General features: G+C 62.9%; 56 protein-coding genes, 6 tRNA genes and 2 pseudogenes (2 of these 64 only partly in view). 17 read left to right on the top strand and 47 right to left on the bottom strand.

Annotated elements, in window-relative coordinates; all coding sequences use genetic code 11:
• Positions 1 to 469: the 5' portion of a 50S ribosomal protein L3 N(5)-glutamine methyltransferase gene (gene prmB / locus C3F36_RS00290; RefSeq protein WP_041211581.1), read on the bottom strand. Its footprint begins 467 nt before the window's first position; the window shows 469 of its 936 coding nt (coding positions 1-469); the start codon lies at positions 467 to 469; its stop codon lies off the left edge, out of view.
• A gap of 65 nt (positions 470 to 534) precedes the next feature.
• Here prmB and smrB point away from each other — a divergent pair, with 65 nt between their 5' ends.
• A complete protein-coding gene (gene smrB, locus C3F36_RS00295) occupies positions 535 to 1,059 on the top strand; it encodes an endonuclease SmrB (protein ID WP_103857929.1) in 525 nt (174 codons plus the stop codon).
• A gap of 90 nt (positions 1,060 to 1,149) precedes the next feature.
• Here smrB and C3F36_RS00300 read toward each other — a convergent pair whose 3' ends face one another.
• The 6 genes from C3F36_RS00300 to C3F36_RS00325 all read right to left on the bottom strand — a co-directional run bounded on the left by C3F36_RS00300 (position 1,150) and on the right by C3F36_RS00325 (position 5,785).
• On the bottom strand, positions 1,150 to 1,560 hold the full coding sequence (locus C3F36_RS00300; RefSeq protein ID WP_104454226.1) for an SRPBCC domain-containing protein: 411 nt from the start codon (positions 1,558 to 1,560) through the stop codon (positions 1,150 to 1,152).
• Positions 1,561 to 1,606: 46 nt separating this feature from the next.
• Complete coding sequence (locus tag C3F36_RS00305; protein WP_049636768.1) at positions 1,607 to 1,834, bottom strand: DUF4287 domain-containing protein; 228 nt, start codon at positions 1,832 to 1,834, stop codon at positions 1,607 to 1,609.
• A gap of 29 nt (positions 1,835 to 1,863) precedes the next feature.
• On the bottom strand, positions 1,864 to 2,262 hold the full coding sequence (locus C3F36_RS00310; RefSeq protein ID WP_041211468.1) for a GFA family protein: 399 nt from the start codon (positions 2,260 to 2,262) through the stop codon (positions 1,864 to 1,866).
• Between the two features lie 207 nt (positions 2,263 to 2,469).
• Entirely contained in the window at positions 2,470 to 2,835 is a 366-nt protein-coding gene (locus C3F36_RS00315; RefSeq protein WP_049636770.1) for a VOC family protein, read from the bottom strand.
• A gap of 122 nt (positions 2,836 to 2,957) precedes the next feature.
• Positions 2,958 to 4,403, bottom strand: coding sequence for a chitinase (locus C3F36_RS00320; protein ID WP_104454227.1), 1,446 nt, complete (start codon positions 4,401 to 4,403; stop codon positions 2,958 to 2,960).
• A 188-nt stretch (positions 4,404 to 4,591) separates the two neighbouring features.
• Positions 4,592 to 5,785, bottom strand: coding sequence for a methyltransferase (locus C3F36_RS00325; RefSeq protein WP_104454228.1), 1,194 nt, complete (start codon positions 5,783 to 5,785; stop codon positions 4,592 to 4,594).
• A gap of 179 nt (positions 5,786 to 5,964) precedes the next feature.
• On the opposite strand from C3F36_RS00325, the gene C3F36_RS00330 reads away from it, so the two are divergent.
• The gene (locus tag C3F36_RS00330) at positions 5,965 to 6,543 is read left to right on the top strand and encodes a PhnA domain-containing protein (RefSeq protein ID WP_039040739.1); all 579 of its coding nucleotides are present in this window, start codon (positions 5,965 to 5,967) and stop codon (positions 6,541 to 6,543) included.
• A 341-nt stretch (positions 6,544 to 6,884) separates the two neighbouring features.
• Here the strand turns inward: C3F36_RS00330 and C3F36_RS00340 are convergent, their stop codons facing one another.
• The 4 genes from C3F36_RS00340 to xapA form a co-directional block, all read right to left on the bottom strand.
• Positions 6,885 to 7,910 carry a Wadjet anti-phage system protein JetD domain-containing protein gene (locus C3F36_RS00340; RefSeq protein WP_104454229.1) on the bottom strand — a complete coding sequence of 342 codons (1,026 nt, stop codon included), beginning with the start codon at positions 7,908 to 7,910 and terminating at the stop codon, positions 6,885 to 6,887.
• 198 nt (positions 7,911 to 8,108) lie between these two features.
• On the bottom strand, positions 8,109 to 8,666 hold the full coding sequence (gene deoC, locus C3F36_RS00345) for a deoxyribose-phosphate aldolase (protein ID WP_233759692.1): 558 nt from the start codon (positions 8,664 to 8,666) through the stop codon (positions 8,109 to 8,111).
• A gap of 62 nt (positions 8,667 to 8,728) precedes the next feature.
• Positions 8,729 to 9,988: a NupC/NupG family nucleoside CNT transporter gene (locus tag C3F36_RS00350; RefSeq protein WP_104454230.1), complete on the bottom strand. Its 1,260-nt coding sequence runs from the start codon at positions 9,986 to 9,988 to the stop codon at positions 8,729 to 8,731.
• 25 nt (positions 9,989 to 10,013) lie between these two features.
• Positions 10,014 to 10,841 carry a xanthosine phosphorylase gene (xapA, locus tag C3F36_RS00355; RefSeq protein ID WP_104454231.1) on the bottom strand — a complete coding sequence of 276 codons (828 nt, stop codon included), beginning with the start codon at positions 10,839 to 10,841 and terminating at the stop codon, positions 10,014 to 10,016.
• A gap of 308 nt (positions 10,842 to 11,149) precedes the next feature.
• Here xapA and C3F36_RS00360 point away from each other — a divergent pair, with 308 nt between their 5' ends.
• Positions 11,150 to 12,088 carry a LysR family transcriptional regulator gene (locus tag C3F36_RS00360; RefSeq protein ID WP_104454232.1) on the top strand — a complete coding sequence of 313 codons (939 nt, stop codon included), beginning with the start codon at positions 11,150 to 11,152 and terminating at the stop codon, positions 12,086 to 12,088.
• A gap of 45 nt (positions 12,089 to 12,133) precedes the next feature.
• On the opposite strand, the gene C3F36_RS00365 is transcribed toward C3F36_RS00360, so the two are convergent.
• The 12 genes from C3F36_RS00365 to cmoM all read right to left on the bottom strand — a co-directional run bounded on the left by C3F36_RS00365 (position 12,134) and on the right by cmoM (position 24,262).
• Entirely contained in the window at positions 12,134 to 12,442 is a 309-nt protein-coding gene (locus C3F36_RS00365; protein WP_104454233.1) for a putative quinol monooxygenase, read from the bottom strand.
• A gap of 264 nt (positions 12,443 to 12,706) precedes the next feature.
• Positions 12,707 to 13,192: a GNAT family N-acetyltransferase gene (locus C3F36_RS00370; RefSeq protein WP_104454234.1), complete on the bottom strand. Its 486-nt coding sequence runs from the start codon at positions 13,190 to 13,192 to the stop codon at positions 12,707 to 12,709.
• 18 nt (positions 13,193 to 13,210) lie between these two features.
• Positions 13,211 to 13,684, bottom strand: a complete 474-nt coding sequence (locus C3F36_RS00375; RefSeq protein WP_104454235.1) for a cupin domain-containing protein — start codon at positions 13,682 to 13,684, stop codon at positions 13,211 to 13,213.
• Positions 13,685 to 13,730: 46 nt separating this feature from the next.
• Positions 13,731 to 14,072: a hypothetical protein gene (locus C3F36_RS00380; RefSeq protein ID WP_104454236.1), complete on the bottom strand. Its 342-nt coding sequence runs from the start codon at positions 14,070 to 14,072 to the stop codon at positions 13,731 to 13,733.
• A gap of 3 nt (positions 14,073 to 14,075) precedes the next feature.
• A complete protein-coding gene (locus tag C3F36_RS00385; protein ID WP_104454237.1) occupies positions 14,076 to 14,882 on the bottom strand; it encodes a PhzF family phenazine biosynthesis protein in 807 nt (268 codons plus the stop codon).
• On the bottom strand, positions 14,872 to 15,525 hold the full coding sequence (locus C3F36_RS00390) for a helix-turn-helix transcriptional regulator (RefSeq protein WP_104454238.1): 654 nt from the start codon (positions 15,523 to 15,525) through the stop codon (positions 14,872 to 14,874). Before C3F36_RS00390 ends, C3F36_RS00385 begins: the two co-directional genes overlap by 11 nt.
• Before the next feature lie 13 nt (positions 15,526 to 15,538).
• Entirely contained in the window at positions 15,539 to 15,904 is a 366-nt protein-coding gene (locus tag C3F36_RS00395; RefSeq protein ID WP_104454239.1) for a RidA family protein, read from the bottom strand.
• Positions 15,905 to 16,288: 384 nt separating this feature from the next.
• Positions 16,289 to 16,690, bottom strand: a complete 402-nt coding sequence (locus tag C3F36_RS00400; protein ID WP_199769637.1) for a septal ring lytic transglycosylase RlpA family protein — start codon at positions 16,688 to 16,690, stop codon at positions 16,289 to 16,291.
• Positions 16,691 to 16,860: 170 nt separating this feature from the next.
• Positions 16,861 to 21,288 (bottom strand): chromosome partition protein MukB, encoded by a 4,428-nt coding sequence (gene mukB, locus C3F36_RS00405; RefSeq protein ID WP_104454240.1) that lies wholly within the window; start codon positions 21,286 to 21,288, stop codon positions 16,861 to 16,863.
• Between the two features lie 45 nt (positions 21,289 to 21,333).
• Entirely contained in the window at positions 21,334 to 22,071 is a 738-nt protein-coding gene (gene mukE / locus C3F36_RS00410) for a chromosome partition protein MukE (RefSeq protein ID WP_029314572.1), read from the bottom strand.
• On the bottom strand, positions 22,052 to 23,371 hold the full coding sequence (gene mukF / locus C3F36_RS00415) for a chromosome partition protein MukF (RefSeq protein WP_104454241.1): 1,320 nt from the start codon (positions 23,369 to 23,371) through the stop codon (positions 22,052 to 22,054). The genes mukE and mukF overlap by 20 nt, the downstream gene beginning before the upstream one ends.
• Before the next feature lie 114 nt (positions 23,372 to 23,485).
• Positions 23,486 to 24,262 (bottom strand): tRNA uridine 5-oxyacetic acid(34) methyltransferase CmoM, encoded by a 777-nt coding sequence (gene cmoM / locus C3F36_RS00420; protein WP_039040723.1) that lies wholly within the window; start codon positions 24,260 to 24,262, stop codon positions 23,486 to 23,488.
• 128 nt (positions 24,263 to 24,390) lie between these two features.
• Between cmoM and elyC the strand changes: the two genes are divergently transcribed.
• The 4 genes from elyC (at position 24,391) to C3F36_RS00440 (ending at position 29,763) form a co-directional block, all read left to right on the top strand.
• Positions 24,391 to 25,176, top strand: a complete 786-nt coding sequence (gene elyC, locus C3F36_RS00425) for an envelope biogenesis factor ElyC (RefSeq protein WP_104454242.1) — start codon at positions 24,391 to 24,393, stop codon at positions 25,174 to 25,176.
• A gap of 135 nt (positions 25,177 to 25,311) precedes the next feature.
• The gene (gene tpiA / locus C3F36_RS00430) at positions 25,312 to 26,067 is read left to right on the top strand and encodes a triose-phosphate isomerase (RefSeq protein WP_104452961.1); all 756 of its coding nucleotides are present in this window, start codon (positions 25,312 to 25,314) and stop codon (positions 26,065 to 26,067) included.
• Positions 26,068 to 26,210: 143 nt separating this feature from the next.
• Positions 26,211 to 27,182, top strand: coding sequence for a 6-phosphofructokinase (gene pfkA / locus C3F36_RS00435; RefSeq protein WP_104454243.1), 972 nt, complete (start codon positions 26,211 to 26,213; stop codon positions 27,180 to 27,182).
• Between the two features lie 1,324 nt (positions 27,183 to 28,506).
• Complete coding sequence (locus tag C3F36_RS00440) at positions 28,507 to 29,763, top strand: amidohydrolase (RefSeq protein ID WP_104454244.1); 1,257 nt, start codon at positions 28,507 to 28,509, stop codon at positions 29,761 to 29,763.
• A 71-nt stretch (positions 29,764 to 29,834) separates the two neighbouring features.
• On the opposite strand, the gene yjjG is transcribed toward C3F36_RS00440, so the two are convergent.
• The 12 genes from yjjG to C3F36_RS00495 form a co-directional block, all read right to left on the bottom strand.
• The gene (yjjG, locus tag C3F36_RS00445) at positions 29,835 to 30,515 is read right to left on the bottom strand and encodes a pyrimidine 5'-nucleotidase (protein WP_104454245.1); all 681 of its coding nucleotides are present in this window, start codon (positions 30,513 to 30,515) and stop codon (positions 29,835 to 29,837) included.
• A 33-nt stretch (positions 30,516 to 30,548) separates the two neighbouring features.
• A complete protein-coding gene (locus C3F36_RS00450; RefSeq protein ID WP_104454246.1) occupies positions 30,549 to 32,033 on the bottom strand; it encodes a M17 family metallopeptidase in 1,485 nt (494 codons plus the stop codon).
• Positions 32,034 to 32,177: 144 nt separating this feature from the next.
• Positions 32,178 to 32,254, bottom strand: a tRNA-Met gene (locus C3F36_RS00455).
• 96 nt (positions 32,255 to 32,350) lie between these two features.
• Positions 32,351 to 32,427 (bottom strand) — tRNA-Met (locus tag C3F36_RS00460).
• A gap of 96 nt (positions 32,428 to 32,523) precedes the next feature.
• Positions 32,524 to 32,600 (bottom strand) — tRNA-Met (locus tag C3F36_RS00465).
• A 96-nt stretch (positions 32,601 to 32,696) separates the two neighbouring features.
• Positions 32,697 to 32,773: transfer RNA gene (locus C3F36_RS00470), tRNA-Met, on the bottom strand.
• Between the two features lie 96 nt (positions 32,774 to 32,869).
• A tRNA-Met gene (locus C3F36_RS00475) sits at positions 32,870 to 32,946 on the bottom strand.
• A 96-nt stretch (positions 32,947 to 33,042) separates the two neighbouring features.
• Positions 33,043 to 33,119 (bottom strand) — tRNA-Met (locus C3F36_RS00480).
• A 235-nt stretch (positions 33,120 to 33,354) separates the two neighbouring features.
• Positions 33,355 to 34,074 (bottom strand): hypothetical protein, encoded by a 720-nt coding sequence (locus C3F36_RS00485; protein ID WP_104454247.1) that lies wholly within the window; start codon positions 34,072 to 34,074, stop codon positions 33,355 to 33,357.
• A gap of 106 nt (positions 34,075 to 34,180) precedes the next feature.
• Positions 34,181 to 35,815, bottom strand: a complete 1,635-nt coding sequence (locus C3F36_RS00490) for an ATP-dependent endonuclease (RefSeq protein ID WP_010674859.1) — start codon at positions 35,813 to 35,815, stop codon at positions 34,181 to 34,183.
• A 76-nt stretch (positions 35,816 to 35,891) separates the two neighbouring features.
• On the bottom strand, positions 35,892 to 36,014 hold the full coding sequence (locus C3F36_RS23955) for a hypothetical protein (RefSeq protein WP_256094327.1): 123 nt from the start codon (positions 36,012 to 36,014) through the stop codon (positions 35,892 to 35,894).
• Between the two features lie 62 nt (positions 36,015 to 36,076).
• On the bottom strand, positions 36,077 to 36,964 hold the full coding sequence (locus C3F36_RS00495) for a helix-turn-helix domain-containing protein (protein WP_048208720.1): 888 nt from the start codon (positions 36,962 to 36,964) through the stop codon (positions 36,077 to 36,079).
• Between the two features lie 188 nt (positions 36,965 to 37,152).
• On the opposite strand from C3F36_RS00495, the gene C3F36_RS00500 reads away from it, so the two are divergent.
• Together C3F36_RS00500 and C3F36_RS00505 are read left to right on the top strand one after the other, a co-directional pair.
• Positions 37,153 to 38,070 carry a DMT family transporter gene (locus C3F36_RS00500; protein WP_041215090.1) on the top strand — a complete coding sequence of 306 codons (918 nt, stop codon included), beginning with the start codon at positions 37,153 to 37,155 and terminating at the stop codon, positions 38,068 to 38,070.
• 51 nt (positions 38,071 to 38,121) lie between these two features.
• Complete coding sequence (locus tag C3F36_RS00505) at positions 38,122 to 39,054, top strand: LysR family transcriptional regulator (RefSeq protein ID WP_104454248.1); 933 nt, start codon at positions 38,122 to 38,124, stop codon at positions 39,052 to 39,054.
• 52 nt (positions 39,055 to 39,106) lie between these two features.
• On the opposite strand, the gene C3F36_RS00510 is transcribed toward C3F36_RS00505, so the two are convergent.
• From C3F36_RS00510 to C3F36_RS00530, 5 genes and pseudogenes are all read right to left on the bottom strand, one after another.
• A complete protein-coding gene (locus C3F36_RS00510; RefSeq protein ID WP_010674863.1) occupies positions 39,107 to 39,886 on the bottom strand; it encodes a TSUP family transporter in 780 nt (259 codons plus the stop codon).
• A gap of 131 nt (positions 39,887 to 40,017) precedes the next feature.
• Positions 40,018 to 40,134: pseudogene (locus C3F36_RS23680) on the bottom strand (DTW domain-containing protein); the annotation flags it as partial.
• Positions 40,135 to 40,252: 118 nt separating this feature from the next.
• Positions 40,253 to 41,002 carry a tRNA-uridine aminocarboxypropyltransferase gene (locus tag C3F36_RS00520; RefSeq protein ID WP_104454249.1) on the bottom strand — a complete coding sequence of 250 codons (750 nt, stop codon included), beginning with the start codon at positions 41,000 to 41,002 and terminating at the stop codon, positions 40,253 to 40,255.
• A gap of 190 nt (positions 41,003 to 41,192) precedes the next feature.
• A complete protein-coding gene (locus C3F36_RS00525; protein WP_041215087.1) occupies positions 41,193 to 42,182 on the bottom strand; it encodes a D-alanine--D-alanine ligase in 990 nt (329 codons plus the stop codon).
• 200 nt (positions 42,183 to 42,382) lie between these two features.
• On the bottom strand, positions 42,383 to 42,991 hold the full coding sequence (locus C3F36_RS00530) for a 2OG-Fe(II) oxygenase (protein WP_199769638.1): 609 nt from the start codon (positions 42,989 to 42,991) through the stop codon (positions 42,383 to 42,385).
• A gap of 208 nt (positions 42,992 to 43,199) precedes the next feature.
• On the opposite strand from C3F36_RS00530, the gene C3F36_RS00535 reads away from it, so the two are divergent.
• Complete coding sequence (locus C3F36_RS00535; RefSeq protein ID WP_053288435.1) at positions 43,200 to 43,676, top strand: glutathione peroxidase; 477 nt, start codon at positions 43,200 to 43,202, stop codon at positions 43,674 to 43,676.
• 262 nt (positions 43,677 to 43,938) lie between these two features.
• Positions 43,939 to 45,327, top strand: a complete 1,389-nt coding sequence (locus C3F36_RS00540) for a DEAD/DEAH box helicase (protein WP_010674869.1) — start codon at positions 43,939 to 43,941, stop codon at positions 45,325 to 45,327.
• A 54-nt stretch (positions 45,328 to 45,381) separates the two neighbouring features.
• Here C3F36_RS00540 and C3F36_RS00545 read toward each other — a convergent pair whose 3' ends face one another.
• The 4 genes from C3F36_RS00545 to C3F36_RS00560 form a co-directional block, all read right to left on the bottom strand.
• Positions 45,382 to 45,831, bottom strand: a complete 450-nt coding sequence (locus C3F36_RS00545; RefSeq protein ID WP_104454251.1) for an acetyltransferase — start codon at positions 45,829 to 45,831, stop codon at positions 45,382 to 45,384.
• Between the two features lie 62 nt (positions 45,832 to 45,893).
• Positions 45,894 to 46,349 (bottom strand): GNAT family N-acetyltransferase, encoded by a 456-nt coding sequence (locus tag C3F36_RS00550; protein WP_223956621.1) that lies wholly within the window; start codon positions 46,347 to 46,349, stop codon positions 45,894 to 45,896.
• A 23-nt stretch (positions 46,350 to 46,372) separates the two neighbouring features.
• Positions 46,373 to 46,705 (bottom strand): YnfA family protein, encoded by a 333-nt coding sequence (locus C3F36_RS00555; RefSeq protein WP_041211490.1) that lies wholly within the window; start codon positions 46,703 to 46,705, stop codon positions 46,373 to 46,375.
• A gap of 268 nt (positions 46,706 to 46,973) precedes the next feature.
• Positions 46,974 to 47,819 (bottom strand): DUF5718 family protein, encoded by an 846-nt coding sequence (locus C3F36_RS00560; RefSeq protein ID WP_104455978.1) that lies wholly within the window; start codon positions 47,817 to 47,819, stop codon positions 46,974 to 46,976.
• 267 nt (positions 47,820 to 48,086) lie between these two features.
• Here C3F36_RS00560 and C3F36_RS00565 point away from each other — a divergent pair.
• The 4 genes and pseudogenes from C3F36_RS00565 to C3F36_RS00580 all read left to right on the top strand — a co-directional run.
• A pseudogene (locus C3F36_RS00565) lies at positions 48,087 to 48,650 on the top strand (class IV adenylate cyclase); the annotation flags it as partial.
• Positions 48,651 to 48,666: 16 nt separating this feature from the next.
• Complete coding sequence (locus C3F36_RS00570; protein WP_104454252.1) at positions 48,667 to 49,059, top strand: NUDIX hydrolase; 393 nt, start codon at positions 48,667 to 48,669, stop codon at positions 49,057 to 49,059.
• 101 nt (positions 49,060 to 49,160) lie between these two features.
• The gene (locus C3F36_RS00575) at positions 49,161 to 49,667 is read left to right on the top strand and encodes a GNAT family N-acetyltransferase (RefSeq protein WP_010674875.1); all 507 of its coding nucleotides are present in this window, start codon (positions 49,161 to 49,163) and stop codon (positions 49,665 to 49,667) included.
• A 104-nt stretch (positions 49,668 to 49,771) separates the two neighbouring features.
• A complete protein-coding gene (locus C3F36_RS00580) occupies positions 49,772 to 50,080 on the top strand; it encodes an antibiotic biosynthesis monooxygenase family protein (protein WP_010674876.1) in 309 nt (102 codons plus the stop codon).
• A 40-nt stretch (positions 50,081 to 50,120) separates the two neighbouring features.
• Here the strand turns inward: C3F36_RS00580 and pdxY are convergent, their stop codons facing one another.
• The 3 genes from pdxY to C3F36_RS00595 all read right to left on the bottom strand — a co-directional run bounded on the left by pdxY (position 50,121) and on the right by C3F36_RS00595 (position 52,927).
• Positions 50,121 to 50,984 (bottom strand): pyridoxal kinase PdxY, encoded by an 864-nt coding sequence (pdxY, locus tag C3F36_RS00585; protein WP_010674877.1) that lies wholly within the window; start codon positions 50,982 to 50,984, stop codon positions 50,121 to 50,123.
• A 546-nt stretch (positions 50,985 to 51,530) separates the two neighbouring features.
• Positions 51,531 to 52,286, bottom strand: a complete 756-nt coding sequence (locus C3F36_RS00590; RefSeq protein ID WP_029314586.1) for a DUF429 domain-containing protein — start codon at positions 52,284 to 52,286, stop codon at positions 51,531 to 51,533.
• A 77-nt stretch (positions 52,287 to 52,363) separates the two neighbouring features.
• A complete protein-coding gene (locus tag C3F36_RS00595) occupies positions 52,364 to 52,927 on the bottom strand; it encodes a VC2662 family protein (RefSeq protein ID WP_010674879.1) in 564 nt (187 codons plus the stop codon).
• Between the two features lie 303 nt (positions 52,928 to 53,230).
• On the opposite strand from C3F36_RS00595, the gene C3F36_RS00600 reads away from it, so the two are divergent.
• Positions 53,231 to 53,581 (top strand): phasin family protein, encoded by a 351-nt coding sequence (locus C3F36_RS00600; protein ID WP_039040883.1) that lies wholly within the window; start codon positions 53,231 to 53,233, stop codon positions 53,579 to 53,581.
• A gap of 95 nt (positions 53,582 to 53,676) precedes the next feature.
• A protein-coding gene (locus C3F36_RS00605) for a class I poly(R)-hydroxyalkanoic acid synthase (protein WP_104454253.1) crosses the window boundary here: on the top strand, positions 53,677 to 55,349 show its 5' portion. 115 nt of this gene lie beyond the right edge of the window; 1,673 of the gene's 1,788 nt are visible here — the first part of the coding sequence; its start codon is at positions 53,677 to 53,679; its stop codon lies off the right edge, out of view.

Raw genomic sequence — 55,349 nt, forward strand, 5'->3', positions numbered from 1 at the left:
CATGGGGGAACTCGTGGGCCATGATGATGGCGATGCAGCCGGAGCCGGTGCACAGGTCCATGATCCGGGTCGGTTCGTCTTTCAGGAAGGGGGCGAAGCGGTTGGCCACCATCTCGGCGATGGGGGAGCGCGGAATGAGCACCCGTTCGTCCACGTAGAATTCCCAGCCCGCATACCAGGCCTTGTTGGTCAGGTAAGGCGCCGGAATGCGCTCCTGCACGCGGCGGATGATGAGCTCGGCGATGCGGTGGCGCTCGCTGGTGGTCAGGCGGGAGTGGCGCATGCCCGGATCCACGTCCGGCGGCAGATGTAACGCGGGCAGCACCAGTTGCACGGCCTCATCCCAGGCGTTGTCGGTACCATGTCCGTAGAAGATCCCGGCGTCGTTGAAACGACTCATGGCCCAGCGCAACATGTCCTGGATGGTGTGCATTTCGGCAACCACCTCATCGATAAATATCTTGTCCAAATCCACCTCCAAGTCGAGTAATATCCGGCCCGAGAATTTTATACAGCGAGCAAGACGAGTACCTGATGAAAAATACGCCCTCACTCACAGACGAGGAAAGCCTGCTGTTTCGTGATGCTGTCAAAGGTACCCGGAAAATTAAGCAAGATACCATAAGGGCCTCCTCAAACCCGGTCAAGCAGAAACGCGAAGTGCGCGAGAGCCGCGAAAAGCTTGGGGTTGACTACTTTTTCAGCGACGAGTACCAGCCCCATCTCGAGGCGGACGGGCCGACCCGTTACGTGCGCGACGACGTGTCAAAATTCGAGCTGAAAAAGCTCAAGCGCGGCAGCTACCCGCCGGAGATTTATCTGGATCTGCACGGCATGAACCAGCACCAGGCCAAGCAGGAGCTGGCGGCCCTGCTCACCCTGTGCCGAAAAGAGAACATCCACGTCGCTTCGGTGATGCACGGCATCGGCAAGCACATCCTCAAGCAGCGCATCCCGAGCTGGCTGGCCCAGCACCCCGCTGTGCGCGCCTTTCACCAGGCGCCGCGGGAGTGGGGGGGCGAGAGCGCCATCCTGGTGCTGCTGGACATCGAGGAGTGACCCCCTTCCCCGCCCCGCCTTGCCCCGGGCGAACGCCATAAAAAAACCACCGCCAGCTTGCGGTGGTTTTTTTATGGCGCCCCACAGGGGTCAGCTGGCGGCTTCCATATGTCGCTTGAAGTTATCCAGGATGCTCTGCCACCCCGCCCGCTGCTGTTCGCCGCTGTGCAGGGACTCGGCATCGAACCGCTCCTCCACCCGGGGGCCCCCCTGCTCTGCCACGAACCGCACGCTCACCTCGCGGCCATCGTCCATGACGTAGCCGAGCCCCGTCGGCGCTGTGACCTCGGTGAAGGTCCCCTCGAAATCAAACCCCGTGCTGCCATCCCGCGCCGCCATGTGGTGGCAAAAACGCCCACCCACCCGCAGATCCACCCGGCTTTGGGGGCAGTGCCACTGCGGGGAGGCGGCGTTCCATGCCATGATGCTGGCGGGGGTGTTCCAGCCCTGCCACACATCGGCAATCGGCCTGGCAACCCAGACGCTGACGCTTATCTTCATCTCTCTGATCCTCTGGCTTTCCTGCACGTTTTGCACTGTGGCACTGTCATGCCACGCCGGGCGCATCGGGCTGCGCCAAGAAGTGGGCCACCAGGGCATTGGCATGGCCGTGGCCCATGGCGTGTTCGTCCTTGAGCCAGGCCACCAGGGCCATGTGTTTGCGCTCCTCCCGCCCTGCCAGCAGGGTCAGCCAGTGGGCGATGGGCTGGCCGTATTTCTGCTCGATGGCAGGAAAGTAGGAGGCAGGCCCCTTCACCTTCGGTTGTTCATCCATGATGGCTTCTCCTCGGGGTGAGTACAGGCTCAGGGTTTGGGGGCGAACTGCTCGAACACCTGCTGTCCGGTCAGGGTCGGGGTGTCGTTCTTGAGGGCATAGAAGTCGGGCTTCTCGTCGATGAAGATCTGCCCGGTGAGCTCGAACCCCTGATCCTGAAACAGGCCGGCGGAGAGGATGTACTCGTCCGTCGGCAACAGATGGTAGAAAAGATGGGTGCCGCAGGTGGGGCAGAATCCGCGCTCCGCCCACTCCGACGAGCGGTAGGCCACCGGGGCCATCCCGGTGAACCGCACGCCCTTGCCCCCGTGCACCGCGAACATGGGCCCCCCTGACCAGCGCCGGCACATGGCGCAGTGACACAGGTTGACCTCCTTGTGATCGCCGCTCGACACGGTGATCCCGCCACACAGACAATGTCCTTCCATGATGCCTCCTGAGAGTTGGGGCGACAGACCGGGCGAACGGGTGCTCGCCTTCTTGCCGCACCAGATGAAGTAGCACGGGATCCGGGGGGCGACAACTGACCATACCGGGGCCTTACCGCGAGGCTGAGGCTCCCGGAGCGGGAAAATCCCCCTCTTTATTCATCGTATGAATGACTCAACACACCCCATGCACCGGATAAATAATGGTCAGGTTCCCTCCTGCAAGGCGATGCGATTCCCCTCGCAATCCCGACACTCCGCCACCCGGAGGCTCTCCCCGACCCGGGTGACGGGATAGAGACAGGCCCCGCCCGATGCCAGTGCCCGGGCCATGGCCCCCTCGATGTCAGCCACCCGCAGATAGATCCGGGTGCCATCCAGGCTCGGCACATAGCTCTCCCCCTTCGCCAGGGCGCCGGAGCAGCCCGCCGTGCCACTTTCCAGGGGAAAGAGCGCCATCTCGTTGCCATCGATCTGCACCCGCTCCAGCACCGTCTCGAAGACCCCCTCATAGAAGCGAATGGCTCTCTCCAGATCCTGTACCGGAATTTCAAAATGAATGGCGATGTTCATGGTCATCCTCCCTCGGTGTGAACCCGCAGGCTATCAGCGCCAAAAGAGGCGCAACAAGCCAGCGCGGTGATCAACAAGGGAGGCGCGCGGCCTCCCCGGGGTGCTTGCGCTTGTACTGACTCTCAGGTCACCGGTGCCCAGGGGTCGCCCTTGCCCGGCTCGTTGCCCTGGGTCCACCACTTGGCCTGATAGATGATCCCCTTCTGGCTCACCTTGTTGCCCGCGGTGTAGACCTTGCCTGCCTCCCAGGCCGGTACCCCGTCCACCAGTGGCGTGCCGGGGTCGACCGGGGCCGGATCCAGCGTGGCCACCACCCGTACCTTGGGCCAGCTGGCGTGGGAGCCGTAGAAGTTGGTCACGCACTTCTCGTAATCCCCCGGCACCAGGGCCGAATAGGCGGTCTGGTACCCCACCAGATCACACTCGAAGGAGTAGCCGCCGGGTCTGTCCGGGTAGTATTTCCAGTTGCCGTCCCAGTTGGTGTAGAGCACGTCGGTGGCGCCGTTGAGGTTGAGGCTGCCATAGGGGATCTGCTGCCAGCAGGTGTTCTTCTCGTCCGCCAGCAGCGGGATCCCGTAGTGGGCCGCAAGCCCCTCCCAGTAGCGGATGCGGTTGACCGGCTGGCCCTTGTTCTTGTTCTGCTCGCCGCACTCGATGCCACCGTTGATGATGTTGATGGTGGTGCCAAAGCCGTAGCCGATGCCCGCCGCCAGCTCACGCTGGGAGGGCACCCAGGTCCGGTCGATGACGTGCAGCATGGCGGGTTTGGGAGCCTGGGGCGTCAGGAAGAACCAGATGGCGGAGGCGAGGTTGAGCCAGGAGTCCGCCACCAGCCCGGGGTTATTGAGGAGCACGGTGGCGTCGCCGTCGAACATGGCCTCGGAGAAGGCGCCGTAGTTGAAGTGGTAGGAGAGCTGCTTGGCGCCGCGACCGAAATAGCCCTGACCGGTGCTGCAGGGCCAGCGCCGGTTCTGCCAGTCACTCTGGCCACACCCCGTGGTGTAGCCGGTCTGCCCCTCAGACCAACCCATCTCCCGCACGTGCACCAGGGCCTGTTGCCACTCCTCCAGCCCAAGGGGGTTGTCGGAGACATTCTCCTTGGCAATGTGGCCGCCGGTCTCCTGGGCAAAGTGGGCGAAGGTGGTGATGATGGACTTCTTGCAGATGGCGTCCGCATTGCGCCCGTCCGTGTAGTCGCCGCAGAAGGCGGGGAACTTGCCCACCGCCCGCAGGAAGCGCTCGTAGGTGTACTCCGGGGCGGCCATCTGGGTCAGGAACTCCCAGTCCGATTCGGTGAAGACCCGCTCGACCCGCTTGACGTTGTCCGGGTTGCCGGGGGCGCGTGCCACGATGGCCTCCACCACCGAATTGGGCCGGGTGGCCAGGGCGTGGGACCAGATCCCGTACATGGGGTTGGCGGTCTTGGCCTGGGCCGCACTGGCAAGATCCGCCGCCGCCATCACATAGCCGCCGCTGTTCTGGGGATCGGGCTGGATTGTCATGGCGCTCTGGCTGGGCAGTGCCCAGACGAGGGCAACCAGGCAGGCGGTACGCGTGAGCATGAACATGGGTAACCATCCTTGTCTTGAAAATGTCAGGGCGAGCATAGGCATCCTGACAACTAAATTCACGACAAGAATTAAGAATTAGGCGAAATTGTGAGCCATGCCTCCCTGCACTCAGATGGCGCTCGTTTGCAGGGGGATCCAGCCCCTGGTCTTGCGGCCGCAGCCATCCGACCTGTCCGGACTCTTGCTCAGATCCCCCCTGCGCGCACCGCCCGGATCAGCAGATTGCGCGGGGTCATGGGTTTGGGACAGAAGGTGCCCACCTCCACCCGGTAGCCCTGCTCCTCGAGGAAAAGGGCGCGATCGAGCAGAAGCCAGATTTCCAGGGGACGGCGAAACAGGTGGCGCACCAGCTCCATGCGGGCGACATCGCCAAAGCGCCGCTCCCCCTGTGCCAGCAAGGCGGCGTAGTCGAGCCCCGCGGGCAAGCCCATTCCCTTGCGTTCGGCGGCCCAGTGGCAGAAATCCTCGAAGCCCCCGGTCAGCAGGCTCTTTTGCAGGTTGGGCACCGGCAGGTACTCATCCACCCCGCGCACCTGGCGCTGCAGGCAGTCGAAGGCGAGGCGCCACACCACCTCCCGCTCCCGCAGCCGGGCGATGCGGGCACCGCCGGTCACCGTCTCCTGCAGCGGCAGCTTCAAATCGCTCTTGCCAAGGCGCAGGGCACTGGCCCTGGCGGCCCGGGAGAGGGGCGCGTAGTGCTCTCCTCTGATGAGGTGGTAGCAACACGGGGAGAGGGTCACCCCCTGGGCACGCCCCTCGGCCACCCGCGTCAACAGATGGGTGTGCAGATCGCCGCAGGCATGGAGCGCCATGGCGTGATGGTGCGGGGCGATGAGGGCCCCGGACTCGGCGGCAAAGGCATCCGCCTCCACGAGCCGCATGTTGGCGCCGTCGCGCGCGGCGAGCCGCCGCCCCTCCTCGCAGAGCGCCCCCTGCCACTCCAGGCTAAGGATCTCCGCGCCACGGTGCAGCGACACCAGGCGCCCCAGATGCCCCTTGCCGGCGCACCACTCCAGATAGGGACCTTGGTGGGGGGGCAGGCAGCCGGTGAAGGCCTCTATCTGCCCCTGCTTGCGTCCCGGCATGTACATCGCCATGGTCCTGGCGCACTGGACGGGCTCTGGGGCGAAAGGGGCAAGCTCGCCGAGGGCCTGCAACTCGGCCCCCGCCGGGATCCAGGGGGCAAGCAGGGTGCAGAGCGCATCCATGTCCCCGTCGAGGTGCGCTATCTCGTCAAGGGTCAGGGCTGCCAGGCACTTCGCAAGGGCTGGCGCCTCGCGGGCAAAGGCGATCCCCAAATGGTGATAGGGCTGGTATTGCCACCAGCGTCGCTCGGCGGTGAGCAAGCAGTCCAGTTGTCGAAAACGGTGGGCCAGCACGGTGAACCTGTCCTTTGGCGCAAAAAGGGAGGCTCATTCTAGCGATCTGCCGTCAAAAAGCACTCGCCTGTGCGCCGCTGGTAGCCTGACAAAAAGCAGGGATTTGTGCTATATTCCGCCCCCTCATTCGCGCAGCCCGCCACGGCGAGCCGCTTTACCCCTATAAACGGAACCCAATCATGACCATCAATGCCATCCTGCAAGCCCGTGCAAATGCCAAATGCGAGCTGTGTGGCGCAGAACATGCGCTGACTGCCTTCCCGGTGCCGCACTCCCCCGCCAGCGACGACGACCACAGCGTGGCCCTCTGCGCCACCTGCCGCGGCCAGCTGGAGCAGCCGGACACCACGGAGGTGAACCACTGGCGCTGCCTGGGTGACAGCATGTGGAGCCAGGTGCCGGCGGTGCAGGTGATGGCCTGGCGCCAGTTGAAGGCCCTCGTCGCCCGGGGCGAGCTCTGGGCCCAGGACATGCTGGACATGATGTACATGGAAGACGAGGTCAAGGCCTGGGCAGACGCCGGCGTGACCAGCGACGATGACGACAGCGTGCCGACCGTCGACTCCAATGGCGCCGTGCTGGTGGAAGGGGACTCCGTCACCCTGATCAAGGATCTGGACGTCAAGGGCGCGGGCTTCACCGCCAAGCGCGGCACCCTGGTCAAGGGCATTCGCCTGACCAACAACCCGCTGCACATCGAGGGCAAGGTCAACGGCATGCAGATCGTGCTGGTGGCCGCCTACCTGAAGAAGGCCTGATACCGCCCCTTCAAGCCAGAAGCGCCCCCAGGGGCGCTTTTTTGTTGCCTCTGTTTCCTGCCGTTCGGGTGGCACTCGCGGGAAACTGGACTATCCTGCAAACCAGTTCCGCGGTATGCCCCTCCCCTGACTGTCAGTGCGCCAACGGAGAGGGCCTTCCCGGCACGCATGGAAAGACCCCGGGCACCCTGATCCCCATGGCGCCCACGAGACAAGGAGCCGCCCCATGGCCAGCAAGAAAGAGATCAAGAAGAAGATCGCCGCCCGCCAGGCGAAAATCGCCAAGCACGAAAGCAAGATCAAAAAGCTGAAAAAAGCCCTGAAATAGGGGCTGACAACCATTAAAACCGCCTGATGGCGGTTTTTTCATTACTGCGTTGGCCGCAAGGCGCGTCGAGTGGCCATGACTGCCAACCTCCGGCTAGCACCAATACTTCCTGTTCCAACCACAATCCCCTTTCGATCAGATATATAAGGACCTCTTCCAGTTGCTTGCCATGCTCACTCACCACGGGGACCTCCTCCCATGGGATCTTGCCTCTGCTGATCGGTTGCCCCTCCAGACGGCGGATCAGAGTGCGGGCATAGTGATGAACATAGGCCATCAAGGTGTCGGGTAGCCAAAGAGCCAACGGACGACGAAGGGCATGGGCCAGCTCGTTAGCGATATCCAATCCGCGCTGATCCAGATCGCCAAAATGGGCCCAGGGTACGGCAGCCGGCAACAGCGGGAATACCTGACGTGCCAACTTGGTATTGCGGCCAGGCACATAGAGCAACAACTCCCCCACTTGCAGCGGGTAATCCACGAAAGCTCCCTTGTTCTCCACCGTGACCAGTTGCCGCCCCTGCCACTCAATGCCATGTAACTTACTCAAGCAGCGCTCCGGTAAGACCAGCTCTCCCAATAGTGCCAGTTGCGCCCTCATGTCGTGGCGCAGTCCGTCCTGGTCGATGAGTGACAGCGGGCTCAGCGTGCGAAGTCGAATCACTTCATCCTGTGTCAGCGTGATGTCGATAGCATCATTATCTGGATCTATCCCGCTCTTGCTGTCCCCATACCAGAGGGCATGAAAACTGGCCTGGTTTAGATGTGCGGGCAGGTCCACCCCGAGAGCCCGTATCGTGTCACGCCTGTCCGGCATCACTGGTGCAACCTGTGCCAGCTGTGCTGCGAGATAATTCCTTCCAGCATCGGTCAACACATGACGAGCCCCTCGTCCCACTGGCTTGACTCCACCCACAGCCTGCAGGAGATCTCTCAACTCGCGGCCATGCTTGCTATCGAGTGAATATCCCTGGTTATTAGTGTCTGCCAGCAAGCGGGCACAGAGATCCTGCACACGACGCTCATCAAAAAGTGACATCCTCCCCCCCCCTCTTTCATTGCGGTTCCATATGGCCAAGTAGAGGGGATCTTTCTGTCCACAACCGTGACCTGTCTCGCACCAAAGGAAGATCGCTCTTTCAAACCGTCACCCGTCCACAAGCTCGTGGCAGGATGGTCAGCGGTTACGATTGGCAATCCATCGACATCGGTGAAATCAGTATGCTGCGACGCCATCTTAAATGCGAAAGGGGACTCCCTCCCACCTACGTCGGAGGGAGTCCCCTTTCGCATTTAAGATGGCAAGCAGGGAGGCCGCACGGATAAGCGCAGGCTCCTGCAGCTCGCCGGATTCGATGATCACCTTGAGCACCCGGGCGCCGCACAACGCCTTGCAGCCGCGCACCAGCGCCCGGGCGGGGGCCTCGTCCCCGGCCATCAAGGCACGCCAGGGGATCACCAGGTCGATCTCGTCGGCGCCATCCGCGAGGGCGGCGCGGGTCTCGGCCAACACGGTAGCCAGATCATCGTCGCCGTGGGGGAAGTTGACCACAGTGGTAACCTTGACCTCGGGGGTGCCCTGAGCCGCCAGGGTGAGCCTGGCCAGCCCCACGAAGCGCGGGTAGATGCACACCGCAGCGGTGGTGCCGACAGGGGTCCGGGCCTGATGGCAGAGGGCGATGATGCGCGCGTCGTGGTCATCGTCGTTGAGGCTGGTGAGATCCATCAAGCGGATGGCCCGGATGGCCGCCTCTGTGTTGGCGCAGGCAGGTTCAAAAGCAGTCACGTCGTTCATAAATCGCTCCTGTCGGGATAAGAGAGGGGCGCCGCAGCGCCCCGAAACAAAGGGTGAGAGACTCAGGCGAGGGAGAAGAAGACACCGGCGATGGCGGCGCTCATCAGGTTGGAGCAGGTGGCCGCCAGCACGGTACGCAGACCGTAGCGGGCGATGAAGTCGGTGCGCGACGGGCAGAGGGTGCCGAGGCCACCGATCAGGATCCCCATGGAGGCCAGGTTGGCGAAGCCGCACAAAGCGAAGCTTATGATCACCTTGGACTTCTCCTCCAGCACCTGCAGACCGGCAGCGGTGACCGTGCTGGCGTCTTTCAGGTAGGGCGCCAGATCGCTGTAGGCCACGAACTCGTTCACCACCAGCTTCTTGCCGATCATGGCGCCGGCGATGCCGATGTCCGCCAGCGGTACCCCGAGCAGGAAGGCGAGCGGCGAGAAGATCCAGCCCAGGATAAGCTCGAGGGAGAGCGGCATGCCCACCATCTCCCCCACCCCGCCCAGCAGGGTGTTGACCAGGGTCACCAGACCAATCATGGCGATCAGCATGGCGCCGATGGCCGCCGCCAGCTTGAGGCCGCTGCTGGCCCCCTCGCCTGCCGCCGCCAGCACGTTCTCCGGCTTCTTGCCATCAAACTGGATGCTGTTGTCGAACACATAGTCCGGCTGGCTGGTTTCGGGGATGATCAGCTTGACGAACAGGATCCCGCCCGGTGCCGCCATGAAGGAGGCGGCCAGCAGGTACTGCATGTCCACCCTCATCATGGCGTAGCCAGCCAGCACGGTACCGGAGACCGAGGCCATGCCGCCGCACATGACGGCGAAAAACTCCGAATCGCTCATCTTGGGCATGTAGGGTTTGACCACCAGCGGCGCCTCGCTCTGACCGACGAAGACGTTGGCCACCGCCGACATGGATTCGGTCTGGGAGGTGCCAAGCAGCCGCGCCATGGCGCCACCGATGATGCGGATCACCACCTGCATGATGCCGAGGTAGTAGAGCACGGCGATGAGCGCCGAGAAGAAGACCACCAGGGGCAGCACGTTGAGGGCAAACACGAAGCCGATGCCATCCACCGAGAAGTTGACCAGGTTGCCAAACAGGAAGTGGATACCCGCCTTGCCGCTTGCCAGCACGGCGTCGACCCCGTGGGCCATCCCCTCCAGCGCCCGGCGCCCCAGCGGTACATAGAGCACCAGAGCGCCGATGTCGACCTGCAAGGCCAGCGCCAGCCCCACGGTGCGCAGGCGAATGGCCCTGCGGTTGGTCGATGCGAACACGGCGATGAGGAGCAGCGCCGCCATACCGAGAAATCCTGCTGCAAACATATCTGACCTCCTGGTCGTTCCCTGCTTACTGGAAGTGGTGCTGGATGAAGGCGTTGATGAGGCGGATGAAGTCCGCTTCCGCCAGCTCGCCGCACTTGAGGGTCTGCTCGTGGGAGAGCTGCACGTCACCGAGCCCCTCCGCCATGTTGGTGATGGCGCAGATGGCCAGCACCGGCAGCGAGCAGTGGGCGGCGCTGACCACCTCGGGCACCACCGACATCCCCACCACGTCACCCCCGATGATCTGCATCATGCGGATCTCGGCGGCGGTCTCGAAACAGGGGCCGCTGTAGGAGACGAACACCCCCTGATTGACGGCGATCCCCTCCCGCTCGGCCAGCGCCAGCGCCTCGCTGCGCAACCCCTTGTCATAGGCATTGGCCAAGCTGAAGAAGCGCGGGCCGTAGGCCTCGTCATTGGCCCCCGTCATGGGGGTGCCCGGCATGGTGTTGATGTGATCGTTGAAGATGACCAGGGAGCCGACACCGATGCGCTCCGGGCGCAGCGAGCCGGCCGCATTGGTTACCAGCAGCAGCTCGCAGCCCAGGCGCTTGAAGGTGCGCACCGGGGTAGTCATCACCTTCATGGTTTCGTGTTCGTAGTAGTGGCCGCGCCCCTTCATGCAGACCACGTCCACCCCGTGCAGCTTGCCGAGCACCAGCTCGCCGCTGTGGCCCGCTACCGTGCTGACGGGGAAGCCGTCCAGCTCCTCGTAGGGAATGGTGACCTTCTCTTCCAGCGCATCGGCCAGCACCCCGAGGCCGGAGCCCAGGATCATGGCGGCGCGGGGGGCAAACCCCGGCTTGCGGGCAAGAATGGTGGCGACGGCGTTGAGTACGGGATCGTGTTGCATGAGTTGTACCTCTTGAGGCTGTGAATGAGACATGACGCTCACTCTAGGGGAGGTATTGGACGACAAAAATCGCTAAAATCGGCCTGATTATCCCGATATACAACACAATGACCGGCGTAGTGGGGTAATGACGCACCCGAAATGGCCCAAAAACCGCTGCTTCATGCCATTTCTCAGTCAAACGGGTCGCCGGAGGGGGAAAACCGATGTGATGCGGATCGCGGTGTCAGGAGGGACCCGCCTCCCTGCCCCGCCATTCCCGTGCCCGAACTTTGACGGCGATCTCACCCTTAAAGCCTGGAGAGACCATGTTCCCGGACAACCAATGGCGCGATCGCGTCACCCTCAAGATGTTGCGTTACTTCCATGAAGTGGCCAGCCAGGGCCACTTCAGCTGGGCAGCCCTGCGGCTCAATGTCTCCAAATCGCCGCTCAGCGCCCAGATAAAGGAACTCGAATCCCTGCTGGGGGTGGCCCTGTTTGAGCGCCACACCCGCCAGGTGAACCTGACCCCCACAGGGCGCCTGTTGCAGGCCGAATGCGATCGCCTGTTCGACGTGCTGGAGAGCGGCCTCAACCGGGTGGTGCAGGCAGGGCGCATGGAGCGCAACCAGATCCGCATCGGGCTGGTCAGTTCCATCTTCTGGGCCGGCTTTGGCGAGGTGATCCGCCAGTGTCACCAGCGCCACCCCGAGTGCGAGATCTCCTTCACCGAGCTCTCCCCCGAGCGCCAGAAGCAGGCGCTGGCCAGCAAGGAGATAGACATCGGCCTCGCCCGCTTCGCCGACACCCTCAACATCCACCCGCTGCAGGCCGAGACTGTCTATCGGGAGTCCATGGTGCTGGTGGTATCGGACGAGCATCCCCTGCGGGATCGCAAGCGGGTCTCCCTCCCTGAACTCGCCGCAGAGCCCTTCGTGCTGATGAGCCGCGCCAACTCCGCCTCCACGGATCTCATCATCAACGCCTGCCTGGTGGAGGGCTTTTACCCCCGCCTGCGTCAGGAGGTGGTGGAGCCCAATACCCTGATGGCAGTGGTGGCCACCAGCCAGCAGGTGGCCCTGGTGCCCGCGAGCTACGCCCGCCAGAAGTGGCCCCACGTGCGCTTCATCCGCCTCGAGCAGGGGATCCCCGCCGATCTCTGCGTGCTCCATGCTCCGCCCCTGGCAGGGCAGCTGACGACCACCGCCATCCGCCACTTCATCGACACCATGAGCGAGCAGATGAACCTGCCGGAGCGAGGCTGAAGGCAAAAAGCCCGATGAGGGGATCATCGGGCTCTGCGGCAAGGATCAGGGGCTCACTTCTTCCATGAAGACAAGCCGAAGGGGTTCGGCCAGCAGTTCGCCCGCCTGGCGAGCGAAAGCCTGGAAATACGCGGTCTCACAGTGGGCATCCAGGGCGGCCTGACTCACGAAGGCTTCCCGCATGTAGAAGGTACCGGGTTCATCCTTCAACTCGAACAGCACGTAATCGAGGTTGCCCGGTTCCTGGCGAGTGGGGCCAATCAAGGTAAGCAGGGCATCGCGAAGGCGCTCTCCCATGCCGTCACGGGCCTTGAGCACCGCGATCGATACCAGTTTGTCTGTCTCTTTTTTCATCCAGTTTTCTCCGTTGTACATCGTCAACACGCCAGAGAGTGCAACCTGGACAGCGATTTATACTGCCGGATGCCCCCCATCAGACGTTGCCCAGTGTAGGCAGGACGGTGGAGGCCATATAGGGGGGCAGAATGAACACTGTGTTCAACGGGGTGGATAACCACGCCGTGCACGGAGGAACAAACGAGTGAGAGGGATCATGGCGCAAAGGGTGGCAACGGGCCCCGCCAGGGGGCGGCACGGCTTGCTGCCCCCTGGTCCAGGCTAAGGGCCTGCAGACCAACGTTCAACGTCAAGGCAATAGGTGGTGAAAGGGTGTTCGCCCAGGCGCGTTTTCCTCACCCAGATGGCCCGTCTGGCGAGGAATCGATAAGGCGGGCGGGTATCCAGCAAGTGAAAGAGGATCGTCCGATGGCCAAGCTCCCTCGCCCACCCCATCATCTCGTTGAAAATCGCCACGCCGCTTCCCCAGCCGCCCCTGGCGAGCACGATGGCAAGCTCCACTCCCTCGTCATCGGGCTGGATGCCGCACCACCCCGCCAGGGTGCCGTCGAGGAAGATGGCGCGCACGCGGCAACCTGGCCGGGCGTCGACTCCCAGCTTGTGCGCCATCCAGTCGCGCACCCCGGCCACATCGAAAAGCGGATGAGGGATCAGGTGCTTTCGCAGCGTCTCGTCGTTGAGCAGCGGCAGAAAATCCTCTGCCCTGACAGCAGAAAAGGAGCTGAACACCATGGAGGTCTCTCTCATTGCGCGAAGAGGTCCCCCCTAGTAGGGGGTGCCATCCTTGTGTCTGGCTGACCAGGCACCATCGGCACCCTGTACCAAGGCCAGATCGTCGTCGGGATAGTCGACGGTATCCCCTGGCAGCCTGTCCCCCACCTCGAGATAGACAGCGTCCACCTCACCGTGGTTGAGCAACTGGTGGGCCAGGCCGCTGCCCCCCTTGAAGCCGATGCACTCCCCCGGCGACATCCGGTACTCCTCCTCCCCGTGGCGCAGGGTGGGATTGCCCGAGAGCACATAAACGAACTCGTCCTGCAGGCCGTGATGGTGCTTGAGCGCCGAGATGGCTCCCGGTGCCAGGGTCGTCAGATTGACCCCGAAATTGGCGAGGCCGAAATGATCCCCCAGCCTGCGCCGGGTGCGGTGCTTGACCAGGGAGGCAAAGGGCTCCGGATAGAGGGACTTGGCCTTGTTCTCCGGGATCTGTGTGGCCTGAATGGGCGTCTTGCCTGTCATGTCTTGACCCTCCTTGTGGATGATATCTCTCTATATAGCCCTCATCTCAGCGGCGAAACATGGGCAGGGGGTTGAACGGGTGTCTCACACACCATGCCATGCCCAGTAGCAACAAGCGCCGGTGAAACCCTGCATTGGGAAACGCGGCTTTCAATGCCGACAGCAAGGGGGCGGGCAACCCCGTGGGCACCATGCCAAGGGAGAAGTCGGCGATGTCGGCCCGGCGAAAAAGCTCCACCAGGGCAAATGGGGAATTCTGCCGGGAACGCAAAGCGTGATGCATCTCTATCATCTCGACGATCTCGCCGACCCACTCCCCCTTCCCCCGCGCCAGCAGATAGCGCTCGGCATCCGCCTCCGATGGGACAAGGTAATAAGGCGATTGCAACCACTACAGCAGGAAGAAGCCTTCGATCGTCATGCGAGCCTCACCATACAACTCCACACGACCGTCATCCCGTACCAGACAACGCAATGTGCCCTTGCGCGCCCCCCCTTGCTGGGCAATCAGCTCTTTCTTGCCTGTTCGTGCTGCCCAGAACGGCGCCAGGAAGGTATGCGCAGAGCCGGTCACCGGATCTTCGTTGACGCCAACCTGAGGGCCAAACCAGCGGGAGACAAAATCGAAGCGTTCATCGGCCGCCGTCACGATGACACCTCGGGTATCAAACTGCACCAGTGTATTGAAATCCGGGGCCAGCCTGTCGATGATCTGCCGGTCATCCACCAGCACGATCAGGTCATCAGACTGCCATACCCCGACGACCCCTTCTTCTATGCCAAGTGAAGCCAACAATCCTGCGGGTGGCGTTATCTGAGTCGCCGCCTTGGCCGGGAAGTCCATGCAGTATTCATGGCCTGAACGGGTCACGGTAAGAAGTCCGCTGCGGGTGTGAAAATGAATGCGCTCACCAGCATGGCCCAGCTTGTTAAAGAGCACCCAGGCCGCGGCCAGGGTCGCATGCCCGCACAAGTCGACTTCGACCCCCGGGGTAAACCAGCGCAAGTGATAGCCATCCTCTGCCGGGATAAAGAAAGCCGTCTCTGACAGATTGTTTTCAATGGCGATGGCCTGGAGCACTTCATCATCCAGCCACGTCTCGAGGGGACATACCCCGGCCGGATTGCCGCCAAAAGGCTGGGAGGTAAATGCATCCACTTGATAGAAGGGGATCTTTATCGAGCTACTACTCTTCATCACATTTCTCCAGGTAGTTGTAAATCGTGTATCGCGTCACCCCCAACATCCTGGCGACATGGTTGACACTGCCTTTTATCTTGAAAAACCCCATGCCATGAATGTCTGATACGACGCGCCTTCTGAAGTCAATCTTGTTCTCCGAGCCTGTCTGTCGATATCTCTGCAGCACATCATCCAACGTCTGGATGGATATATTGCTCGTCCTGCCATCCTGCCCTTCCTCCATGCAGGCCGGCAGGAAAAGATAATCCAGATCGCGCTTCAGTTGATTGACCGTTTCCATATCGACATTGATGCAAAATGCCACCAATGGAGTGCCCCCCTCGCCGTAATAGATTGTCGATGCGCTATTCAAGCGCTTCCCGGAAGCCGTCTTGGAGACATAACCACTGAATGTGCGGTGCCTGATATCGGATGAGGCCTCGAGCAGCCCCAAAAAACCCATGTCATCATCCGGACCGGATAACAGCGCATCCCCTTTCTTGCGGCCGCTTACATGCCCATTGACGATGGCGATGACGGACGCCTCGGGTCTGGTCAGATCATGCAATACCGCTTCGGTATTGGCGGGAATGGTGGTTCTAAGGGCGTCAAGGGATGCCATCAAGACAGTGATCAGACTGTCGTGTTTCATGTCCATGTGAATTCTCTCTCTATGAGGCTGTCGCCTGGACTTCAACTTCCACATCCAGCCCAAATGCCAGCGCGCTGCTGGTCACCGACCGAGCCGGGAAGCCATTTGAAAACCAAGTGCGATACTCGGCGTTGAATTCGGCAAAGTATTTCATGTCACTCAGCCACACTTGCACCCTGACGACCTGATCCAGGCTCGCGCCAGCCCGTGTCAGCGTCCCTTCTATTGACTGCATAATCCGCCGGGTTTGCTCCGCAACCGAGCCATACAGCGGCTCACCACTGGCCGTCATCGAAACCTGGCCAGAGAGGAAGAGAAAGCCGTTCGCCTTCACCGCATCGGCAAAGGGAAAAGGCTTGTCGGTAGCATATCGTTCAATGGTCATGGCGCTCGCACTCTCTCATAAGTGTCACTGCGCCTAAGATAGCATCAGGCGCCCCTTTTTTTAAACATTTTTATATAATTCAACATTTGATATTTAAATTTATTAAAAATCAAATGGTTGAAGTTAGACTTATCGTTTATCGAAGCAATATGCGAGGCAGGGTTAGGGCGAGACAGTCTTGAGATAAGGGGAAATGAACGTAGAGGGACAGGGGATATGGCTGAAGCATTACGAGAGTGAGCAGGGCTGGCGGGGCTGTAGAGCCGACCGTCACGGTGATGGGGGCCGATCAGGCCAGCCATTTGGCGGGCTTCATCAAACCCGCCCCTCATGGAACAGTCAGTACCATATGGATTTATGGCACTCCCCTTTTCAGGTCGCTGGCTAATTCACTACCTCGACCTTGACCTTGATAAGACCGGATCGGGTGTTGCCTATGGTGCTGAACGCGGCCCTGGAGAGATCGATGATGCGCCCTCTGGCGAAGTTGCCCCTGTCGTTGACCCGCACCACCACGCTCTTGCCGTTGGCGAGGTTGGTCACCCTCACCATGGAGCCGAAGGGCAACGTCATATGGGCGGCGGTGTTCGCGCCACTGTTGTATCGCTCGCCGCTCGCCGTCTTCTTGTTGTGATAGCGATCGGCGTAGTAGGAGGCAAGCCCCGTCTCGCTATAGCCGCGCCAGCTACCGCCGTGGCTCTCGTCATAGCGACTGCTGCAGGCGGCCAGCAGCACGGTGAGCGACAGCAGCAGCCCCTTTCGCAAAAATTGCCCCTTTACAACCATGTGCCTTTTCCTTGCTCCCCTGCGGGGTTTCGATGCCAATAAAGCGGCGCCGGCTGTAAGCAAACCGGCATGGTGCCGGCCTGCCAGGGCCGCGCCGCTACTTTGCCACAGTTTCCAAACAAAACGGGAGGCCAAGCCTCCCGTTTTCATACCTTATCCGTCAGCCTCTGTCAGGCGATGAGCTTGTCGTCGGCGAAGCCAAAGCCGCGCAGCCCCACCACATGCACATGCTCGTGCTTGCCCTGCACCTTGCGGATGAGCTTGTAGGTGGTGCCCTTCTCGGGGCTGATGTTCTCCGGCGCCGCGATGAGGAGCTGCATGTCCTGCCGCTCGCACAGCTCGAACAGGGTGGCGATGGATTTGCCATCAAGCCGCGCCGCTTCGTCCAGGAACAAGAGGCGGCAGGGAGCGATGTCCTTGCCGCGCAGACGGCGGGACTCCTCCTCCCAGCTGATCAGCACCATCAAGAGGATGGCCTGACCGGTGCCGATCGCCTCGCCGGTGGAGAGGGCGCCGCTCTCGGCACGCAGCCAGCCGTCGGCCCCGCGCTGCACCTCGATCTCCAGCTCCAGGTAGTTGCGATAATCCAGCAGCACGTCCCCCATCACTTGGTAGTTTCGCTCTCCCTGCTCCACCTGCGGGTTGAGGCGCTGGAAGAGCTTGGCCATGGCCTCGGAGAAGCTGAGCTCCTTGTCGGCGAAGAGATCGTTGTGCATGGCGCTCTGATCCGCGAGCGCGGTCAGGAGGCGAGTGTGAGCCTCGCGGATATTGACGTTGAGGCGCACCCCGCGCACCAGGCCGAAGGCGATGTTTTGCAGGCCCTGGTTGAGCACCCGGATGCGGTTCTGCTCCCGGCGGATGATGTTGGTGATCTTGGCCGCCACCTCGTGGGAGGAGAGGGACAGATGGTTCTCCCGCTGCTTGAGCTCGTCGGCGAGGCGCGCCAGCTCGATCTCCATCTCCTCGATGGCTTCCACCGGATCGTCCGAGCGGATGATGTCGTTGCGGATGCGATCTTTCAGGTAACGGTAGACCTGCACGTAGAAGGCGACCTTCTGCTCGGTGCTGCGGTTGCCTTCCGACAGACGCAGCGCATCGCGCAGGGCCTCGTCGTGGGCCACCGCCACCCGCAGGGCGCCGAGGGCCTTGTCCGACATGGAGCGCAGCTCGTCGCTGTCAAGATAAGCCAGCTCGCGCTTGTTCAGACGCTTCTCGACGTCGGTCTCCCGTGCCAGACGCACCACCCGCGACCAGCTCGCCTTGTGACCCACCAGGGATTTGCGGGCGCTGTAGTAATCCTTGCCTTCGAGCTTGAGACGACCGCCAAGGGATTCGATTTCGCGCTTGCACACCTGCAACTGGGCCTCGGCGCTGGTGCGGCGGGTCCGGGTGCGGATAAGCAGCTCTTCAATCTCTTTCTTGTGGGCACGGGCCTTCTCTTCCATGTCATCCGACAGGGTCAGCCCCATGGCCGCCAGCTCCTGCTCGAACTCCGCCAGGGTCTGCCCCTTGGCCGAGGCGCTGGAATCGAGCGCCGTGCGCAGTTGCAGCGCCTCGGTGTGGCGCTGGGTGATCTGCTTGTGCTGCTCACCGGCGGTGCGGGCGGCAAGCTCCGCCGCCTTGAGCTTCTCTTTGAGTCGCTCGCTCATCTCGGACGCCTTGCCCAGCAGGTCTTGTGCATCCTGATAGCCAAAGTGCGGCAAACGGGCCACCAGCTGATCGAGGGCGTAGCAGCGGCGTTTCTGCGCGGCCAGCAGGTCGCTCACCTCGTCAAAGGCCGCCTGCAGGGCAGCCAGATCCTGGGGATCCTGGCGCAGCACCTGCACCATGGTTTCCAGTTTTTCCAACGCCTTGCCGTGTTTGGCGATAAAGGCTTCGGCTGTTTTAAGCGCCTCCACGTCGGCGTGAGCCGCCTCGAGGCGGGCCACCAGGTCTGCCTCGGCAAACAGGTGGGCAAAGGGCAGCATCCCCTGCACCAGCTGGATATGGCGGGTCAGCTGGGCGGCGGCTGCTTTGGCATCACTCAGCTGCTTGTCGCACTCGGCGATGGTTTCTTGCAGCTTGCGCTGCTCGTGCTGCTTGGCCTGCACCTCGGCTTCGGGGTCCGGGCGGAAGGCGATATCCAGATGCTGACCGATAAAGTCGCGGAAGTGGCCGTAGAGACGGTGATACTTCTGCTGCTCGAAGGCGGCCTTGGCGTAGCCCTCGATGAGGTTTTCCCGCTCAAGATCGAGCTGCTCGATCCGTTTTTCCCGGGCGGCGCGGCCAAACAGCGGCAGCTCGGGATAGCGGGAGAAGCGCACCTGACGCTTGCTGGTGCGCACCAGCACGGCGTCCCCCAGCTCATCCGCTTCCACCAGATCCTCATCAAAGGAGTCGGGGTTGCCCTGGATGAGGTAGATATCTTCCGGGCAATCTTCCAGCTTTTTCAGCCGCTCGATGGCGCCTTCGAGGTCGAGCACCACCAGGGCGCTGCGAGCCGGGCCGTAGAGCGCGGAGTAGTAAGGGGCATCATCGATGGAGATGTCGTCATAGACGTCCGAGAGTAGCACGCCCCCCACCTGCTCGGCGATGCGGGCAAGACGGGGATCCGCCTCGCCGGCACCCAGCTGCAGGTTGCGAATTTGCATCTCCAGCGCCTGTTTCTGGCCCTGAATGCGGTTGCTCTCCTGCTCGAACTCCCGCTCCTTGTCGAGCACGCTCTGCATGCCGGAAGAGAGTTCTTCGGCGGTGGCCAAGGCCAAGCCACTCTGCTCGCGCAGTTGCTCGAGTTTTTCAAAGGATTTGAGCCAGCGCGGGGCCAGCTTGGTCAGTTCCGCGATATCGCGGCCCAGCTGGGTGCCCTGATGCTCGAGGCTGGCGCGGCGCTGATTGGCCTCTGCCTGCTGCTCGGAGAGCTCCTCCTGGCGGGTGCGCTGGGCTTCGAGGAAGATCTCCAGCTCGTCCTGGCTGGCAATGTGCTGACCAGACGCCTGGGCCAGCTCGTCTCGCAGCCGCAAGAGGGTCTTCTGGCTCTCGCTCTCTTTCTCGAGGCGAGCCAGGGCGGCGCGCAGACCCTGGCCCTGGGCAATGCGGGCCTTGTCCTCGATGTGGCGCTTGAGCAGCCCCTGCGCGGTGGGCCAGGCGGCCTCGCGCACTGTCTCGGGGGCGATGCTGAGCAGCAGCGCCAGCGCCGCTTCGTGTTCGGCCACCGCCGCCTTGGCCAGCGCCAACTGCTGCTCGGCCCCCAGCACCCGGCTGGTCAAGCTCTGCTCGGCTGCGCGGAACTGGTGCAGGGTGTCGCTCGCCTGCGCAGGCTCGAGCCCCGGCAGCTCGCACTGCTCGCGGGCAGCATCGAGGGCCTGCACCGCCTGACGGTACTGGATGGCGCGGGTCTGCTGGATATCGAGCGCCTGCTGGTAGTCGGCGAGCTGGGTCTTGAGGCTGTCTACCTCTGCCTGGGCCAGCTCCTTGCGCTCTTCCACCTCCAGCAACTGGCCGTGGATCTCTTCCACCACCGCCTGCTGCTGCTCCAGCTTGTCGTTGAGCTCCGCCAGATCGGCGCGATAGAGGGCAATCTTCTTTTGCAGCGCCACGGCCGCCATCACCTTGGCCAGGTGCTCGGCGGCGGACTCCAGCTCGTCGGTCAGGAGCTTCTCGCGGTTGGTGAGCTGATCCACCTCGTCCGCCAGATAGATGGCGCGCTGCTTCTCCTCGGCCAGCAGGCGGCGTTTGCCGGCGAGCTCAGAGCGTGCCTTGAGGGCCAGCTCGGAGAGGCGGCTCTTCTCGGCAGCGCCCCGCACATACTCCGCGGCCACATAGTGGGTGGTCTCGGTGATCAGGTTCTTGAAGAGATCCCGCTGACCCTGGGTCTCCTTGATGGCTTCCAGGGTGCGGCGGTTCTCGTAGATGGCCGCCTCCATGTCCTGGAACGCCTTGCGCACGCCGGAGTTCTCCGGCAGCAGGTATTCACGCAAGGAGCGGCTGATGGAAGACGAAATACCGCCGTAGAGGGAGGCTTCGATCAGGCGATAGAACTTGCCGCGATCCTTTTGATCCCGCAGCTTCTTCGGGGTGATGCCGAACTCGAACATGAAGTTGTGATAATCGGTCACCGTATTGAACTTGGCGACCTTGATGGCGCCAAGCTCCGCTGCCGCCCCCTTCAGATCGGCGAAGGCACGTACCCGGCCCTTGCCGTCGTCGAGCTTCTCCAGCAGCAGATCCGTGGGCGCCAGGTGCTCGGGCACATCCACCAGGGCGAACGGGGTAATGTTGACCTTGTTGTCACGGTTGGCCACTTGTTCGAGGTGGACGCCAACCCAGATCCGCTGCTCGCGGCTGTTCATCACTTCCAGCAACGAATAGCAGTGGCCGCGCTGCAGCTTGCCGTAGAGCCCCTTGTCGCGGGACGCGCTGGAGGAGCCCGCCTCCGTGGTGTTACGGAAGTGAAGCAGTGACTGGTCGGGAATGAGGGCCGCGATAAAGGCCGCCATGGTGGTGGACTTGCCCGCGCCGTTGCCGCCGGACAGGGTCGTGACCAGCTGGTCGAGATCGAAGGTGCGGGCGAAGAAGCCGTTCCAGTTGACCATGGTCAGGGATTTGAATTTGCCTCTCACGCCACACTCTCCATCAAACCGGCAGACACCATCAGTGCCGGCACATTAACGTTGCAGATCATCTTCCACCTCCAGCTCCAGCTGCTCTTCGTCCAGATCCTCTTCGATATCCTCGAACAGGGAATCGCTGCTCGGCATCTCGTCGTCGTGGAAAATGGCCTCCCCTTCCTGGATCATCCGCAGTTGCACCGCGCGAGGATCCTCGTCGGAGCGCACATCGGCGGCGAAGCGGAACACGGATTCGTTGACCCGGAATTTGTCGCTGTTGCCAAGGGGGGTGATCATCCCGAGGCGCTTGAGGCGACGCATGGAGGTGCGGATCTTCTCGAGGAGCTTCTTCTTGTCCAGATCCGTGCCGCCGGAGCGGCTGTTGACCATGCGCAGCAGTTGCTTCTCGTCCGCCAGACTCAGCACCTCTTCTTGCAGCTCGCCCATGGCGAACACCCCTTCAGAGGCGAGCCTGTCCGGGCTCAGGAACAGGTAGCAGAGCACCTTGCCCACCAGCATATCGAGCTCAGATAACACTGTTGTACCTATGTCGGCGCTCGGGCGCGGACGCAGGTAGAAGAAGCCTTCCGGCGCCTTGATGAGTTCCACCTGATAGCGACCGTAGAAGATCTCCAGCTCCTGGTGGTACTCCACCAGGGCCGAGTGCTGCTCGAATTCGTCGGCACTGATGTGGCGACCGGAGCGCAGGGCGGTGTCGATGCGCGGAAACAAGGGGTTGGCGATGGCCTCTGCGAGACGCAGGGGCAAGGGGAATTCAGTATTGATCGATGACATAGGCCTGAACCTTGGATCCAGCTTGGTTGATGGGTTTCCATGCGGGTTGGCGGTGGTGTTCGCGCTCACCGCTGGCATGGCCGAGACGCACGGCCTGATCGATCAGGAGGCGCGCCACGTCGAAGTGGGCATGGGCCGGGTAGTCCAGCAGGTATTCCCGCAGCACGTCGGCAAGATCCAGCCGATCTCCCTGCTCCGGGTAGCGGGCCAGGTAGCGCTCGATGCGCTCCGCCAGCTCCTGGTTGATGTCCACCATCTCCACGTACTCCATCTCGAGGGGCACCTCGCCGGTCACCTCCTCGTCGTGGATGGCGATGGTTTCATCCCGCAGCTCCAGCAAACGGGGCTCTTCGGCCACCCGCAACAACCAGCTGTGCTGCTCGAAGTTGCGGATGGATTCCCGCAGCCGCTGGCTGAAGGCGCGGTTCTTGTCCATGTCGATGGCGTTGCGGATGAACTTGTGGACGTGCCTGTCATAACGGGACCAGAGCTCGATGCACTGCTGGCCCCAGGCGGTGATGACGTCCAGACGCCCCTGCAGGGCGTGGGTCAGCTCCTCGACGTGGAACAGATCCTCACGCCCCTGGGCCGCTTCCTGAATGTTGAGCAGCCCCGCCTGCAGGCGGTGGCCGGCGGCGTCCAGGGTGTCCTGCAACTCGCGCAGGGTCTGGCCGGTCTCGTGCAGGAGCTTCTCGCAGCTGTGGATGGCATCGACCCAGTTCTGGGTCAGCAGGGCCGCGATCTCGCTCTTGACCTGGTTTTGCTGCTCGTCCATGGCGCGCTGGGTGAGATCGATGCGCCCGAGCGTCTCTTCCAGGGAGAAGGAGAGGCGCGGCAGCACCTCGGCGTCCCACTGCTCCCGGGTGTTGGTCTCGAGCGCCGCCTTGCGGGCGGTGTCGAGCTCGGCCGCCAGGTGCTCGAGCAGGATGGAGAGCTTGATGGAGTCCACCTGGCGCTGATCCATGAAGAAATCGACGATGCTCATGCCAAGGCGCGACAGGCGGTAGAGGCTCTCCCCCGCCACCATGTCGGCGGTGAAACGCGACAGCAGTTGCTGACGAATGAGATCGTTGATGGCGTTGTTGGCGCGACCGGTGAGGGTCTCGTCCATCTGGCCGAAGGCACTGCTGACATAGCCAAAGGCATCGTGCAGCGCGGCCTCCGAGAGATCAGACTCGTCCTCGGAGAGCGTCTTGATCGCTATCAGAAAGGCCAGCCTGTCGGTGGGGAGGTTCAGCGCCAACCCCTCCTGTCTGACCCATCCCACCGTCTCTGGCAGGGTACGGGATGTACTCATCATGACGTTATCATCTCGTTGTTATAGTCGGCAGGTCTTTGCCTGCCGTGGTGATATAGGCCGGGGTCGGTGGCGCCCCGGCGGCTGGATCCCGCATCGTATTCACGCCGGTGGGGCTCAACCGGCCGGTTTCTGGGCCATCACATGGATGTAGCGCCCCAGGGAAACAAAGGGCTCCTGGCGGCAATATTGCTGCTCCATGGCCAGCAGGTCCTCGAACTTCTCGACCTGATCCTGCTTGTGGCGCATGTAGTCGTGGATGACACGCACCCCGGTCTTGCCGATGATCCGCAATCCCCCCCGGCCTATCCAGTCATAGACCTGCTCCGGCAACTGGGGATTGGTGGGTGTCAGGGCTGTCTGGCGTTTCTTGCGAAGGCCCAGGCGCACATAGTCAAAATTGCCCACCACCAGGCTCTGGAACAGGAGGCCGTGACGATTGTAAAAAAGCAGCGACAGTATGCCCCCTGCCTTGACGAAAGGGAACAGACCCAGCAAGGTCTGGCGCGGCTCGGCGAGCCACTCCAGTACCGCGTGACAGAGCACCAGATCGAAGGTGCCGGTCACCTGGTGCTTGAGATCCTGAATGGGGCAATGGATGAGACGAATTCTGTCTTCCAAGCCCTTCTGGGCGATCTGCTCCCGGGCCAGATCCAGCATTTCTGCCGACAAATCGCACAGCTCCACCTGATGGCCCATGGCCGCCAGTTTCTGGGCGAAGTAGCCAAAGCCGCCGCCGGCATCCAGGATGCGCAGCGGCCGGTTGCCCAGGCGCGCCAGGCAGGCTTCGATGTCACTCCAGACAATGGTGGTGCGAATGCGCCCCTTGGTGGAGTCGTAAATGTTGCGAGCGAACTTGTCCGCGCGCCCGTCAAAACTCTGATCTTGCTTCAAGACACACTCATCTTCGACCGCCCCGCCATGAGGGCCGCAGGAGGAACCACACAGGATTGGGCCACAGGAAAAAAGAGGGGTATTCTGTCACATCCCGAATTTGCTGAAAACTCAAGGACGTGTCTGTCGTGTTCGAGCTCAACTTCTTTGTCATCAAGAAATGGCTGGGCCATCTGTTGATGCCGCTCCCCTTCTCTCTCTCCTTGTTGGTGCTGGCGCTCGTGCTGCTCTGGTTCACCCGCTTTCAAAAAAGCGGCAGGCTGCTGGCGACCCTCTCCTTGGTGATCATCGCCCTGATGGGGACGCGGCCGGTGAGCTACGAGCTGGCCCGCAGCCTGGAGCAGACCTATCCCCCCTTCGAGGTGAGCCAGCATCCTGACATCCAGGCCATCGTCGTGCTGGGCAACGGTCATGTGAGCGATCCGGCCATCCCAGAGCGCGCCTGGCAAAACAACATCTCCCTGGCGCGCACCCTGGAAGGGGTTCGCCTGGCTCAGGCCTATCCAGAGGCCGAGCTGGTTTTCTCCGGCGCAGTGGCCGGGGATCCCCTGTCGAACGCCGAGGTCAACGCCCGCATGGCGGCCAGCCTTGGCATCCCGCGTGCGCGCATGACGTTGTTTGAAAACAACAAAGACACCCATGACGAGGCGGTCAGCATCGCCGCCCACCTCAACGGCAAGCGGGTGGCGCTGGTGAGTTCGGCCACCCACCTGCCCCGGGCCATGGCTCTCTATCGCAGTCAGGGACTCGATGCGGTGCCGGCTCCCACCGATTACACCGCCAAGCAGAGTCAGGAGCTGCAACCCCTCTACAGCTACCTCCCCAAGGGGCGTTATCTGATGTATTCCGAGGCTGCCATTCACGAGTGGATTGGGGTATGGTGGGCCCGTTTGCGTGGGCAGGTCACCGAGTGAGCAATCGCGCCTTGCATTCCTGATTTGGATCAGGAAAGCGAAAAAAAATTACGTCATTTGCCGCCGGGTCAGCTATCTTGGGCTCGGTTCAATTCATATAATGTTGCGCAATCAAATGCCTAGGAGATATAGAAGATGAGACAGCACCTGGTAATGGGTAACTGGAAACTGAACGGCACCAAGGCTTCTGTAGAAGCCCTGATCAAAGGACTGACCCCGGCCGCTGCCGCTCATCCTTCCGTGCAAGTGGCCGTCTGCCCGCCGGTTATCTTTTTGGGTCTGGTTGAACAGCTGACCGCTGGCAGCAAGATCGCCTACGGTGCCCAGAACGCCGACGTTCACGAGTCCGGCGCCTTCACCGGCGAAAACGCCCCCTCCATGCTCAAAGCCTTCGGCTGCACCTACTCCCTGGTCGGCCACAGCGAGCGTCGTACCCTGCACGCAGAGACCGACGACGTGGTGGCTGCCAAGTACGAAGCCATCCAGAAGGGCGGCCTGATCCCCGTGCTGTGCATCGGTGAAACCCTGGCCCAGTTCGAAGCCGGTACCACCAACCAGGTGGTCGAGACCCAGCTCAAGGCCGTGATCGATCGCTGCGGCATCACCTCCTTCGAGAACGCCGTCATCGCTTACGAGCCGGTATGGGCCATCGGCACCGGCAAGACCGCCACCCCGGAGATCGCACAATCCGTGCATGCTCATATCCGTCAATACCTGGCCGGTTTTGATGCAGCCGTGGCTGCCAAGGTACAGATCCTGTACGGCGGCTCCGTGACTGGCGCCACCGCTGCCGACCTGTTCGGCCAGCCGGACATCGACGGTGGCCTGGTGGGTGGCGCGTCCCTGAAAGTGGACGACTTCTCCCAGATCATCGCTGGCGCCGCCAAGTAAGCGCCAAGCAAAGAGGGGCCCCGCCCCTCTTTGCATATCGCTTTCCTATGGACCCTCTCGCCATAGGAAAGCCGATATAGTAAAAGCGGCCAGCCGTATTTTTCAGAATCTTGATTTTCGACAACTCAGATCCAGAGGCACTCATGACCAAACAAATCAAACGTATTGGTGTTTTGACCAGTGGTGGTGACGCACCGGGTATGAACGCAGCCATCCGCGCCGTGGTGCGCGCCGGTCTGCATCATGGCCTGGAAGTTTACGGCATCTATGATGGCTACCTCGGTCTGCACCAGGACCGTATCGTCAAGCTCGAGCATCACAGCGTCTCCGACGTCGTGAACCGTGGCGGTACCTTCCTGGGCTCCGCCCGTTTCCCCGCCTTCAAGGATCCGAAAGTCCGTGCCGAAGCGGTCGAAAACCTGAAGAAACACGGCATCGACGCCCTGGTGGTCATCGGCGGTGACGGCTCCTACATGGGTGCCAAGAAGCTGACCGAAGAGGGCTTCCCCTGCATCGGCCTGCCGGGCACCATCGACAACGACATCGCCGGTACCGACTTCACCATCGGCTTTGACACCGCCCTGAACGTGGTCGTGGACGCCATCGACCGCCTGCGCGATACCTGCAGCTCCCACCACCGCATCTCCGTGGTCGAGATCATGGGCCGCCACTGCGGCGATCTGGCCATGTCTGCCGCCGTTGCCGGTGGTGCCGAGTACGTGATCGTGCCGGAAGTGGCCTTCGACAAGGAGAAGCTGCTGCAACAGATCAAGGAAGGGGAAGCCAAGGGCAAGAAGCACGCCATCATTACCATCTGCGAGCACGTCACCGACGTCAACGCCCTGGCAAAAGACATCGAGGCCATGACCGGCCGCGAAACCCGCGCCACCATCCTGGGTCACATCCAGCGTGGCGGTTCTCCCACTGCCCGTGACCGTATCATGTCCAGCCGCATGGGTGCCTTCGCCGTCGAGCAACTGCTGGCGGGCCAGGGTGGCCGCTGCGTCGGCATTCAGGGCAACGAGATGGTGCACCACGACATCATCGACTGCATCGAGAACCTGAAGCGCCCGTTCAACCAGGAGCTGTACGATCTCTCCACCACCCTGTTCTAAGGGCTGTGGTCTGACAAAAAACCCTCCTCTGGAGGGTTTTTTTATGCGGGCTCCTCACCCCCTCCTCCCTCTGCGGGGGGCCCGACTATCCACTGGCCACTGTCGCCATCTCTTACCCCTTGCCCGGCGGCCCTGAGCCTCTGACCCCACGACCTTCTCCTTTACTTCTTTCCCCCGCTTTTCTGCTTGCTCACCTTGTTCGCGACGGGTCTGGATAAAGGCCTTAGTGCCTTGGTGCCTTGGTGCCGCAGAGCCACGGCCCTGCGCCAGGCCTCCCCTGCCCTTCATCCCATCACACTGGCGCCATATAGCAAACCGGGTGGGCCGACGATATCGCCCGCTTCCCCTGTGCGCGGGCCCAATGGCTCGCCCCCCCAATAAAACAGCGAAAAACGGGGCTTCCGGCCACCCAAGGTCCCATGAAGATCGCCTCCCCATTTTCTCGCCTTCCCCCTTGCCTTCCATGCTCCTTTGGCGGCCATTTTGTCGTTTTTTCGTACTCTTTTTGCTCCCAGCCTGTTTAGGATGAGCAGAAAATTGAGCCTTCATCGGATAACCCTGGCTGGCAACAGCCTTGCAGACTGGGGTTAGGACACACGTCGTGAGAAAACATGACATGGGATGACAAAACCTGGCTGACAGCCACCAACCTCCCTATGGCGACATCAATCGGCGCATCCCTCAGGCCATTTTGCTGAGTAAAAATGGAGATCACCACAAATGCGCCAATCGGAACTTCCAAGGGGAGAGCCGCAAAATCAACATAACTCCATGTATTTAAATACTTTATATGTATCACTTTTCACTTGCATCACCATGAAACCCTTTCAAGAACAAAAAACGCCCTTAAACTTAGGAAAATGCAGCCATATTTCACCGATAAACCATTTTTGCCTCATAATTACATTTTTCGTTGTTTTATCGTTCTGTTGTGGTATCTTGGTTCCATCATGAGCCAACCAAGGGAGATAAAATCATGAAAGAGTTCGTAGTTACCGCCGTTTTCACCGTGTTTTTCACTCTGGTTGCCGTCTCCATGCCGTCGCTGGCACAGCTCTAAGTCGGTCAATCAGCCATCTGCCACCTCTGCATCAGAGGGGTGGTTCAAAAAACAGACTGCAACGTGGATTTTTGACGCGCTCTGGCAAAGGATGATGCCAAGCCATCATTGAGTGCGATCTGCGCACACAAAACGACCTCGTCGACATCCATGCCATCTTTCAAGGGGAACCCGGGCTCCCCTTGTCGCATCTCCCCCTGCGGGATTTACTCTTGCCCCCCTGCCCGTCACAATGGCCGCTGGATTTGCCACGCAGGAACCACCATGACTCAGGATGCCTTGCGCCACTGGCGCCGCGACCTTCATCGTCACCCCGAAGCCGCCTGGTGTGAATTTCGCACCACCACCCTCATCGCCCAACACCTCAGTGAACTCGGTTTCTCCATCATGCTGGGGGATCAACTGCTCGCCAGCACCCTCATCATGGGACGGGAAATAGACGTCGAGGCCCAGAAGGCCCGTGCCCTGCACCAGGGGGCGCATCCGGAGTGGCTGACGCGGATCGACGCACTCACCGGCGTGATGGGACTCTGGGAGAGCGGGCGCCCCGGCCCCACCCTGGCGTTTCGCTTCGATATCGATGCGGTGGAGGTCGAAGAGAGCCAGGAGGCGTCACACCTGCCCGGCCAGGGAGGCTGGCACTCCGCCAACCCGGGCTGGATGCACGCCTGTGCCCACGATGGTCACACCGCCATCGGGCTGGTGCTGGCCGAGCGGATCGCGGCCCTCGCCGATCGCCTCACTGGCCGCATCAAGCTCTTCTTCCAGCCGGCTGAAGAGGGCTGCCGAGGCGGCAAGGCGCTGGCGGCAGGGGGGCAGCTCGACGATGTGGACGCCCTGCTGGCACTGCACATCGGCATTCACGCGAGCAGCGGTGAGCTGGTGGTCAACCCCACCGAGTTTCTCTGTTCAACCAAATTCGACGTGGAGTTCATGGGGCAAGCCGCCCATGCGGGGCTCGAGCCCAACGCGGGCCACAATGCCCTGGCGGCGGCCTGCATGGCTACCACCGCCATGCTCGGCATTCCCCGCCATCGGGACGGCATGACCCGCATCAACGTGGGGCAGCTCAACGGCGGCAGTGGACGCAACGTCATCCCGGGCCATGCCCGCCTGATGGGGGAGACCCGTGGCGCGACGCCGGCCCTCAACGACTACATGTTCAATCAGGTGCAGCAGATTGTGGAGGGGGCGGCCCTGATGCAGGGCGCGACCTACCACATCCGCAAACAGGGGGAAGCGATCGGCATCGAGAACAGCCCAGCCCTCATCGAGGAAATCGTGCCTCTCGCACAGGGGATCTCCCTTGATACCATCCACACCCGCCGCTTCGGGGCCAGCGAGGATGCCGGTTTCCTCATCGAGCGGGTACAGCAGCACGGCGGCGAAGCCGCCTATCTCATCCTGGGAGCCAACCTCGCGGCCCCCCACCATCATCCGGAGTTCGACTTCGACGAAGCCGTGCTGGCCCCCGGAGTGGTCTTGCTGGAGGCCTGGCTGCTCGCCCGCCTCGGCCGCTAGCAGACGCCGGATGCAAACAAGGCAGCCCATGGGCTGCCTTGTTTTTTTACACCCTTGCGGGCATAGGGGACCTACTCTCCCAGCACGATCGCGCAGAGATGGGCGAAGTGGTGGATCTCGTGGGTCGCCTCGCACGGACCTGTCTCCCGCCCCGGGTTGTACCAGCAGGTGGCAAGCCCCTGGGCGGCGGCACCGGCGATGTCGGTCTTGGGATTGTCCCCCACCATCAACACCCGCGCCGGGCTCGGCTGACCCATCTGCGCCAGGGCATGCAGGAAGATGGCCGCCGCCGGCTTGGTCACCTGCACCTCGTCAGAGATAACGAGAGGCTCAAACCAGCTGTTCCAGCCCAGTTTGTCGAGGCGCCCGCGCTGGGGCAGGCTGAAGCCGTTGGTGATGATCCCCATTCTGACCTTGTTCTTCAGGGCCTGGAGGGTCTCCTCCACCCCCTCCAGGGGCACGCTCAGGGCGATGATCTGCTGCAGGAAGGTCTCGTTCATCGCCATGGGCGCCACGTTGACCTGCTCGGCAAAGAGCGAAAAACGGGTCTGCTGCAGGTGGGTGGCGTCAATCTCCCCTGAGTTGTACTGCTGCCAGAGCCGCTGGTTGAGGGCATGGTACTCCGCCATCTTGGGGGGAGTCGGCGCCACACCGTAGATTTGCAGGGTCCGCTCCAGCGCCCTGGCGACCGGAAAATCGAGCAGGGTTTCGTCCAGATCGAACAGCACCCAGTCATAGCTTGCTTGTTTCACGCTTGTCCTTATTGATTGTGCTTGGCCACGTTGTCATGCGTCGGGCGCACCCATCCCCAGAGGGCTGTCGAGCAGGGTCAGGGTCAGCCTGACACCAAAGCCGGTTACCTCGCTGCCCACCACGCCATTGCCCCCCTTGTTGCGAAAACCACTCAGGTCGAGGTGCAACCAGGGAAGCTCGGCGGGCACGAAGCGCGTGAGAAAACGGGCGGCATCGATGTGATCCGGGGAGGCGCCCGGCGCGCACTGTAACAGATCGGCCCACTCGCTATCGAGGTTGTCATCGTAATCCTCGTCCAGGGGGAAGGGCCAGACTCGTTCCCCGCTCTGCTGGCCCAGCGCTATCAGAGTGGTGAGCCACTCGGGGCGGTTGGTGAAGGCGCCGCTGTAACGGCTGCCGAGCGCCCGTTTGCAGGCGCCAGTCAGGGTGGCGTAGTCGATCAGCAAGTCGGGGTTGTCCCCGGCCGCCAGGGTCAGGGCATCCGCCAGCACCATGCGCCCCTCGGCGTCGGTGTCCACCACTTCGATGGTGGTGCCGTTCAGCGCGGTCACCACCTCACCGGGCCGGAAGGCCTGCGGGCCGATGTGGTTCTCGGCGATGGCGAGCCAGCAGTGCACCTCAACGGGGAGTTTCGCCCGGCTGATGGCCAGCAGTGTGCCAAGGGCCACCGCGCTGCCCCCCATGTCCAGGTGCATGCCATACATGCTGCCACCGACTTTCAGGTTGTAGCCACCGGAGTCGTGGCAGATCCCCTTGCCCACCAGCGCGACGCGGCGCACCGGGTTGGCCGGACAGTAACTGAGCCTGACGATGGCGGCCTGACCGTCCGCCGAACCACGGGCCACCGCCAGGAAGGCGCCAGCCCCCTTCTGTGCCAGGGTCGCCTCGTCAAACTCCTGCCACTGCCACCCCTCCTGCTGCGCCAGCTCCCGGGCATAGGCCCGGTAATGACGGGCATTGAGCTCGGACGCTGGCAGCACTGCCAGGTGGCGAGCCAGACCGTTGCCTTCGGTTTCTGCGCTCAGGCGGGCCATGTCCAGCTCGCAAGGGGGGGAAAGTTGCAACTGCTGATAACCCGGTCTTGTCGCCTCACTCCGTTTCTGGGTCGGCAGGGTCACATCGGCGGCGAGCAGGCAGGCGAGCACCACCCTTGCCAGTTGCGCGCGATGCTCATCGTCAAAGCCCTCCAGATGGAGCGCCAGGTGCGTCGCCTTGAGGCCCGCCAGCGAGCCCACCCAGCTGCGCACCTGCTTGTAGAGCCGATGATCCAGGACCGGGCGGGCATCCATGAAGATCACCCGTTGCAGCCCCTGACTGTCGTCGAGGGAATAGGGGGCCTTCTGACCCAGGGCTATCTGGGTTGCCACGGCGGCAAAGGGAGGCGTCGCCAGCAGGGCATCGCGCGCTGAGTCGGCAATGAGCAAGAGTTTGACGGCAGCCGGCCCTGCCATTACTTCGGCGAGGGAGGTGCTCTGCATCGTGATTTGGGGAGAAGAATAGCTAAAAGGGGTCATCACAGGGTGCGGCCTCATCCATGAACAGAAAGCAGGATGATACCGAACAAATGGCGAGAGGGATCGGAAAAACACACATTATTGTGTGCAAGCAACAGATGCTGGAGGGGATCAGAGAGGTAATGCAGAAGAAAATTAGTCAGAAGTTGGTTGCGGGGGCCGGATTTGAACCGACGACCTTCGGGTTATGAGCCCGACGAGCTACCGAGCTGCTCCACCCCGCGTCCGAATTGTATTGCCACCACAAAAAGCAGAGCAGTTGCTTCTTGCTGTCTTCGTCTCTACCGCAGCGCTATGCGCTTGCCATGGACACAAATAGTTGGTTGCGGGGGCCGGATTTGAACCGACGACCTTCGGGTTATGAGCCCGACGAGCTACCGAGCTGCTCCACCCCGCGTCCGAATTGCATTGCCACCACAAAAAGCAGAGCAGTTGCTTCTTGCTGTCTTCGTCTCCACCGCAGGCGCTAGCGCTTGCCATGAACACAAATGGTTGGTTGCGGGGGCCGGATTTGAACCGACGACCTTCGGGTTATGAGCCCGACGAGCTACCGAGCTGCTCCACCCCGCGTCCGAATTGTATTGCCACCACAAAAAGCAGAGCCGTTGCTTCTTGCTGTCTTCGTCTCCACCGCAGGCGCTAGCGCTTGCCATGAACACAAATGGTTGGTTGCGGGGGCCGGATTTGAACCGACGACCTTCGGGTTATGAGCCCGACGAGCTACCGAGCTGCTCCACCCCGCGTCCGAATTGTATTGCCACCACAAAAAGCAGAGCAGTTGCTTCTTGCTGTCTTCGTCTCCACCGCTGCGCTATGCGCTTGCCATGGACACAAATGGTTGGTTGCGGGGGCCGGATTTGAACCGACGACCTTCGGGTTATGAGCCCGACGAGCTACCGAGCTGCTCCACCCCGCGTCCGAATTGTATTGCCACCACAAAAAGCAGAGCAGTTGCTTCTTGCTGTCTTCGTCTCCACCGCTGCGCTATGCGCTTGCCATGGACACAAATGGTTGGTTGCGGGGGCCGGATTTGAACCGACGACCTTCGGGTTATGAGCCCGACGAGCTACCGAGCTGCTCCACCCCGCGTCCGAGGTCGCCCATAATAGGCGCCAACGCTGAGATTGCAAGTAAATATCCTAAAAAAAGTTTATTCGGGGATTAAACCGTCACATACTGCGCTCTTTTGCAACAAATCGCAGTTTTTTCAGGCAGCTAGCGATCTCTCGCCCCTCAGGCCCCTCCCCGCGCTCCCCCCGACTTGCCCCTCTTTGCCATAAAAAAAGCCCGCACAACAAGGTGCGGGCGGGAGGATGCGCCGGGATCAGGCCAGCTGGTGCAACACGCTGGTCGCCGCAGTCTGGGCGATGATGAGGCCGCACAGGGTCACGGAGACCACCACGGGGGCCGTCTCCTGCTGACGGTAGATGGGGCTGAACCAGAGCAGCAGGGCTGCGACCAGCAGGCCGGCCTGGGTCACTACCCCGGGGATCAGCGGGTCGAGCCCTGCGCTGCTCCCCTGCCAACCCACCAGCACCGCCAGCCAGATAAGACTCAGGATGGCGGAGACCAGCCCCGCCAGGGGCAGCAGCAGATTGAAGGCTTGCAGGCGGTGGCGGGCACGCAGCAGCATCAGGTGGGCAAAGGCCGACCCCAGCAGCACCATCTGCAGCAGGCCGCCGAGCCAGCCCTGGATCTGCATCAGACCCAGCCCGTAGAGGGCGAGCGGCATGGCGGGCAACCACAGCAGGGTGGCGGGGATGGCGCGCTTGCCCTCCAGGCGAGACTGGACCAGGGAGAGCACGATACCGAGCACCAGGGCGGCCCCCCCACTCCAGATGAGCCAGCCCGCAACCTTGGCCTCCACCGCCAGCATCAGAGAGAGCCCGGTGATCACCCAGACCGAGAAGAGCTGGGTCGTGATCCGCGAGCGCTGGCCCGGGCAGAGATCCCCGCGCCACAGGACGAGCCCCACGGCGATCAGGGCCCCCAGGGCCATCAGACCGGTCAGGGGAAAGAGCCAAAAAGGAAGTTGGACGAACATAGGGTCTCCGGCAGCAGTCCGGGTGCGGGTGCACCCATCACAGGGTAAGGAAGGACAAGAGGCAGGGAGTATATCCAAACTCCCCCCGTCTTCCCAACGTCGCCGGTCAGCTTTGTCCCCGGGCAAGGGCGACCACCCGGGCAAACATCTGCTTGAGCACAGGGGGAATGTGCTCGCTGCCGAGACGCTCCGCCTCCTCCACCACCGCCAGGGCCATGCCTGGCTTGCTGCGATGGTGGATCGCCTTGGCGATGATGCGCCCGGCGTTGAGGGTGGAGCGCCCCCCGACCCCCGCCTCACGCCGGAACACCCCCTCGAACCCGTTCTGGTAGAGGTAGTGCTCTATGTCTGCCGCCGGCAACTGGGTCAGCCGATCCCGCTCGCGCTCCCCCTTGAGCAGGGAGCGAGCGGAACTCGCATACTTGGCACCCGCCTCGTCACCGTCGGTGAGCAGGTGCCACTCTATGCCAAAGTCCCGGGCCACCTTGATGAGAGGAGCCTGGCCGCACTGGGCGAACTCGATGATGCGCACCCCCTCCGCCCGCAGGCTGTAGCCGCAGATCTGGGCCAGCTCCGAGAGCAGCCAGATCTCGGTCTCCCCTTCCACCAGCAACCAGCAGCGGGCAAACATCGACATGGGCCTGTTGATGCGCACATGGAAGGCAATCTTGCGCAGATCGTCGCTGCTGTAGCGCTCCCCTCCCAACTGATGGCAGAGGATGTCCTGCTGGCGGCGCACCAGACGGCGCACCTGATTGAGGGGCAAGGAGGAGAGCAGGTCCCCCGAGTTGGTGGTGAGCAGCTTCTGGCCGGGCAACTGCTCCAGCAGACCCCAGGCCAGGGCCAGCATGGTGGGATGCAGGCGACTCTCGGGGTCTTCCAGCATCAGTATGGGTCTGGCCCCCTCCTCCAGCTCCCGGTTGCCCCGGGCGTGGAGCAGCATGGCCGCCATGCCCGCCATGGCCAGTTGCAGCGCCCGGTTGTCCGCATTGCGCAGCAGCACCTGCAGGTTGCCGGGATTGCGCAGGGTCATGGGGCGATTGACGATATCCCGCTGGCTGCGAGGCTTGTGCTTGATGGGCGCCAGGGCGCTGAAGTAGTGCTCCATCAACTGCTGCACCGCCTGCAGCGCCTCCTTGAGTTCTGGCTCGCCGATGCGCTGGGGCTCATCGGTGAGCTTGCCGGCCAGCTCGTCCAGCCGCTGCTCGCACAGATCCCCCCAGGGCAGCCGCTCGATACCATCCCTGGCGGTACGGGCATCCCGCAGCCTGAACACCGGATTCATGGTGATGAGCAGACGCACCAGCGCCTCGTTGTTGTCGATGGTCAGGCTCTTGCCGATGCCGTCGAGAAAGTCGTGGGTGGTGAGCACGCTGCCATCGTCCTGCAACTCGGCACTGGCACGATAATGCACCCGGTGGAACTTGTCCTTGTGCGGGATCCAGGCCGCCCCGAGGCGGGCCAGACGGCGGGAGTGCTGGCACATCTGGGGACGATACTCGCTGAAGGTGAGCACCAGTTGCAGCGTGCGCGAGGGTTCGAGCTCGGGATCTTCCGGCCGATGAAAATCATCCTGACCAAATTGATAGGGCTCGGCATCCCCCAGCAGGCACCAGAGGGCCCGCAGCAGGCTGGATTTGCCCCAGGCGTTTTCGCCGATGAGCACAGTGGTGTTGTCCAGCCCGAGGGAGAGGCGATTTATTCCGCGAAAACCTTTGACTTCAATGCGTTCCAGAAACATGCGGCCATATCCAGTCCATCCTGATGGCGCAATAGTGGCAAAGTTGCCGGAAAAATCCTATCGGGTTACGGCGTTTTCAGCGGGAACTGTGAGGAACGAGCGGTTCGGGCGGCGTCGGCTGGGTGGCGCGATAGAGGGGGGCATTCCAGTGGTTGAACCAGAGATGGCGAGTACGGGTCTGACGTTTGCGATGATTCAATGGGCATTCCTTTCAATGGACAAGAGACAGAGGGTACACCTCTTTTGCCCAGAGTCTCAGGGTTATCTGTGACAGGAGAATGACAACTGGGCTCGCCACTGGCCCGGGCTCAGGCCGAACGCCTCCCGAAAACGGTTACCAAAATGGGCCTGGGAGGAGAAGCCGCACTGGGCGGCGATGCTGGCCAGAGGCTCGCTTCCCGCCAGCAACTGCTTGGCCCGCTTGAGCCGCAGCCCGAGCAGGTAGCGGTGGGGCGGACAGCCCAGGCTCTGCCCGAACATCCGGGCGAAGTGGTATTCGCTCAGACCCGCCTCCCGGGCGAGCTCTCCCAGGGTGATCGGCTCGGCCAGGTGAGCCTGCAGATACTCCTGCACCCGGCGCACCACGGCGGGTGCCAGACCGCCGCGCACCTCCGGCAGCGCCGGGGCCTCGCGAGTGTGATGGCGATAGGCGTGCAGCATCAGCATCCAGGCACCGTGGGAGAGCGCCATGCGATCGATGCCGTGCTGCCAGTCCAGCTTCATCAATTGCCCCTGCACCAGGGCCGCCGCCTGGGGATCGTCGATGAAGGTCTTGTCTTCCAGTTGCAGATGACGCCCCTCCTTGTCGCACGCTTGCTCGGCGATACGGGTGAAGTGGGCGGGGGTGAAGTAGAGGTGGAAGAAGCGAAACTCCTCGCGCACCAGCCACTCGGACCTGTGGTGATCCGGCATGATGCACACCTTGCCGGCACCGCCATGGCCACCGGGGCCGTCCAGCCGCTCGGTCTGCTCGCCCCCCTGCAGGTAGACGCTGATGGTGTGGTTGCCCGGCTTGTGGTAGCGGGTCTGATCGTAGCGGTTGCACCAGCTCGCCACCCCGAGTCCGGGCTCCAGCCAGCAGGAGTCCTCCAGCCTGGCACCGGTGCTCACCAGGGCATCAAAGACCCCTGCCTGTCTTGTCTGCTGCATGGCATGCTGCACGCTTGCGTCCCTCTCCGGCACTTGCCGCCCCTTTCCGCCCCTTTCCTGTCGCCATCTTATCGCGCCTCATGGTCAAAGGCTGCGCCTCCGTTGAAAAAACCGCAAGATGGTGCAAGCCGGCACCCCGCCTCACGGTTCATGCTGATCACATCATCTTCTCTTGATGGGATCACACCATGAATCTGATGCTCTATGTTTCAACCGTCCTCATCTGGGGCAGCACCTGGATTGCCATCGCCTGGCAGCTCGGCCCCATCCCCATCGAGGTCTCGGTGCTCTATCGTTTCGCCCTGGCGGCCCTGGCCCTGTTCGCCCTGCTCACGGTGAGCGGCAAGTTTCCACGCCTGCCCTGGGCGGGCCAGCGATATGCTGCCCTGCTCGGCGCGTTGCTCTTTTCCACCAACTTCCTCTGTTTCTACCACGCCACCCTCTATATTCCGAGCGGCCTGTCGGCGGTGATTTTCGCCAGCGCCAGCATCTTCAACGGCCTCAATCTCTGGCTGTTCGAGGGTAAACGGCCGGGCCTGCGCTGGCTGCAAGGATCGTTGCTGGGGCTGCTTGGCACCCTGCTGCTCTTCTGGCCGGTGCTGGCGGATGCGCAACTGGGTGCAAACGGCTGGAAGGGCTTGCTCTTTGCCTGCGCCGGCACTCTCTGCTTCTCCCTGGGCAACCTGGTCTCCGCCCGGGGACAGCGCCAGGGCTATCACGTATTGCAGATGGTACCCTGGGGCATGGTCTACGGCGTGGCGCTGCTGCTGGGCTGGGTCACGGTACTCGGTCAGTCACTCACCCTGCCCACCGACCCGCGCTACCTCGCCGCCATGGTCTATCTGGCCATCTTCGGCTCCGTCATCGCCTTCACCGCCTACCTCACCCTGGTGGGGCGCATCGGTGCCAGCAAGGCGGCCTACGCCACCGTGCTCTTCCCCCTGGTGGCCCTCACCCTCTCCACCTTCTATGAAGGATTTGTCTGGCAGACGGTCTCCATCGTCGGCGTGGTGGTGAGTCTCATTGGCAACCTGGTGATCTTCGCGCCCCCCGTCAAGGCGTGGCGCTGGCCGCTATCAAGGGCCGCAAACGGTACTTGCCCCTGATGCCACCAGCCCCTAAGGTAACCGCGTCCAACACACGAGGAGGGAGGACGCATGTTACTGGAAGGGCTGGATACACTCTGCCTGCTGGCAAGCGAGGGCACCATGGCCAAGGTTGCAAGCCGCCTCTATATCAGTCAGTCGGCGGTCAGCAAGCGCATCGCCCAGCTGGAGCAGCGCCTTGGCAAGAAGCTCATCGAGCCGGATGGCCGTCATATCCGCCTCACTCCCCAGGCCCGTGAACTGCTCGCCCGGGTAGCCCCGAGCCTCGCCGAAATGAAGGGGGTGCTGGCGGACAGCCAGATCCTCACGGATCAGACCCCTCTGTCCATCGCCTGCTCCGAAACCCTGCTGGCGGGCTACCTCGCCCGCTTCATGCACGCCTATCTTGAACGGGATCCCCACATTGCCCTCTCTACCCACCACACCCCGGTCATTCTGGCCCGGGTGCGCGGCGGGGATGCCCTGCTCGGGATCTGCGCCGGTCGCCTGCCGCCGGGCCATGGGCTGTGTGCCGAACGGCTGCTGGAGGAGCCCTTCTATCTGGTGGGGGACGCTCTGGATGAGGCGGCGCAGCCGGATCACCAGGGCGCCTTGCAAGAAACTGTGACCAGCAAGCAACTGGCTGAAGGCGACGTGAGTCAGGGGATGCAGGGCAAGGTGCGCAAGATCCTGACCATGGATCTGGAGAACCCCTCCAACCGCTATCTGCGCGAGCCCCTGGCCGCCCTCGGGCTTATCCCCGCCATGGAGCTCGATTCCTACCTGGCGCTGATCGAGCTGGCCAAGGCAGGCATTGGCCCCGTGCTCCTGCCCGCCGGCCTGCTGGCGCTGGTGGGTGAGCAGGGGACACAGGCACGCCCCCTGCCGGGACTGGGCCGCCCGCTCCACCTGGTCTATCGGCCAAACAGCCTCAAGCGCGATCGCATCGCCCGCCTGGTGCAGGCGCTGCAAGCCCATTTCCGGCAACTTTCGGCACAGGGCTGAAACGCAAGAGGGCCCGATCTGCGATCGGGCCCTCGTCATGGGGGGTATCGGCTCAGCCCAGCCAGGCAAAAAGCTCGGGGTACTGGCTCCACACCAGCTTGGCGGACATCACCAGGGAGACGGTCACCAGCAGCGGCTTGATGAGCTTCACCCCTTTCTTGAGCACCAGCTTGGAGCCCATGCGCGCCCCGATGAACTGCCCCAGCGCCATGCACAGCCCCACGCTCCACACCACCTTGCCCCCCAGGGTGAAGAAGAGCAGGGAAGCGATGTTGGAAGTGAAGTTGAGCAGCTTGGTGTGGGCAGTGGCCCGCGCCATGCCAAAGCCCGCCAGGGCCACGAAACCGATGGCAAAAAACGACCCCGTGCCCGGCCCGAAGAAGCCGTCATAAAAGCCCACGCCCCCGCCCACCAGCAGGGCGAACGCCATGGGAGTGAGGCGACGCTGGCTCTCCGCATCGCTCACCCTGGGGGAGAAGTAGAAGTAGCAGGCAAACGCCATCAGCAGGAAGGGGAGCAGCCGCTCCAGGATGGCGGCATCGATGGTCTGCACCGCCAGGGTGCCGATGGCCGCCCCGATGAAGGTGCAGATGACAGCCGGCCAGATGATGGCCCACTCAAGGAGCCCCTTGCGAGCATAGAACCAGGTGGCGGAGAAGGAACCGAAACTGCTCTGCAACTTGTTGGTGCCAAGCACCAGGGCTGGCGGCATGCCGGTGGCCAGCAGGGCCGGCACCGTCAAGAGCCCCCCGCCCCCGGCGATGGCGTCGATAAAGCCGGCGATGAGAGCCACCCCGAACAGGGCGACCAGGGTGAGCAGTTCCAGTTCCATCCATAGACCTCGTGTGATTGGCGGCGCCCGGCATGGCCTGGAGCCTGAAGGAGTCAACAGGTCGCTATCCTAGCGAGGGCAGGCCCATGAAGCCAACGAAACAATGGCAGCCAACTGATTCCTTATTTTCATCAATCAGCATGCGAGAGGGCCTGTGCTTTGATAACCGCCAGCCCCTCCAGCAGGGGCGCTTCATCCGCACCGGGCGCACGGCTTACCCGGCCAGCCATGTAGCGGCTGCTGATGAGGATTAATCCAGAGCGCGGCTCTGGCCCTTGATGGCCTCCAGCCCCTGTAGCAGGGGCGCTTCATCCTCACCGGGCGCACGGCTTACCCGTCCAGCCATGTAGCGGCTGCTGATGAGGATTAATCCAGAGCGCGGCTCTGGCCCTTGATGGCCTCCAGCCCCTCCAGCAGGGGCCCTTCATCAGCACCGGGTGCACGGCTAACCCGGCCAGCCATGTAGCGGCTGCTGAAGAGATTGAACCAGAGCTGCAGCGCCTGTCCCGCCCGCAGCTCCCCGGCCACTTCCAGCACGCAGGCGGCCACCTCGGCAGTGCACAGGTGCTCGTCGCTGTGGGCGACGCGCATGCCGTAGGTAGAGAGCGCATCCGGCTTGATGGCGAGCACCGGGAAGCCGTCCAGATAGGGACTCTTGTTGAACATCTTGCGCGCCTCGGGCCAGGTGCCGTCCAGCAGGATGAACAGCGGCTTCTTGCCGGGGGCCAGTACCACCTCGCCGGTCAGACGGTCGGGCACTTTCTCGCAGGCGGGAAAGACCACGTAGGGCTGCCAGGCGGGATCCGCCAGCAGGGCCAGCAGCTCGGGATGGGGTTCGGTACGCGACCAGAGAAAGGCCCAGGTGGAGTCCGGCAGCACGTCGGCGATGAGGCGCCCGGTGTTGGAGGGCTTCATGGGCTCGCTGTCATACATCATGAGGCAGAAACCGGCCTCGGCCTTGAGCGCCGGGCGCCAGTCGCAGGCACACCAGTCGTGGCGCAGCTGGCAGGCATCGCAGCGTGGCACGCTGCCGCCACGGGCAAGAAAGGGTCGGGTCGAGACGCTCTTGCGCCAGATGCGCAGGCGGTTGACGGCGTGATCGGGGATGGGCTTCATGGAACGCGGCTCTGACGGTGCCTGTGGCGGGACAAAAGGGGGCTGATTGTAACGGCGCGCCCTCCTGGCGGCAAGGCTTGCCAGGCGGCGCCCTGCCCCTTCCCTCCCCGCGTTCTGCCCGCCTCTCCCCTATGAAAAAAGGGGCCCTGAGGCCCCTACTCACCATCCGTTGCAACCGGGTCTGACGATGTCAGACCGCCTTTCGCAGGATCTGCTCCAGATAGTGCGCGAAGCTGTGGCCGTGGTGCTCCAGCAGTTTCGGGAACATGGAGATGGAGGTCATGCCCGGGAAGGTGTTGATCTCGTTGAGCAAAATCTCCCCCTCTTCGGTCAGGAAGAAGTCGATGCGCGACAGATGAGTCAGCTTGAGCTGACGGAACGCCTTCAAGGCGTACTCGTGGATGGCATCGGCCTGGGCCTGAGTCAGCCCCTCGGCCTTGAGCGCGGTCTCGGTGTGACTGGCGCTGCTGTACTTCTCTTCATAGGTGTAGAACTTGTCCTGGGGTACGCAGATCTCCCCCGGATAGGTGGCCACCAGCTCGTCACCATACTGGTAGACCGCCACTTCCAGCTCGCGGGGCTTGACCGCTTTTTCGATCAATACCTGCTCGGAGTAACCGAAGGCATCGGCAATGCCCTTCACCAGGTCTGCCTCGTTGCTGGCGGAGTAGCAACCCACGGAAGAGCCCTGGGAGGCCGCCTTGATGAAGACCTTGCCCCACTTGGCCAGCGCCGCTTTCGCCTCGGTCAGGCTCGCCTCGCCCTGCTCGGTCAGGAACAGGTAGGGGGTATTGGGGATGCCGATGGCGGTGAGCCACAGCTTGGTGGTGATCTTGTTGAAGCACACCTTGCTCGCCTCGGCGTCACAACCCAGATAAGGCAGGCCGGCCAGCTCGAGGAAGGATTGCAGATCGCCGGTCTCACCGGGATAGCCGTGGATGCAGGGCACCACGTAGTCCACCGGACGGGCCACGCTGTCGAACGAGAGCAGCTTGTCCAGCCCCAGCTTGCACTCGCGACCGTCGGCGGAGAGCCAGCGGTCGGCAAACATCTCGACCCGGGTCACTTCGATACCGGGCAGGAGCCCGAGCTGTTTTTCGAGGAAATTGGCGCTGCGCAGCGAGACTTCGTGCTCGGAGCCGCCACCGCCGCACAGCAGCAAGACATGCATGTTCTTCATTAGATGTGATCCCTTGGGAGAAGCGGCTTCGTCATCACCATGGCAAACCCAACCGCATGAAAACCGGACGAAGCCAGAAACGAACATAAGTGCGGGCAGTGTAGCAAGGGAGGGGAAGCCTTGTCAGCCGATGGGGCGCACCTCCCCCTGCCCGGGCAGATAAAAGTCTCTTCCTGTGTCAGAAACAGGATGAAATGCGCTCAGCGGGGGGGATCGACCCGCCCGGCGCCATTGCCGTTGACCCGAAACCAGCCGGCAATGCTGTAGCGCTCCCGGCTTGCGGGCAGCACCTCGTGGGGAAACTCTTCAGACAGGAAGAGCACCAGCCGCCCGCCCCGGGGGGAGACATCCATCAGAAACTGCTCGCTGTCGTCATAGACCCGCAATATTCCCCCCGCCTCTGGCTGCCAGTCGTTGTTCAGGTAGAACACCGAGGTGAGCCGGCGGTTGGATCGTCCGGCGAAGGCGTCGCGATGGGTGGCGTAGAAGTCCCCCTGACGGTAGCGGGCAAAGTGCGCCTCGTAGTCGAACAGCCCCAGCATCAGGCTGCGATTGGCGGCCAGACGCAGGGACTCCATCCGGGCCAGATAGTCGGCCACCGGCGCGCCGAGGGAGGCGTCGAGCCAGTGGATCTGATCCCGACGGATATCACGGTTGTCCTGATGCAGGGTCTCGCGCCCGATCCCCGCCGGTCGCCACTCGTCCGGCAGGCAAGCCTTGAGGGCATCCACCTCGGCGGCGGTTAAAAAATCATCCACTATCACCCAACCCCGGGTGTAGATGGCATCCATGACGACTTGATAGTCCAAGATAGGCTCGCAGCGAGGGGAGAGAGTGCGCTTTGTAGCGACTTCGGACCATCGGCACAAACCGGATTGCTTCTCTTGAGAAGTCCCGCCATCAATAGGAGTCTGGGGGGCACAGACGCCCTCCCCCTTGCTCCCCGGCCCTCGGCCCGTTAACGTGCAAGGATTGTCCCCCGGGCGCCTTGTCGCCCCTCTTGCATCAGGAGAAACCATGCCCCTGCCCCTCATCCCCCTGCAACGACTCGATGGCACGCCCTGGTCCACCGCCGATCTGCAGGGCCGTGTCGTGCTAGTGGTCAACGTGGCAAGCCGCTGCGGTTTTACCCCCCAATACACCGGGCTTGAGGCCCTCTATCGCCAGTTCGGCCTCCAAGGCTTCGAGATCCTGGGCTTTCCCTGCGATCAGTTCGGCCATCAGGAGCCGGGCGATGCCGAGGAGATCGCCCGCTTCTGCTCGCTCGACTACCCGGTCAGCTTCCCCCTGATGGCCAAGTGCGAGGTCAACGGCGCCGGGGCCCACCCCCTCTATCGCTGGCTCAAGGAGCAAAAGCCCGGACTCCTTGGCAGCGAGGCCATCAAGTGGAACTTCACCAAGTTCCTGATTGACCGTGAAGGCCGGGTGGTGGACCGCTTCGCCCCCCAGACCAGGCCGGAGGATCTGGTGCAGGCCATCGAGGGACTGCTCTGACGGGCGTGCGCCGAGGCCAGGGGGGCCCCTCTTAGCGCCCGCCTGGCCTTTCCCTGCCGGGATGGCCGTGGCAACCCTGCTCGCGACACGGCTGCTGCGCGTACGCCTCGCATCTGCTATATTACGCGCCCACTGTTCTCTTGTGCGGTCGCTTTGCCGGGCTCAGGCCCAGCCTCGATGGCGACCCACCCTATTTTCCATGTCGTGACGGACCAAGGCTGCCGTCACCCGTTGAGCCCAAGGCTCGGAGTGTCCCTCGAACATGTCATTCAATGAACTGGGTCTGTCACCGCACATCCTGCGGGCCGTCAAGGAGCTGGGTTACGAACAACCCACCCCCATCCAGCAGCAAGCCATTCCCGCCATCCTGGCCGGGCAGGACGTGCTGGGCGGCGCCCAGACAGGCACGGGCAAGACGGCCGGTTTCACCCTGCCCATGCTTCATCGACTGCTGGCCAACCACGGCCGTGGCGGTCGTCGCCAGGTGCGAGCCCTGGTGCTGACCCCGACCCGGGAGCTGGCCGCCCAGGTGGGCGAAAGCATCATCAAATATGCCCACCACCTGCCGTTTCGTACCCTGATCGCCTATGGCGGCGTCAGCATCAAGCCGAACCTGGACGCCATCAAGCTCGGGGTCGACATCCTGGTCGCCACCCCGGGCCGCCTGCTGGATCTGCTGACCCAGGGCGCCCTGACCCTGAGCGCCCTCGAGGTACTGGTGCTGGATGAAGCGGACAGAATGCTCGACATGGGGTTCATCACCGACATTCGCCGCATCATGAAGGCCCTGCCGGAGGAGCGTCAGACCCTGCTCTTCTCCGCCACCTTCTCCAATGACATCAAGGCGCTGGCGGACGATCTGCTCAAAGATCCCACCCTTATCGAGGTGGATCCCAGCAACACCGCCGCCGAGCAGGTAAGCCAGCGCATCATCCAGGTCGATCGGGAACGCCGCCGGGAGATGCTCTCCCACATGATTGGCCGTGGCAACTGGCAGCGGGTGCTGGTATTCGTGCGCACCAAGCAGATTGCCGACAGGCTCGCCCAGCAGATGCAGAAAGATGGCCTGGATACGGTCGCCATCCACGGTGACAAGAGCCAGGGGGCCCGCAACCGGGCGCTGGCGGATTTTCGTGAAGGCAAGGTGCGGGTGCTGGTTGCCACCGACATCGCCGCTCGCGGCCTGGACATCGATCAGCTGCCCCACGTGATCAACTTCGAGCTGCCCCAGATGGCGGAGGATTACATCCACCGCATCGGCCGCACCGGCCGTGCCGGGCGCGGCGGCGAGGCCATCTCCCTGGTGAGCCAGGACGAGCTGGGTCAGCTCAAGGAGATCGAGGCGCTGATCGGTCAATCCCTGACCGTGGAGATCCTGGAAGGGTACGAGCCGAGCGGCAAGCCGAGCCGCCAGACCCTGCCGGGCAGCAAGCCGGTGCAAAACCCGCCCCGCGCCCGTGGCCATGCCAACGCCAAGGGCAAACCCGCCGCCGGGAAAGGCAAGGGGGATGGCGCCAAGAAGCCGGCCCAGCCAGCGCAAAACAAGTCCCGCAAGCGGGAAGTGGTGGGCGAGGACATCGGTTTCGCCCCCATGCGCCGTCTACCCAAGGCCCAGCGGGGCGACTATCAGGACAACTCCAACGAGGAGTGAGACGGTGCGAGCACTGCGTCCTGAACAACAAAAAACCGCCCGAGGGCGGTTTTTTCATGCGCCAGCCTCGGCAGACAGGACCAGATGCAGCAGGGGATAAGGTTTGCCCTGCCCGTCCAGTGCCGAGCGGCCCACCACCTCGAAACCCAGGTGGCGATAAAAACCGAGGGCCGGTTCATTTTGCTCGTTGACGTCCACCCGGGTCGCCCCCAGACGGTGGATGGCATCGGCTACCAGCAGACGGCCCACTCCGCCCCCCTGCCTGCCGGGGTCGACGAACAGCATCTCGATATTGCCCTCGGCCACCCCGATAAAACCGACGATCTCGCCATTGTCTACTCTGGCACAGTTCAGCGTCACGGCATCGAAATAGTGCTCCAGGATCAAGGGCCTCAGGGCCGCTATGTCGGCTTCTTGCAGGAAGTGGTGGCTGGCGCGCACCGAGGCCTCCCAGATGGTGATAAGGGTTGGGTGATCGCACTTTTGTGCGGCGTCAATTTTCATCGCTACCTCAATATGTTGCGGATAACAGCCCACGCCTTTGATGATGCAGCAGTCCATGGGACTTATTGCGGCGCCTTGATAACAAACCCTTTCTCGATGCCGGCCTTGAAACCGAGTCCCTCATAGAGGCGATGAGCGGCCTCCCGCCCCTCCCCTGAGAGCAGCATCACCTTGTAGCAATCCAGCTCCCAGGCCAGCGCCAGGGTATGCTCCAGCAACTGATGGCTGAGCCCCTGGCGGCGAAACGCGGCACCCGTGATCACATGCTCTATGATGCCGAAGGGTCGGCCGCCGTTGGTGAGGGTCGGGATCACCCCGAGCTGGCAGCTGGAGGCCAGCTGCCCCTCCACCAGGGCCACCATGATGCGGGTATGGGGCAGATCAAGCATCGCCGCCAATCCCTCGCGGGCCCCTTGCTCGTCGAGCACGGGGTCCTGAGGCCTGAGTTCCTGATAAAGGGCCAGCAGCCCGGCCAAGTCCTGCGCCTCACACTCTCTTATCACCACTGTCGTCATCATGCTGATCTCCCTTGGCATCGATATCAGGCGGGTCTTGGGGCAAACATGATGATGGCCATGCCGATCAGGGCCACCCCGGCCCCCACCAGATCCCACAGGCTGGGTTTGATGCCATCCACGGCCCAGAGCCAGAGAATGGCCACGAAGATGTAGACGCCGCCATAGGCGGCATAGACGCGGCCAGCGGCGGTCGGGTGCAATGAGAGCAGCCAGGCGAACAGGGCCAGGCTCAGGGCCGCGGGCAGCAGCAGCCAGGCGCTCTTGCCCTGGGTCAGCCAGAGATAAGGGAGATAACAGCCCAGGATCTCGGCAACCGCAGTCACCAGAAACAGGGCCAGGGTCTTGAGTTCAACCATGAATACTCGGGATCCTTGCAGGCAGAATGGACTTCTTGTGGCAAATCATACTGTTATATCCAGCCACTGCAATCGGCTTTCGAGGTGCACGGTTCAGGGCACGGGAGGCAGATGGCGGAGCGCGAACAGGATCGAGGAACATCATGCGCTTGGCATGGCGTGCGGTAGGTATAGAGGGTATGCAAACAGGGGGTAGAAAGCCGACAGAGAACGGGCTGCGCTGTGCTTAAAAACAGTCAGGCCCGCCGAAGCGGGCCTGACGACAGGATTAGCGGGTCTTGACCGCCTGCAGCAGCACGGAGACATCCGGCCCGAAGCGGCGGGCTCGGATGGCCTCCTGGATATCCTGCTCGTCGTAGCGACTGGCGGGGTAGACCACCACGCAGGCGGTGTCACCGGGAGCGAGGAAGTGGGTCTCGCCAAAGGGGGTGTAGCGGGTGGCGCCAATGCTGATGAGCGCATGGGCCGGGCGCCCCGCCTGGGCCAGCAGCCCCTGGATATGCTCGGCCGGGCCTTCGTCCTGCTGATGGTTGAACTTGTCGATGGCCCACGCCAGCAACTGACCGTGGAAGTAGCTGTAGTCCACCGCCGCGCTGTCGATCCCGTAGGGGTGCAGCTCCCCGTCCCGCTCCAGATAGCAGGCGATGCGGTAGTCATCGAGCTCGCATCCTGCGGCAAAGTGGGTCAGGGGCAGCAGGTTCGCGGCCAGCCCCTTGCTCTCTTCACCCCAGTTCTTCTTCTCGCTGATCTTGTTGGCATTGGGGCGACGGATGGAGCAGTCGTTGTAGGCGCCAAACGCCTTGGGATGGATGGCCACCACCTGCTCCCCCGCGTACTCCAGCTCGCACCACAGTGCCACCTCGGGTTCAATCTGCACCTTCTCGTCCCCGCTCACCGCCGCCTCCGGCAGGAAGATGGCATCGCCGCTCAGGGGAAAGACCCCGAGCTGGCCGGGATGGTTCGGCACATAGAAGGGGAACAGCGCCTTGGGGGCGACCTTGTCGTCAACCTTGACGGCGACGAAGTCCGCCGCCTCCCCTGCCTGCTCCAGGTGACCGGCGAAGTTGCCCGCCACGCCCAGTCCGATAAAGGGGGTCTGTGAGGTGATCTGCATCTGTGGCTCCACTGGCGCGGCCGGGGCCGCCGCCTCGTTGTCGTTGTTCAGGGCGGCAATACCGCCAAAGAGGGAGCTCATTAGAGCACAGCCCCCGGACGGCGCCCAGCCACCGGGCCACAAGCTGTGCACCAGGGCGGATTTTCCCTCACCATCTGGTCATAAAGTCGGCAGTCAATGCGAAGCTGTGATCCCGATGCTTGGGAGAGCCCGGCACTTTTGCTAGGCTGCCCTATTCATTTGCCGTTCGGGAGCCGTCGCAAGGCCATGACCACCCACTTTCAGGGGCGCTTCGAGGTGGAGTTCAAATACCGCCTGACGGACAGCGCCGCCTTTGTGCATACCCTCACGGCCCTCGGCCCCGAGGTGATGGTGGCGGACAATCATGAGCAGGACTGCTACTTCGACACGGCAGATGGCGCCCTGGCCCGGGCAGAGAAGAGCCTGATCATCCGCACCATGGCCCCCAGCGGCATCCGGCTCTGGATAGTCAAAGGGCCCGGACCCGATCGCTGCGAGGCGGTCAACATCACCGATGCGGACAAGGCGGCCAGCATGGTGCGCACCCTGGGCTACCAGCCGGTGCTGACCATCGACAAGCGGCGCAGCATCTATTTTCTGGGGGCCTTCCACGTCACGGTGGATCACCTGGCAGGCGTCGGTGATTTTGCCGAGCTCGCCATCATGACTGACGACGAGACCGCCCTGCCCGCCTACCGCGCGCAGTTGCTGGCGCTGGCTAGCCGGCTGGGACTGGCGCCCGAGATGCGGGAAACCCGCTCCTATCGCACCCTGTGCGAGCAGCGAGCCCCCCCCTTTGACAAGCGGCAACAAGAGGAATCTGCCCATGATCGACAAACTCGCCTGGCTGACCTTCAAGGAGGGACAACTGCTGTGCGCCCGCTCCCACGGCAAGGACATCTACTACATTCCGGGGGGCAAGCGCGAGCCGGGCGAGAGCGACGAGGCGGCCCTCGTTCGTGAAATCGAGGAAGAGCTCGCGGTCACCCTGAAACCCGACACCCTGGCGTTCGCCTGCGAGTTCAGCGCCCAGGCGGACGGCAAGCCGCAAGGGGTGAATGTCAATCTGCGTTGCTACACGGGGGACGCCGACGGCACGCCCGTCGCCTCGGCGGAGATCGCCGAGCTGCGCTGGCTGGACAGCCGCCACCTGGCCGAAGTCTCCCCCGTCTCCCGCCTGCTGTTCCAGTGGCTGACAGCGCAGGGACTGATCCATTAAGAGACGGCGCACCTGACCGGATGATAATAGCACCGGCAGGAGAGTCCGCGCCCGAGACGTTAATCCCCCACGTGGGCCAAGAGAGAAGATGAGGACATTCAATGGAGATCCTTGAGGTCGAGAGCACCAGAGGCATCAAACCGGCGCTGATCGCCCTGCTGCAAGATTGCGTGGCCAGCGGTGCCTCGGTGGGCTTTCTGCCTCCCCTGCAGGAAGAGCAGGGGCTGGCGTACTGGCAAGGCATCGAGGGGGAGCTGGCGGATGGAGTGCGCAAGCTCTGGGTGGCGTTTGATCAGCACCATCTGGTGGGCGCCCTGCAGCTCTCCCTGTGCACAAAGGCCAACGGGGGCCACAGGGCCGAAGTGGAAAAGCTGATGGTCCACAGCCAGGCCCGTGGCAAGGGGGTGGGCCGCGCCCTGATGAACGCCATGGAGCAAGGGGCCCGGGACGCCAGGCGTACCTTGCTGGTGCTGGATACCCGGGTCGGCGACGTGGCCTCCAGCCTCTATCGCCAGCTCGGCTATCAGGAGGCCGGCCAGATCCCGGACTTCGCCCGCAATGGGGACGGCACCCTCGCCGCCACCCAGTTCTTCTACAAGCAGCTCTGAGGCAGACGGCCTGGCAAGACCGGACAGCGTGCCGGTCTTGCCCCCTCCAAGGCTCGGCGTACATAGGTTTTTGGTTCAATCAGACTCATCGGCAAGGAGCCATCATGATATTGGAAGTCGCCCATCTGCAGATCATTCCCGGCAAGGCCACTGACTTCGAGCAGGCCTTCGCCCGAGCCCAGCACATCATCAGCGCCATGCCCGGCTACCTGGGCCACCAGTTGCAGCGTGCCCTGGACGATCCCCATCACTACCTGCTGCTGGTGCAGTGGGCGCGGCTGGAAGATCACACCCGGGGGTTCAGGGGCTCCCCCCGGTACCAGGAGTGGAAGGCCCTGCTGCACCACTTCTACGACCCCTTCCCCAGGGTCGAACATTTTCAGGATGCAACACCGATCAGTGCCGCAAGCTGAACCTTGATCAGCTCGTCCCGTCACGGGCTGATCAATGGCGTCAGGCCAGGCGCTCGGCCCTGTGGGCAATCTGCGGCTCGGCAAAGGCGCTCTGGGCCGCGATGAGCTGCAGCTCGTAGGCATTCGCCTCCCAGGTCTGTCTCAGCACCGCATCCACCGCGGCGTTGGTGCGCTCGAAGGCGCTCACCCCATCATATCCCGCCTGCAGGTTGGCCAGCATCAGGGCGCTGATGAGATCCCCCACGCCCACCGGTTGGCGCGCGAAATCGTAAAGGGGACGGGCGATCAGATAGTCTCCCTCGGGGGTGGCAAGCAGCATCTCGAAGCGGCCGGGGACGCTGGCGGCGCGACCCAGGTGCTTGACCAGCACCATCTTCACCCCCTTCTCCAGCAACTGGCGTGCGGCGACCCGGGTCTGGGCCAGGGTTGTCAGATGGACATCGCACAGGGTCTCCAGCTCCAGCAGATTGGGGGCCATGATGTCCGCCACCGGCAGGGCCTGCTCGGTGAGAAAGCGGGTGACGCCCGGGGCGACGATGCACCCCTTCTCCGGATGCCCCATCACGGGATCGCAGAAATAGAGGGCCGCCGGATTGGCTCGTTTCACCGCCGCCACCACCGCCAGGATCTCGTCCCCCTGCTCCGCCGAGCCCAGATAGCCACTTAGCACCGCATCGCAGCGCGCCAGCACCTCGATATTGCAAAGCCCCTGGCACAAGGCGGCAATGTGGCCCGCCGGCATTGCCATTCCCTGCCAACCCGCCTCGTACTGGGTGTGGTTGGAGAACTGCACCGTATTGATGGGCCACACCTCCATGCCGAGACGGCGCATGGGGAACACGGCGGCGCTGTTGCCGGCACAGCCAAACACCACGTGGGACTGGATAGAGAGAATGCGTTTCATCGACACCACCGGACAAGAAGCCTGAGGAAAAGAGGCAATATATCGGATGAAGAGACGGCTCTTCCAGCAATTAACGCCCTGACTCCCTATTTATGCTTCTGCAGGCTTAACCTGCCGCATATTTGACCCCCGCTACCCTGTTTCTGTACAACCCTGGAGCCATCTCCCCGCTGCTGCGGGGTGATAAATGTACTTGTACGTCTCTTGTCTGATGGCATACAAGGTGATTTTTAAACCAGCCATGAACAATCGGGATCAAGGATGAGGTCCGATGAAAAGGCGCCAGTCGGCAGTCGGCAGTCGGCAGTCGGCAGTCGGCAGTCGGCAGTCGGCAGTCGGCAGTCGGCAGTCGGCAGTCGGCAGTCGGCAGTCGCAAAGTAAGGCAACAAGGGCAAGGGTCAAGGAGACGTCGGAAGATCACAGGACAAAGGCGGCCTCCCCTTGCCTGACACCGTGGCAACGGCAAGCCATACGCAGTGGCGACACAGTGCCGTGACTGCAGCGAGTCGCCAGCAGTCGTCAGAGGGAGCACGGTGCTTGGGCGTCTCAATCCCGGGCGAAGTGGTAGACCCAGCCTTCGTCCGGTGCCATCTCCTCCGGCAGGTCCACCAGAGCAGGCAGCGAGGTGACGGCCCCTTCGGCCGCATATTGCAGGGCCATCAGGGCGCAGAGCGCGGCATCATAGGGATCCGTTCCAGGGATGAGGATTGCTGGCAGGTGGGGTTGCAGCTCGGGCCGCACAGCAGAGGCTTTGCCCCCCATTTTGGCCAGGGCGGGATAGACCTCCAGCACCGCGCGCCCGGCAGCCCTCGCCCGTTTTGGCACCAGTTGCAGATCCCCGAGGCGCGGCAGCATGGAGAGGGCCAGGGTGGCGTTGTTGCCGAGCCTGTCGAAGGTGGCGGAGAGGGGCTTCTTGCCATAGTGCTGATAGAGCCAGCGCTCGCAATCCCGGTAGGCGTAAGGGTTGTCAATCTCCCGCTGGGGCACGGGAAAGCCGCTCCCCCACCCCGCCAGCAGATCGGCGAGGGCGCGGGGAAAGGCCAGGGGCGCATCGATGCCGAGAGCAAGGCGCGGGCAGGCCAGCACCTGCATCAGCGCCACCTCGTCTTGCAGGGCCGGGCGCAGCAGGGCATCCAGATCCGGCGCGACCCGGGAGCTCAGGCGAAACAGGGGGGAGATCCCGAGCCAGTGCAGACGCGACTCCCGGGCCTGCCAACCCACCACCGCCACCGCCTGGGCATTGCCCTGCCAGCCCCTCACGTCCCAGCCGATGCCGATGGCGTCCATGTGTTCCGTTGTCATGCCCCTGTTACCTCTGTGCAGCCTTGATGGAGCACAGGGTAATGGCTGCCCCTCCTAAAGCAAGGGCAAGTTGGTCCCTAGAAGGATTTCTTGAAGTTGATCAGGGGCAGAATGGGGAAGATGCCGTTCTCGGCGTAGTTGGCCAGGCCAATCTGCAAGCCGTCCAGGTGCTTGGTGGCATTGACGAATCCCAGCTGGAACGTGGTGCGTTCGGCATAGTTGACGAAGCCGACGTTGGCCAGGGCATTGCCCTGGGCGATGTTGACCGCCCCCCAGTTGAGCCCCTTCACATTGTTGGTCAGGTTGACGAAGCCCAGATTGAGGCCGGTATCCTGCCCTTCGTGCCAGTTGACGGCGTTGATGGCGACCCCGCCAAACTGATGGCGCACCCGGCTCGCGCCAAAGAACACACCAAGCTGCAGGCCGGTGAACTGATCCACGTCGGAGAGGGCGAACACCGGCAGATCGATCCCCTTCACCTGGCCGGTGCGGCCGTAGAGGAAGGAAGCCCTTGCCCCTTCCACCTGATTGGACGAGGGCAGGTTGACACCGGGCAGGGAGATCTGGACCGGCGTGCTGGCCTGGGCGACACCGGCGAGGGTCAGGGCACCACAGCCGAGCAGCAGGGCGAACGGTTTCATCGGGGATTCCTTGTGAAGAGGGTGTGGCTCAAGGGTACCAGCGCAGGCCCCGGGGAACGAGACCCCGCCCCCTGCCCTGCGTCACCTCTCGTCTGAACCCGGGGATGGCTCTCTCGGCGGATTGGAAAATTCAAACAGAAACTAACATTTATGCCATTTATACCAAAGGTGGATTGGTTGCAGAATGCTCAAACGTGTGTTTGAACAGAGCAAACAACACGTAACACAGGGATGACGTGCTGTACCCGCAAGAAGGGTCGATTGACCCGCAAAAACAGTGTTCTGCCGAACCGGAGACCCATGATGAATATGGACGTGATCAAGAGCTTTACCGAGCAGATGCAAGGCTTTGCCGCTCCCCTCACCCGCTACAACCAGCTGCTGGCCAGCAACATCGAACAGCTGACCCGGTTGCAACTGGCGTCCGCCAATGCCTACGCCGAACTGGGGCTCAACCAGTTGCAGGCCGTCGGCAAGGTGCAGGATGCCCAGAGCCTGGCGGCCCTCGGCACCGTGCAGCTGGAGAGCGCCAGCCAGCTCTCCCGCCAGATGCTGGATGACATCCAGAAGCTCAGCGCCCTCGGCCAGCAGTTCAAGGAAGAGCTGGATGCCCTGACCGCAGATGGCATCAAGAAGAGCACGGGCAAGGCCTGATAACCCCTGGCTGCCCGTCTTGCGGGCAGCCACATCTCCCCACGACTCGACAGAACGGGCAAGTGCCCGCCCCGGGCGTGGGTGAAGGAGAACACATGAGCCAATCATCTTACGGCCCGCTGTTCGAGGCCCTGGCCCACTACAACGACAAGCTGCTGGCCATGGCCAGAGCCCAGACCGAGCGCACGGCCCAGGCCCTGCTGCAGACCAGTCTGGACGATCTGGGCCAGGTGCTGGAGCAGGGCAGCCAGCAGCCCTGGCAGCTGATCCAGTCCCAGATGAACTGGTGGCAGGATCAGCTCAAGCTGATGCAGCACACCCTGCTCAAGAGTGCAGGCCAGCCGAGCGAGCCGGTGATCACCCCGGATCGCAGCGATCGCCGCTTCAAGGCCGAGGCCTGGAGCGAGCAACCCCTCTATGACTACCTCAAGCAATCCTATCTGCTGACCGCAAGACACCTGCTGGCGGCGGTGGATGCCCTGGAGGGCGTGCCCGAGAAGAGCCGGGAGCGACTGCGCTTTTTCACCCGCCAGTACGTCAACGCCATGGCTCCCAGCAACTTCCTGGCCACCAACCCGGAGCTGCTCAAGCTCACCCTGGAGTCCGACGGCCAGAATCTGGTGCGCGGCCTTGCGCTCCTGGCCGAAGATCTGGAGCGCAGCGCCGATCACCTCAACATCCGCCTGACCGACGAGTCCGCCTTCGAGCTCGGCCGGGATCTGGCGACCACCCCGGGCCGGGTAGTGCTGCGCACCGAGCTCTTTGAGCTCATCCAGTACAGCCCGACCACGGCGACGGTGGGCAAGACCCCGGTGCTGGTCGTGCCCCCCTTCATCAACAAGTACTACATCATGGACATGCGCCCCCAGAACTCCCTGGTGGCCTGGCTGGTCGCCCAGGGGCAGACGGTCTTCATGATCTCCTGGCGCAACCCGGGGGTGGCACAGGGGCAGGTCGATCTCGACGACTACGTGGTGGACGGGGTCATCGCCGCCCTGGATGCCGTGGAGGCGGCCACCGGCGAGCGGGAGGTACACGGCATCGGCTACTGCATCGGTGGCACTGCATTGTCACTCGCCATGGGCTGGCTGGCGGCGCGGCGCCAGAAGCAGCGGGTGCGTAGCGCCACCCTCTTCACCACCCTGCTGGACTTCTCCCAGCCCGGGGAGCTTGGCATCTTCATCCACGAGCCCATCATCGCGGCGCTCGAGGCGCAGAACGAGGCCAGGGGCATCATGGACGGGCGCCAGCTGGCGGTCTCCTTCAGTCTGCTGCGGGAGAACAGCCTCTACTGGAACTACTACATCGACAGCTACCTCAAGGGTCAGAGCCCGGTGGCGTTCGATCTGCTGCACTGGAACAGCGACAGCACCAACGTGGCAGGCAAGACCCACAACAGCCTGCTGCGCCGACTCTACCTGGAAAACCAGCTGGTGAAGGGGGAGCTTCGGATCCGCCACACCCGCATCGATCTCGCCAAGGTGAAGACCCCGGTGCTGCTGGTGTCCGCCGTGGACGATCACATCGCCCTCTGGCAGGGAACCTGGCAGGGCATGGCGCTGTTCGGGGGCGAGCGGCGCTTCATTCTGGCCGAATCCGGGCACATCGCCGGCATCATCAATCCGCCGGATGCCAACAAATACGGCTTCTGGCAGAGCGAGGCCGAGGCGGACAGCCCGGCGCAGTGGCTGGCGGGGGCGACCCACCAGAGCGGCTCCTGGTGGCCCGAGATGATGCGCTTTATCAAAGACCGTGACGAGGCAGAGCC

It is taken from the genome of Aeromonas sp. ASNIH2 (assembly GCF_002934795.1).
GTDB classification, from domain to species: Bacteria; Pseudomonadota; Gammaproteobacteria; order Enterobacterales; family Aeromonadaceae; genus Aeromonas; species Aeromonas caviae.

Coding starts and splice junctions, on each gene's coding strand:
- C3F36_RS00595 (WP_010674879.1), bottom strand. CDS start 52,927: ATGAAACCGTTCGCCCTGCTGCTCGGCTGTGGTGCCCTGACCCTCGCC.
- C3F36_RS00305 (WP_049636768.1), bottom strand. CDS start 1,834: ATGGATGAACAACCGAAGGTGAAGGGGCCTGCCTCCTACTTTCCTGCC.
- C3F36_RS00330 (WP_039040739.1), top strand. CDS start 5,965: ATGACCATCAATGCCATCCTGCAAGCCCGTGCAAATGCCAAATGCGAG.
- C3F36_RS00490 (WP_010674859.1), bottom strand. CDS start 35,815: ATGTTTCTGGAACGCATTGAAGTCAAAGGTTTTCGCGGAATAAATCGC.
- C3F36_RS00360 (WP_104454232.1), top strand. CDS start 11,150: ATGTTCCCGGACAACCAATGGCGCGATCGCGTCACCCTCAAGATGTTG.
- C3F36_RS00570 (WP_104454252.1), top strand. CDS start 48,667: ATGATCGACAAACTCGCCTGGCTGACCTTCAAGGAGGGACAACTGCTG.
- C3F36_RS00545 (WP_104454251.1), bottom strand. CDS start 45,831: ATGAAAATTGACGCCGCACAAAAGTGCGATCACCCAACCCTTATCACC.
- C3F36_RS00575 (WP_010674875.1), top strand. CDS start 49,161: ATGGAGATCCTTGAGGTCGAGAGCACCAGAGGCATCAAACCGGCGCTG.
- C3F36_RS00600 (WP_039040883.1), top strand. CDS start 53,231: ATGAATATGGACGTGATCAAGAGCTTTACCGAGCAGATGCAAGGCTTT.
- C3F36_RS00365 (WP_104454233.1), bottom strand. CDS start 12,442: ATGAAAAAAGAGACAGACAAACTGGTATCGATCGCGGTGCTCAAGGCC.
- C3F36_RS00535 (WP_053288435.1), top strand. CDS start 43,200: ATGCCCCTGCCCCTCATCCCCCTGCAACGACTCGATGGCACGCCCTGG.
- C3F36_RS00400 (WP_199769637.1), bottom strand. CDS start 16,690: ATGGTTGTAAAGGGGCAATTTTTGCGAAAGGGGCTGCTGCTGTCGCTC.
- C3F36_RS00440 (WP_104454244.1), top strand. CDS start 28,507: ATGACTCAGGATGCCTTGCGCCACTGGCGCCGCGACCTTCATCGTCAC.
- mukF (WP_104454241.1), bottom strand. CDS start 23,371: ATGATGAGTACATCCCGTACCCTGCCAGAGACGGTGGGATGGGTCAGA.
- C3F36_RS00550 (WP_223956621.1), bottom strand. CDS start 46,349: ATGATGACGACAGTGGTGATAAGAGAGTGTGAGGCGCAGGACTTGGCC.
- pdxY (WP_010674877.1), bottom strand. CDS start 50,984: ATGAAACGCATTCTCTCTATCCAGTCCCACGTGGTGTTTGGCTGTGCC.
- tpiA (WP_104452961.1), top strand. CDS start 25,312: ATGAGACAGCACCTGGTAATGGGTAACTGGAAACTGAACGGCACCAAG.
- C3F36_RS00350 (WP_104454230.1), bottom strand. CDS start 9,988: ATGTTTGCAGCAGGATTTCTCGGTATGGCGGCGCTGCTCCTCATCGCC.
- C3F36_RS00340 (WP_104454229.1), bottom strand. CDS start 7,910: ATGTCACTTTTTGATGAGCGTCGTGTGCAGGATCTCTGTGCCCGCTTG.
- deoC (WP_233759692.1), bottom strand. CDS start 8,666: ATGAACGACGTGACTGCTTTTGAACCTGCCTGCGCCAACACAGAGGCG.
- C3F36_RS00485 (WP_104454247.1), bottom strand. CDS start 34,074: ATGTTCGTCCAACTTCCTTTTTGGCTCTTTCCCCTGACCGGTCTGATG.
- C3F36_RS00540 (WP_010674869.1), top strand. CDS start 43,939: ATGTCATTCAATGAACTGGGTCTGTCACCGCACATCCTGCGGGCCGTC.
- xapA (WP_104454231.1), bottom strand. CDS start 10,841: ATGCAACACGATCCCGTACTCAACGCCGTCGCCACCATTCTTGCCCGC.
- C3F36_RS00320 (WP_104454227.1), bottom strand. CDS start 4,403: ATGTTCATGCTCACGCGTACCGCCTGCCTGGTTGCCCTCGTCTGGGCA.
- mukE (WP_029314572.1), bottom strand. CDS start 22,071: ATGTCATCGATCAATACTGAATTCCCCTTGCCCCTGCGTCTCGCAGAG.
- C3F36_RS00375 (WP_104454235.1), bottom strand. CDS start 13,684: ATGACAGGCAAGACGCCCATTCAGGCCACACAGATCCCGGAGAACAAG.
- C3F36_RS00300 (WP_104454226.1), bottom strand. CDS start 1,560: ATGAAGATAAGCGTCAGCGTCTGGGTTGCCAGGCCGATTGCCGATGTG.
- C3F36_RS00580 (WP_010674876.1), top strand. CDS start 49,772: ATGATATTGGAAGTCGCCCATCTGCAGATCATTCCCGGCAAGGCCACT.
- C3F36_RS00395 (WP_104454239.1), bottom strand. CDS start 15,904: ATGACCATTGAACGATATGCTACCGACAAGCCTTTTCCCTTTGCCGAT.
- pfkA (WP_104454243.1), top strand. CDS start 26,211: ATGACCAAACAAATCAAACGTATTGGTGTTTTGACCAGTGGTGGTGAC.
- C3F36_RS00370 (WP_104454234.1), bottom strand. CDS start 13,192: ATGAGAGAGACCTCCATGGTGTTCAGCTCCTTTTCTGCTGTCAGGGCA.
- C3F36_RS00590 (WP_029314586.1), bottom strand. CDS start 52,286: ATGACAACGGAACACATGGACGCCATCGGCATCGGCTGGGACGTGAGG.
- C3F36_RS00390 (WP_104454238.1), bottom strand. CDS start 15,525: ATGGACATGAAACACGACAGTCTGATCACTGTCTTGATGGCATCCCTT.
- C3F36_RS00500 (WP_041215090.1), top strand. CDS start 37,153: ATGAATCTGATGCTCTATGTTTCAACCGTCCTCATCTGGGGCAGCACC.
- C3F36_RS00505 (WP_104454248.1), top strand. CDS start 38,122: ATGTTACTGGAAGGGCTGGATACACTCTGCCTGCTGGCAAGCGAGGGC.
- C3F36_RS00310 (WP_041211468.1), bottom strand. CDS start 2,262: ATGGAAGGACATTGTCTGTGTGGCGGGATCACCGTGTCGAGCGGCGAT.
- C3F36_RS00385 (WP_104454237.1), bottom strand. CDS start 14,882: ATGAAGAGTAGTAGCTCGATAAAGATCCCCTTCTATCAAGTGGATGCA.
- C3F36_RS00520 (WP_104454249.1), bottom strand. CDS start 41,002: ATGAAGCCCATCCCCGATCACGCCGTCAACCGCCTGCGCATCTGGCGC.
- C3F36_RS00315 (WP_049636770.1), bottom strand. CDS start 2,835: ATGAACATCGCCATTCATTTTGAAATTCCGGTACAGGATCTGGAGAGA.
- C3F36_RS00495 (WP_048208720.1), bottom strand. CDS start 36,964: ATGCAGCAGACAAGACAGGCAGGGGTCTTTGATGCCCTGGTGAGCACC.
- C3F36_RS00525 (WP_041215087.1), bottom strand. CDS start 42,182: ATGAAGAACATGCATGTCTTGCTGCTGTGCGGCGGTGGCGGCTCCGAG.
- C3F36_RS00560 (WP_104455978.1), bottom strand. CDS start 47,819: ATGCAGATCACCTCACAGACCCCCTTTATCGGACTGGGCGTGGCGGGC.
- C3F36_RS00510 (WP_010674863.1), bottom strand. CDS start 39,886: ATGGAACTGGAACTGCTCACCCTGGTCGCCCTGTTCGGGGTGGCTCTC.
- C3F36_RS00555 (WP_041211490.1), bottom strand. CDS start 46,705: ATGGTTGAACTCAAGACCCTGGCCCTGTTTCTGGTGACTGCGGTTGCC.
- smrB (WP_103857929.1), top strand. CDS start 535: ATGAAAAATACGCCCTCACTCACAGACGAGGAAAGCCTGCTGTTTCGT.